This is a genomic window from Motilibacter aurantiacus, assembly GCF_011250645.1.
GTDB classification, from domain to species: Bacteria; Actinomycetota; Actinomycetes; order Motilibacterales; family Motilibacteraceae; genus Motilibacter_A; species Motilibacter_A aurantiacus.
Window position 1 is genome coordinate 292,382 of record NZ_JAANNO010000005.1, and the last position, 56,884, is coordinate 349,265.

General features: G+C 74.8%; 49 protein-coding genes, 2 tRNA genes and 1 pseudogene (1 of these 52 only partly in view). 20 read left to right on the plus strand and 32 right to left on the minus strand.

All coding sequences use genetic code 11. The features are described 5' to 3' along the window. Together G9H72_RS11590 and G9H72_RS11595 are read left to right on the plus strand one after the other, a co-directional pair. Positions 1-346: pseudogene (locus G9H72_RS11590) on the plus strand (hypothetical protein); the annotation flags it as partial. A 140-nt stretch (positions 347-486) separates the two neighbouring features. Further along, positions 487-1,569, plus strand: a complete 1,083-nt coding sequence (locus tag G9H72_RS11595; protein ID WP_166171095.1) for a glycosyltransferase family 4 protein — start codon at positions 487-489, stop codon at positions 1,567-1,569. Here G9H72_RS11595 and G9H72_RS11600 read toward each other — a convergent pair. Both G9H72_RS11600 and G9H72_RS11605 read right to left on the minus strand, forming a co-directional pair. Beyond that, positions 1,520-2,848: a glycosyltransferase family 4 protein gene (locus tag G9H72_RS11600; RefSeq protein WP_166171097.1), complete on the minus strand. Its 1,329-nt coding sequence runs from the start codon at positions 2,846-2,848 to the stop codon at positions 1,520-1,522. The two genes, G9H72_RS11595 and G9H72_RS11600, sit on opposite strands and share 50 nt — an antisense overlap. Positions 2,849-3,015: 167 nt before the next feature. Then, positions 3,016-7,014 (minus strand): discoidin domain-containing protein, encoded by a 3,999-nt coding sequence (locus G9H72_RS11605; RefSeq protein ID WP_166171099.1) that lies wholly within the window; start codon positions 7,012-7,014, stop codon positions 3,016-3,018. Positions 7,015-7,186: 172 nt separating this feature from the next. On the opposite strand from G9H72_RS11605, the gene G9H72_RS11610 reads away from it, so the two are divergent. Both G9H72_RS11610 and G9H72_RS22400 read left to right on the plus strand, forming a co-directional pair. Beyond that, positions 7,187-8,275: a glycosyltransferase gene (locus G9H72_RS11610; protein WP_166171101.1), complete on the plus strand. Its 1,089-nt coding sequence runs from the start codon at positions 7,187-7,189 to the stop codon at positions 8,273-8,275. Beyond that, positions 8,263-8,835, plus strand: a complete 573-nt coding sequence (locus tag G9H72_RS22400) for an acyltransferase (protein ID WP_196791073.1) — start codon at positions 8,263-8,265, stop codon at positions 8,833-8,835. Before G9H72_RS11610 ends, G9H72_RS22400 begins: the two co-directional genes overlap by 13 nt. On the opposite strand, the gene G9H72_RS11620 is transcribed toward G9H72_RS22400, so the two are convergent. From G9H72_RS11620 to G9H72_RS22980, 3 genes are read right to left on the minus strand one after another with little or no spacing between them, the layout of a single operon-like run. Further along, positions 8,805-9,956 carry a glycosyltransferase family 4 protein gene (locus G9H72_RS11620; protein ID WP_166171103.1) on the minus strand — a complete coding sequence of 384 codons (1,152 nt, stop codon included), beginning with the start codon at positions 9,954-9,956 and terminating at the stop codon, positions 8,805-8,807. The genes G9H72_RS22400 and G9H72_RS11620 overlap by 31 nt on opposite strands. 1 nt (position 9,957) lies before the next feature. Then, positions 9,958-10,998: a glycosyltransferase family 4 protein gene (locus G9H72_RS22405; protein ID WP_166171105.1), complete on the minus strand. Its 1,041-nt coding sequence runs from the start codon at positions 10,996-10,998 to the stop codon at positions 9,958-9,960. After that, the gene (locus G9H72_RS22980; protein ID WP_166171107.1) at positions 10,995-11,876 is read right to left on the minus strand and encodes a glycosyltransferase family 2 protein; all 882 of its coding nucleotides are present in this window, start codon (positions 11,874-11,876) and stop codon (positions 10,995-10,997) included. The genes G9H72_RS22405 and G9H72_RS22980 overlap by 4 nt, the downstream gene beginning before the upstream one ends. A 102-nt stretch (positions 11,877-11,978) precedes the next feature. Here G9H72_RS22980 and G9H72_RS22985 point away from each other — a divergent pair, with 102 nt between their 5' ends. Then, the gene (locus tag G9H72_RS22985; RefSeq protein ID WP_166171109.1) at positions 11,979-13,304 is read left to right on the plus strand and encodes an O-antigen ligase family protein; all 1,326 of its coding nucleotides are present in this window, start codon (positions 11,979-11,981) and stop codon (positions 13,302-13,304) included. Further along, positions 13,301-14,434, plus strand: a complete 1,134-nt coding sequence (locus G9H72_RS11640; protein ID WP_166171111.1) for a glycosyltransferase family 4 protein — start codon at positions 13,301-13,303, stop codon at positions 14,432-14,434. The genes G9H72_RS22985 and G9H72_RS11640 overlap by 4 nt, the downstream gene beginning before the upstream one ends. Before the next feature lie 4 nt (positions 14,435-14,438). Here the strand turns inward: G9H72_RS11640 and G9H72_RS11645 are convergent, their stop codons facing one another. Beyond that, positions 14,439-15,887 (minus strand): polysaccharide biosynthesis tyrosine autokinase, encoded by a 1,449-nt coding sequence (locus tag G9H72_RS11645; protein WP_166171113.1) that lies wholly within the window; start codon positions 15,885-15,887, stop codon positions 14,439-14,441. Between the two features lie 289 nt (positions 15,888-16,176). On the opposite strand from G9H72_RS11645, the gene G9H72_RS11650 reads away from it, so the two are divergent. Together G9H72_RS11650 and G9H72_RS22990 are read left to right on the plus strand one after the other, a co-directional pair. Further along, a complete protein-coding gene (locus tag G9H72_RS11650; RefSeq protein WP_166171115.1) occupies positions 16,177-17,400 on the plus strand; it encodes a nucleotidyltransferase family protein in 1,224 nt (407 codons plus the stop codon). A gap of 137 nt (positions 17,401-17,537) precedes the next feature. Next, positions 17,538-19,598: an ABC transporter ATP-binding protein gene (locus G9H72_RS22990; RefSeq protein ID WP_331272217.1), complete on the plus strand. Its 2,061-nt coding sequence runs from the start codon at positions 17,538-17,540 to the stop codon at positions 19,596-19,598. 7 nt (positions 19,599-19,605) lie between these two features. Here G9H72_RS22990 and G9H72_RS11660 read toward each other — a convergent pair whose 3' ends face one another. Beyond that, positions 19,606-20,562 (minus strand): hypothetical protein, encoded by a 957-nt coding sequence (locus tag G9H72_RS11660; protein WP_166171117.1) that lies wholly within the window; start codon positions 20,560-20,562, stop codon positions 19,606-19,608. Positions 20,563-20,807: 245 nt separating this feature from the next. Between G9H72_RS11660 and G9H72_RS11665 the strand changes: the two genes are divergently transcribed. Next, a complete protein-coding gene (locus G9H72_RS11665) occupies positions 20,808-21,851 on the plus strand; it encodes a glycosyltransferase (protein WP_166171119.1) in 1,044 nt (347 codons plus the stop codon). Continuing rightward, positions 21,848-22,798: a glycosyltransferase family 2 protein gene (locus G9H72_RS11670; protein WP_166171121.1), complete on the plus strand. Its 951-nt coding sequence runs from the start codon at positions 21,848-21,850 to the stop codon at positions 22,796-22,798. Before G9H72_RS11665 ends, G9H72_RS11670 begins: the two co-directional genes overlap by 4 nt. Here G9H72_RS11670 and G9H72_RS11675 read toward each other — a convergent pair. Then, positions 22,795-23,931, minus strand: a complete 1,137-nt coding sequence (locus G9H72_RS11675) for a glycosyltransferase family 4 protein (protein WP_166171123.1) — start codon at positions 23,929-23,931, stop codon at positions 22,795-22,797. The two genes, G9H72_RS11670 and G9H72_RS11675, sit on opposite strands and share 4 nt — an antisense overlap. 200 nt (positions 23,932-24,131) lie before the next feature. Between G9H72_RS11675 and G9H72_RS11680 the strand changes: the two genes are divergently transcribed. Together G9H72_RS11680 and G9H72_RS11685 are read left to right on the plus strand one after the other, a co-directional pair. Then, positions 24,132-25,688, plus strand: a complete 1,557-nt coding sequence (locus tag G9H72_RS11680) for a lipopolysaccharide biosynthesis protein (protein WP_166171125.1) — start codon at positions 24,132-24,134, stop codon at positions 25,686-25,688. Between the two features lie 93 nt (positions 25,689-25,781). After that, complete coding sequence (locus G9H72_RS11685) at positions 25,782-26,573, plus strand: glycosyltransferase (RefSeq protein WP_166171127.1); 792 nt, start codon at positions 25,782-25,784, stop codon at positions 26,571-26,573. 10 nt (positions 26,574-26,583) lie between these two features. Here G9H72_RS11685 and G9H72_RS11690 read toward each other — a convergent pair whose 3' ends face one another. The 4 genes from G9H72_RS11690 to G9H72_RS11705 all read right to left on the minus strand — a co-directional run bounded on the left by G9H72_RS11690 (position 26,584) and on the right by G9H72_RS11705 (position 28,966). After that, positions 26,584-26,844 carry an MmpS family transport accessory protein gene (locus G9H72_RS11690; RefSeq protein WP_166171129.1) on the minus strand — a complete coding sequence of 87 codons (261 nt, stop codon included), beginning with the start codon at positions 26,842-26,844 and terminating at the stop codon, positions 26,584-26,586. Positions 26,845-27,065: 221 nt separating this feature from the next. Then, complete coding sequence (locus G9H72_RS11695) at positions 27,066-27,497, minus strand: lasso peptide biosynthesis B2 protein (RefSeq protein WP_331272219.1); 432 nt, start codon at positions 27,495-27,497, stop codon at positions 27,066-27,068. 35 nt (positions 27,498-27,532) lie between these two features. Continuing rightward, positions 27,533-28,786 (minus strand): asparagine synthase-related protein, encoded by a 1,254-nt coding sequence (locus tag G9H72_RS11700; protein ID WP_166171133.1) that lies wholly within the window; start codon positions 28,784-28,786, stop codon positions 27,533-27,535. A 48-nt stretch (positions 28,787-28,834) separates the two neighbouring features. Continuing rightward, the gene (locus G9H72_RS11705; RefSeq protein WP_166171135.1) at positions 28,835-28,966 is read right to left on the minus strand and encodes a lasso RiPP family leader peptide-containing protein; all 132 of its coding nucleotides are present in this window, start codon (positions 28,964-28,966) and stop codon (positions 28,835-28,837) included. 615 nt (positions 28,967-29,581) lie between these two features. On the opposite strand from G9H72_RS11705, the gene G9H72_RS11710 reads away from it, so the two are divergent. Next, on the plus strand, positions 29,582-30,445 hold the full coding sequence (locus G9H72_RS11710) for a DUF6065 family protein (protein WP_166171137.1): 864 nt from the start codon (positions 29,582-29,584) through the stop codon (positions 30,443-30,445). A 102-nt stretch (positions 30,446-30,547) separates the two neighbouring features. Here G9H72_RS11710 and G9H72_RS11715 read toward each other — a convergent pair whose 3' ends face one another. The 4 genes from G9H72_RS11715 to G9H72_RS11730 all read right to left on the minus strand — a co-directional run bounded on the left by G9H72_RS11715 (position 30,548) and on the right by G9H72_RS11730 (position 33,656). Then, positions 30,548-30,817: a PqqD family protein gene (locus tag G9H72_RS11715; protein WP_166171139.1), complete on the minus strand. Its 270-nt coding sequence runs from the start codon at positions 30,815-30,817 to the stop codon at positions 30,548-30,550. Positions 30,818-30,905: 88 nt separating this feature from the next. Next, positions 30,906-31,883: a ribose-phosphate diphosphokinase gene (locus tag G9H72_RS11720; RefSeq protein ID WP_166171141.1), complete on the minus strand. Its 978-nt coding sequence runs from the start codon at positions 31,881-31,883 to the stop codon at positions 30,906-30,908. Next, the gene (glmU, locus tag G9H72_RS11725; RefSeq protein WP_231126888.1) at positions 31,880-33,310 is read right to left on the minus strand and encodes a bifunctional UDP-N-acetylglucosamine diphosphorylase/glucosamine-1-phosphate N-acetyltransferase GlmU; all 1,431 of its coding nucleotides are present in this window, start codon (positions 33,308-33,310) and stop codon (positions 31,880-31,882) included. The genes G9H72_RS11720 and glmU overlap by 4 nt, the downstream gene beginning before the upstream one ends. Before the next feature lie 274 nt (positions 33,311-33,584). Further along, positions 33,585-33,656, minus strand: a tRNA-Gln gene (locus tag G9H72_RS11730). Positions 33,657-33,826: 170 nt separating this feature from the next. On the opposite strand from G9H72_RS11730, the gene G9H72_RS11735 reads away from it, so the two are divergent. Beyond that, on the plus strand, positions 33,827-34,789 hold the full coding sequence (locus G9H72_RS11735) for a UDP-glucuronic acid decarboxylase family protein (RefSeq protein ID WP_166171145.1): 963 nt from the start codon (positions 33,827-33,829) through the stop codon (positions 34,787-34,789). 4 nt (positions 34,790-34,793) lie between these two features. Here the strand turns inward: G9H72_RS11735 and G9H72_RS23420 are convergent, their stop codons facing one another. Beyond that, positions 34,794-35,414: an arsenate reductase/protein-tyrosine-phosphatase family protein gene (locus G9H72_RS23420; protein WP_166171148.1), complete on the minus strand. Its 621-nt coding sequence runs from the start codon at positions 35,412-35,414 to the stop codon at positions 34,794-34,796. A gap of 157 nt (positions 35,415-35,571) precedes the next feature. Between G9H72_RS23420 and G9H72_RS11745 the strand changes: the two genes are divergently transcribed. The 3 genes from G9H72_RS11745 to G9H72_RS11755 are packed head-to-tail and all read left to right on the plus strand — an operon-like array spanning position 35,572 to position 37,782. Beyond that, on the plus strand, positions 35,572-36,543 hold the full coding sequence (locus G9H72_RS11745) for an acyl-CoA desaturase (protein WP_331272220.1): 972 nt from the start codon (positions 35,572-35,574) through the stop codon (positions 36,541-36,543). A gap of 46 nt (positions 36,544-36,589) precedes the next feature. Further along, complete coding sequence (locus tag G9H72_RS11750) at positions 36,590-37,270, plus strand: TetR/AcrR family transcriptional regulator (protein WP_331272221.1); 681 nt, start codon at positions 36,590-36,592, stop codon at positions 37,268-37,270. Further along, positions 37,267-37,782: a MarR family winged helix-turn-helix transcriptional regulator gene (locus G9H72_RS11755; protein WP_166171150.1), complete on the plus strand. Its 516-nt coding sequence runs from the start codon at positions 37,267-37,269 to the stop codon at positions 37,780-37,782. Before G9H72_RS11750 ends, G9H72_RS11755 begins: the two co-directional genes overlap by 4 nt. A 7-nt stretch (positions 37,783-37,789) precedes the next feature. On the opposite strand, the gene G9H72_RS11760 is transcribed toward G9H72_RS11755, so the two are convergent. The 6 genes from G9H72_RS11760 to rsmI form a co-directional block, all read right to left on the minus strand. Beyond that, positions 37,790-39,592 (minus strand): ABC-F family ATP-binding cassette domain-containing protein, encoded by a 1,803-nt coding sequence (locus tag G9H72_RS11760; protein WP_166171152.1) that lies wholly within the window; start codon positions 39,590-39,592, stop codon positions 37,790-37,792. Between the two features lie 15 nt (positions 39,593-39,607). Next, the gene (locus G9H72_RS11765; RefSeq protein ID WP_166171154.1) at positions 39,608-40,516 is read right to left on the minus strand and encodes a 4-(cytidine 5'-diphospho)-2-C-methyl-D-erythritol kinase; all 909 of its coding nucleotides are present in this window, start codon (positions 40,514-40,516) and stop codon (positions 39,608-39,610) included. Between the two features lie 98 nt (positions 40,517-40,614). Further along, positions 40,615-41,472, minus strand: a complete 858-nt coding sequence (gene rsmA, locus G9H72_RS11770; protein WP_166171156.1) for a 16S rRNA (adenine(1518)-N(6)/adenine(1519)-N(6))-dimethyltransferase RsmA — start codon at positions 41,470-41,472, stop codon at positions 40,615-40,617. 589 nt (positions 41,473-42,061) lie between these two features. Then, positions 42,062-42,943, minus strand: a complete 882-nt coding sequence (locus G9H72_RS11775; protein WP_331272222.1) for a TatD family hydrolase — start codon at positions 42,941-42,943, stop codon at positions 42,062-42,064. After that, positions 42,940-44,733, minus strand: coding sequence for a methionine--tRNA ligase (gene metG, locus G9H72_RS11780; protein WP_166171160.1), 1,794 nt, complete (start codon positions 44,731-44,733; stop codon positions 42,940-42,942). Before metG ends, G9H72_RS11775 begins: the two co-directional genes overlap by 4 nt. A gap of 10 nt (positions 44,734-44,743) precedes the next feature. Next, positions 44,744-45,634 (minus strand): 16S rRNA (cytidine(1402)-2'-O)-methyltransferase, encoded by an 891-nt coding sequence (gene rsmI, locus G9H72_RS11785; RefSeq protein WP_166171162.1) that lies wholly within the window; start codon positions 45,632-45,634, stop codon positions 44,744-44,746. Positions 45,635-45,656: 22 nt separating this feature from the next. Between rsmI and G9H72_RS11790 the strand changes: the two genes are divergently transcribed. Next, a complete protein-coding gene (locus G9H72_RS11790; protein ID WP_231126805.1) occupies positions 45,657-47,327 on the plus strand; it encodes a dolichyl-phosphate-mannose--protein mannosyltransferase in 1,671 nt (556 codons plus the stop codon). Positions 47,328-47,376: 49 nt separating this feature from the next. Here the strand turns inward: G9H72_RS11790 and G9H72_RS11795 are convergent, their stop codons facing one another. The 9 genes from G9H72_RS11795 to G9H72_RS11835 all read right to left on the minus strand — a co-directional run bounded on the left by G9H72_RS11795 (position 47,377) and on the right by G9H72_RS11835 (position 54,880). Next, the gene (locus tag G9H72_RS11795) at positions 47,377-47,709 is read right to left on the minus strand and encodes a DUF3817 domain-containing protein (protein ID WP_166171166.1); all 333 of its coding nucleotides are present in this window, start codon (positions 47,707-47,709) and stop codon (positions 47,377-47,379) included. Positions 47,710-47,859: 150 nt separating this feature from the next. Beyond that, positions 47,860-47,933, minus strand: a tRNA-Ala gene (locus tag G9H72_RS11800). Positions 47,934-48,006: 73 nt separating this feature from the next. Next, complete coding sequence (locus G9H72_RS11805; protein WP_166171168.1) at positions 48,007-49,050, minus strand: hypothetical protein; 1,044 nt, start codon at positions 49,048-49,050, stop codon at positions 48,007-48,009. 73 nt (positions 49,051-49,123) lie between these two features. Continuing rightward, positions 49,124-49,723 (minus strand): GNAT family N-acetyltransferase, encoded by a 600-nt coding sequence (locus G9H72_RS11810; protein WP_166171169.1) that lies wholly within the window; start codon positions 49,721-49,723, stop codon positions 49,124-49,126. Beyond that, a complete protein-coding gene (locus tag G9H72_RS11815) occupies positions 49,720-50,214 on the minus strand; it encodes a MogA/MoaB family molybdenum cofactor biosynthesis protein (RefSeq protein WP_166171170.1) in 495 nt (164 codons plus the stop codon). Before G9H72_RS11815 ends, G9H72_RS11810 begins: the two co-directional genes overlap by 4 nt. Beyond that, positions 50,211-50,654 (minus strand): cyclic pyranopterin monophosphate synthase MoaC, encoded by a 444-nt coding sequence (moaC, locus tag G9H72_RS11820; RefSeq protein ID WP_196791127.1) that lies wholly within the window; start codon positions 50,652-50,654, stop codon positions 50,211-50,213. The genes G9H72_RS11815 and moaC overlap by 4 nt, the downstream gene beginning before the upstream one ends. A gap of 47 nt (positions 50,655-50,701) precedes the next feature. Continuing rightward, positions 50,702-51,976: a molybdotransferase-like divisome protein Glp gene (gene glp / locus G9H72_RS11825; protein ID WP_166171172.1), complete on the minus strand. Its 1,275-nt coding sequence runs from the start codon at positions 51,974-51,976 to the stop codon at positions 50,702-50,704. Between the two features lie 11 nt (positions 51,977-51,987). Then, entirely contained in the window at positions 51,988-52,884 is an 897-nt protein-coding gene (gene galU / locus G9H72_RS11830; RefSeq protein ID WP_166171173.1) for a UTP--glucose-1-phosphate uridylyltransferase GalU, read from the minus strand. Positions 52,885-52,894: 10 nt separating this feature from the next. Continuing rightward, positions 52,895-54,880: a GGDEF domain-containing protein gene (locus tag G9H72_RS11835; protein WP_166171174.1), complete on the minus strand. Its 1,986-nt coding sequence runs from the start codon at positions 54,878-54,880 to the stop codon at positions 52,895-52,897. Between the two features lie 53 nt (positions 54,881-54,933). On the opposite strand from G9H72_RS11835, the gene G9H72_RS11840 reads away from it, so the two are divergent. Both G9H72_RS11840 and G9H72_RS11845 read left to right on the plus strand, forming a co-directional pair. Continuing rightward, positions 54,934-55,560, plus strand: coding sequence for a 5-formyltetrahydrofolate cyclo-ligase (locus G9H72_RS11840; protein WP_166171175.1), 627 nt, complete (start codon positions 54,934-54,936; stop codon positions 55,558-55,560). A gap of 58 nt (positions 55,561-55,618) precedes the next feature. Next, a protein-coding gene (locus tag G9H72_RS11845; protein ID WP_331272223.1) for a potassium/proton antiporter crosses the window boundary here: on the plus strand, positions 55,619-56,884 show its 5' portion. It continues 222 nt past the right edge of the window; 1,266 of the gene's 1,488 nt are visible here — the first part of the coding sequence; the start codon lies at positions 55,619-55,621; the stop codon falls past the right edge of the window.

A 56,884-nucleotide genomic window follows, 5' to 3' on the forward strand; every position in this document is an offset into this window, starting at 1 on the left:
CGACCCCGAGCCCACGCCGGTGACGCGTCAGATCACCAACGTGCTGCTGGGCGGCCTGAGCCTCGGGAGCGGCGCGTCCACGTCGCTCAACGTGCTGGGCAAGGGAGCGATCCCGACCCAGGGCGTGAAGAGCGTCAACGTGGCCATCGTGGTCTTCGGCGGGCCGGGGGGCGCGACGCTGAACGTCACCGGTTCGGGGACGCCCAGCGTGGTCTCGGTCCCGGCGATGCGCGCGTCGACGGTCGCGCTGACGGTGCCGGTCGGCTCGGACGGCACTGTCCGCATCCAGAACACCGGCACCGGCTCGGCCAACGGCTCGGTCTTCGGGGTGGCCTGGACGGGCTGACGCCCGCCCGCTGCGACACGCAGCGGCTGCTTCTGCAGAACGGCCCCGGCTCGTACGAGCCGGGGCCGTTCTGCGTGCCCTCCGGCCCGCGCTGCGCTGCTAGGGTCGGTCCTCGATCGAGATCGAGTGGGGGCAGTCGCGTGAAGCTCTACGTCAACGCGCGTTTCCTCACCCAGCGGGTCACCGGGGTCCAGCGCTACGCCATCGAGATCAGCCGCGCCCTGCTCCGGGCCGGGCTGCAGCCCACGTTCCTCGCCCCGTCGAGCGCACCCGCTTCCGAGCTCGCCGACGAGCTCTCCGTGCAGCGCCGCGGACGTCTCGCCGGGCACCCGTGGGAGCAGTTCGAGCTCCCGTACCTCGCCCGCGACGGGATGCTGGTCAACCTGACGAACACGGGCCCGGTAGCTGTGCGGCGCCAGGTCGTGACGATCCACGACGCGGCCGTCTTCACCTTCCCCGAGGCCTACTCCCCCGTCTTCCGCCGGTGGTACCAGGTGATGCTGCCCGTACTCGGTCGGCAGGCGCGCGCCGTCATGACCGTCTCCGAGTTCTCCCGCAGCCAGCTCCTCGAGCACTGCCGCGTCCCGGCCGCCAAGGTCACCGTCACCTCGGGCGGAAGCCAGCACGTGCTCGGCACCGAGCCCGACAACGAGGTCCTCGAGCGCCACGGCCTCACCGGCCGTCCGTTCGTGCTGGCCGTGAGCAGCCAGAACCCGACGAAGAACTTCCCCCGGCTGGCGCAGGCGCTGTCGCAGCTGGACGGCTCGGGCTTCGACATCGTCATCGCCGGCGGGACGAACTCCCGGATCTTCAACGAGTCGACGTCCCTGCCGGACGCCGTCAAGCAGCTCGGCTACGTCACCGATCCCGAGCTGGTCGCTCTCTACCGGGCGGCCGGGTGCTTCGTCTTCCCCTCTCTCTACGAGGGGTTCGGGCTCCCGCTGGTCGAGGCCATGGCCTTGGGCTGCCCGGTCGTCGCCTCCGACGCCGGGCCGATGCGCGAGATCGCCGGCGACGCCGCGGTCTTCGTCGACCCGCAGAGCGTGGAGTCCATCTCCGCAGCCATCGCGCGTGTGATGGCCGATGCTGACCTGCGGGAGAGCATGAGCCGGCGCGGCCGCGAACGGTCGCAGCGGTTCGACTGGGACGCCGCCGCCGGCCGGCTGATCGAGGTCATCGAACGGGTCGAGCAGCGAGGCGCACGGCCGCAGCCACGTCGATGAGCCGCCCCAGGACGTCGGTAGCTGCGCGGCTGGAGCGCAGCACGGGAAGCGCGAACGGGCGTGCGATGCCGCCGGCCGTCGCCGGAGGGCCGAACTCCTCCACAGCGGCCGCGCGTGCGGCGGGGGTGGCGACCGGCAGCGGGCGCGGAACGTGCCCTGCGGCGTGGATCTCCTCGTACATCGCGACCATCCCTGCGGCGATCGCGTCCCACGTGCGCTCCGCCGCGAGCGCCGCGCCCGCCGCGCGCAGGGCCTGCCATCGCTCGGGCGTCGAGACCAGAGCCGCCACGGCCTCCCCCAGCGAGACGACGTCTCCTTCAGGAACCAGAATTCCTGCGTCCCCGATCACCTCGGGGATGGACCCGCTCGCGTAGCCGACGACCACGGCACCCGCGGCATGCCCCTCGACGATGACACGCCCGAACTGCTCGACCCAGCGCGGAGTGGAACGGCTGGGCAGCAGCACGACGTGCGCGCCCCGGTAGACCTCGGCGAGCGCGGTGACGTCGGCCCAGGGCCGTACCTCGACGTGGCCTTCGACTCCCAGCTCGACCGCGCGGGCGCGTGCGGCGTCCTCCTCCGGGCCGCGGCCGACGACCACGAGCCGTGCCGGGCGCTCTCGCCGCACCCGGGCCAAGACGTCGACGGCGTCGACGACCCCCTTCTCGGGGACCAGCCGTCCGACGATGGTGAGCACCAGCTCCCCGTCGTCCAGGCTCTGCGAGCCGGGCCGCAGTGCGGCGTCGTCGAAGCCCAGCGGCAGCACGCGTACCTGCCCGGCGAAGCCCTTGCCACGCGCGACGGCCGCGGCCTGCCGGCTACAGGGGTACAGCGCGTCCGCGCGCGCGAACGCGCGCCGCTCGAGCCGGGCGAAGGGCGGAGGGAAGCGCTTGTCGAGGTTCTGTGCGGTGTACATGCTCACCGGCAGGTGGCCCGGCGCTGCGCGCAGGATCTGGGCCGCCACCAGGCTCACCGGCTCCTCGTGCACGTCGAGGACGTCGGGCCGCTCCTGGGCGATGAGGGCGCGCAACGCGTCGTCCGGGACCGCGAAGCGGTGGCGGTTCACGTCCCCCGGGCGGTCGACCGGGAGCTCGCGGATGCGGAAGGGCTCCGCCGACAGCGTCTTCTGCGCACCACCGTCGTCCCACTCGCTCGGCACGACCAGCGTGACGTCGACTCCCGCCCGGGCCAGCGCGCGCTCGCGCAGCCGGTGCGAGGAGTCGCGGCCGGAGTGGTAGAAGCGCAGGACCCGCACGCCGTCGTCCTTCCCGCCGCGCATGCCGCGCGGTCGCCTCGCCGCCGGGCCGTCGCGGTGCCGACGGCCCGCGATGCACCGGTACGCCCTGACGGGGCGCATGGCCGCGCGAGCGGACCGCCGGCCCCTGACACGCCCGCGTCCCCGGCAGGGCTCCTGCCGGGGACGCGGGGTGGATCGCCTACGTGGGCCTAGTAGACCACGGCGCGCACGACGATGCGGACCTTGAGCGCGGCGCCGCTCTCGTTCGTCACCGCGATGCGGTTGCCCGCGCCCAGCGGCACCAGGGCCGTGTGGGACGGGGCCGCGGTGGTGAGGGAGGCGGGCTTGCCGCCGCCCTTCACCCCGTACGCCGCCACCGTGACCTTGCCGGCACGCTTGCCCGTGCCGCTCGCGACGACGGTCACCAGCGCGGCACGCGGCGCCTTGCCCGTGACCCCGGCGCGGGTGACGCTCGCCGGCAGCGTGACGACGGCGGACTTGCTCGGCGCCAGGGACTTGCGCGTGTCGAGCACCGCCGCGGGCGCAGCGGCCGCGGAGGACCTCACGACGGAGCCGGTCGAGGTGTAGCCCGTCGTGAACAGCGAGGCGGTCAGCGTCGACTTGCCCTTGTTCGCCAGCCGGATGGTGCCGTCGCTCGCCGGCTTGACGACCAGCGCGGCGAAGGTCGACTGGCTGGCGGGCACGTTGATGGTGGTCGTCTGGGTGCCACCGCCGCTGACGGTCAGCGTCGCACCGTTGCTGCCGGCGGCGACCATCGTCATCAGCGAGACGCTGTCGACACCGCTGGTCGGGATCCCGCCCTTACCGAGCACCGAGAACGACACCGTCTTGCCCGCCGCGACGCTGACGCTCCCGAGCATCGTCGTCGGCAGGGTCTTCTGCGTGGGAGCCGGAGCCGGCGTGGGAGCGGGAGCCGGGGTCGGCGTCGGGGTCGGCGTCGGGGTCGGGGTCGGCGTCGGGGTCGGGGTCGGCGTGGGCGTCGGGGTCGGCGTCGGGGTCGGCGTCGGCGTCGGCGTCGGGGCCGGGGTCGGCGTCGGCGTCGGCGTCGGCGTCGGCGTCGGCGTCGGCGTCGGCGTCGGCGTCGGGGTCGGGGTCGGCGTGGGAGCCGGAGCCACCGCCGGGGTGCCGGGGCCGTACACCTCGAACTCACGGACGATCGCCGGGGCGTAGAACGACTGCAGCGGGTCGCTCAGCGTGTTGGCGTCGGTCGGCCAGAAGTCGGGCTTGGCGCCACCGAGATAGCCGGTGTAGTTGATCCCCTTGACGTCGATCCGCACCGCGGTCGCGGTCCGGGCCGGGAACTGGACGACCCGGCTGCGCTGGTAGAAGACACCGGTCTCCTGGGACACCTCGCTCCAGCTGCCGTCGAGGTTCTTCACCGACACGGTGAAGGCACGGATGCCGGTGAGCGTCGAGTTCAGCCCGACCGTGGAGACGATCGCCCGGTTGACCGTCGTCGGCTTCGCCAGGTTGACGGTCAGGCTCGGGCTCGCGTCCCCCACGGCCGAGGCCCAGGCGGGGCTGGACTGGAACATCCCCTGGCCGCGAGCGTCGGAGACGCCGTCGATCGCGCGCTCGACCGGGTTCCACGCGGTGTCCGAGCTGGCCGACGCGGTCGAGCCGGCGCTCGCCAGGGCGAGGTTGCCGCCCCAGGTCTCGCTCGGCGCGATCGAGAGGGAGCTGCCCGCCGGGACGTGGACGTACTGCACCGACCCGCTCACGGCCAGCGGCGCGGACGAGCCGCCGCCCACGAGGAACGAGGTCGACTTGCCGTACTCGTCGACGACGGTGACGCCACCAGGGGTGGTGCCGGCGTTCGTGACCCGCATCGCGACGGGCATGTCCTCGCTCCACACGGCCAGGACGTTGTCGGTCGCGGTCGCGCTCGCGCCGTAACGCTGGACGTGGACGTGCGGCGTGCCGGTCTCGACGCGTCCGACGAGCGGGCGTGCCCCGACCTCGGACCTGTGCGTCATGAGCGCCAGCGCGGCGGGCTTGACGTAGTCGTCACCCTCGATGGCCGAGAAGGTGACGCCGTCGTTGCCCCAGGTGCCCTGGGCGAGGAAGTAGTGCCAGCGCTCGATGCCCCACTCGCGGTAGAGCAGCTGGGCGCGGGTGCTGTAGTCGGCCTGGGCGAACAGGTTGCCCTGGCCGTCGGACCACCACGACTGCTCGGTGACCCAGACCGGCTTGTCCTGCGCGCCGTAGGGGGCGCGGTCGGAGCGCAGCCAGGACAGCAGAGTGCCGGTGCCCTCCTCCTCGAAGGAGCGGTTGTGCCCGGTGTACGGGTGTATGCCGATGATGTCCATGTTTGCGAAGCCGCCGGCGGCGCCGATGCCGCGCCAGTACTCGAGGCTGAGGCCGACGACACTGCCGCCGACGACCTTGGCGCCCGGGTCGTTCGCCTTGACCGCCCGGTAGACGGGCTTGAGGACCTTGTTGACGTAGTCCGTGGCCGTGCCGAAGGTGCTGTTCGGCTCGTTCCAGGCCTCCCAGTGGTCGACGATCGCGCCGAAGTGCGCGACGACCTCGGCCACCCGCTTCTCCCAGGTCCCGTTGGCGACGAGGCCGGACTCGGAGCCCCCCTCGCCGAGCTGGACGAGGAACGGGATGTTGCGCTTCTTCGCCTCGGCCGCAGCCGCCGCGAACGGCGCGTCGAAGCTGCTGAAGTCCAGCGGCGCGGTCGAGCTGGCCCCGCCGGGCAGCAGCCGGCGCCAGTCCAGGGTCTCGCGGGTCAGGCCGGTGCCCAGGACGTCCGCGAGCGCGACGCCGCGGACCGGGTTCGGGCCGCCCGCGTCGGAGTAGCCGGGAAGGGTGTCGAGGTCCAGCGTCTGGCCGGGCGCGGCCACGCTGTAGGTGATGCAGGTGCCGGAGAGGCGCTCGCCGCCGTCGCGGACGATGAACGCCTCGACCTCGTACGTGCCGGGCTCGGCCGCGGGAAGCTGCAGGGTGAGGCCGTTGTCGATCGTGGTGCTGTCCAGGCGGACGTTGGTGTACGCGGTGTTCTCGTCGGCGAGCACCTGGGCACGGTTGCGCACCCGGTAGTCGAGGGAGAAGTTGCCGGTGGTCTTCCACCAGGCGTCGAAGTTGGCGCGCACCCGCGGCGCCTGCCCGCTGCGGTAGTACTTGCCCTTGGTGCCCTCGACGGTGAGGCCCGCACCGTAGCCGAGGCGGGGCTCCTCCTTCGTCGGCCGCTCGGCGAGCGCGAGGATCTCCGAAAGGGGCAGGTAGCTCACGGCCTGGTCGCCGGTGAAGCGGACGCCGGTCGCGAAGTAGACGCCGGTGCCGTCGAAGGCCATGGTGCTCAGCTGGGTCAGGCCGCCGAGGACGCCCTCGTCGGCGGTGCCGAGGTAGACACCGTCGCGGTCGACGAGCGAGATGCCGTGGCCCGCGTCGGCCACCAGGAAGCGGCCGTCGGGCAGGCGGAGCGCGCCGCCCTGCATGTAGAAGTGCAGCGGCGCGCCGATCGGCATCGGGTCGTTCTGCGAGCCCTTGTCACCGAAGAACTTCACCTGGCGGGCGCTCGCGTCGTACACGCGCACGTACTTGCCGTCGGTGCCGATGACCGAGCCGTCGGCGGCGGTGCTGAACCACGTGCCGGACACCGCCGCGGTGCCGGTCTGGGTGCCGTTCTGGTCGAAGATGCGGGCCGCGCCCTCGCGCATCGTCACGCCCAGCCGCCAGCCGCCCGGGGTGGGCTGGCCGAACAGGGACTTGCCCACCGGGTCGGCGAACGAGCGCGTCCACACCGGGGCGCCGTCGGCGCTGAACTTGCGCACCTCGAAGGGGTAGTTCAGCACGTAGAACGCGCCGGTCGGGTCCACCGCGAGCCCGTAGCCCTCGAACCCGAGCGCGACCGTGCGGATCAGTCTGCGCGAGCTGTCGTAGATCAGCACCCGGGTGCCGCTGTCCAGGACGTACAGGCGATTGGCCTGCCACACGATGCCGTCGGGTCGAATTCCGGAGACAATCTTGGTGACCGTCGGGTCGGAGAATGCCTTTCCGGTCGACGCCACGCGGGCCGGGTTCACCTCGCCGCACAGGTGGATCGCAGGGTCGACCACGGCGGCCGCGCTCGCAGTAGTCACCTGGGCCGCGTGCGCTGCCGCGCCGGGAAGGGCGACGGGAAGAAGGAGGGGAAGGCTGACGGCCGAGATGACGAGCCGCGAAATTCGCTTCGTGGACATGAATTGGGTGTCGGTGTGCCCGACGAACAAGGGCAGAGGCCGAACGGGTGGTCCCGGGTCTTTAGGCTCGGCCGGACGAGTGACCGGCGAGCCCGAGCGGCCGCGGCAAGATCACGCCGAGGCGCAGCCGGCTCGATAGCATCGCGAGGTCGTCGCACCTCGAGGAGCCCTTGTGTCACCGTCCCAGGAGCGCAGCTCGTCGGCGCCGCCCGTCCCGGGCGCTGTCCCCGCCGTCGCCCTGCTGTCCCTGGAGCCGTGGGACGACGTCTGGCGGCGCAACCAGCACATCGCGGCCGAGCTCGTCCGGCAGGGCCTCGTCGAGCGCCTCCTTTTCGTCGAGCCGCCCGCGCGGCGCCCGTTGCCCGTACGCCGCCCGGTCCCGGGGATCAGCGTGGTGACACCCCGGCGGACGCTGCCCAAGCGCGCCGGGGGGAACGCGGCCGTGGGGCTGGCCCTGCGCGCCGGGCTGCTGCGCACCGCGGACCTGCTCTGGGTCAACGACCCCGAGGTCGGCGCCACCGCGGTGCGCCGCGGCCAGCCCGCGGTCTACGACGTGACCGACGACTGGCGGGAGGCGCCGGCAGCGCCGCGCGAGGTCCGCCGGATCGTGCGCGCGGAGGACCGGCTCGCCCGCACGAGCGCCACGGTCGTGTGCAGCCAGGTGCTGCGTACCCGCTGGCAGGAGCGCTACGGCGTCGACGCCGCCCTCGTTCCCAACGGCATCGACGCCTCCGCCTGGCGCGCGCCTGCCGCCCGGCCGCTGACCGGCCCCGGGCCGCACGTCGGCTACGTCGGCACCCTCCACCACGAGCGGGTCGACGTCCCGCTGGCGCTCACCCTCGCGGCGCACCCGTCGGTCGGGACGCTGCACTTCGTCGGGCCCGTCGCCCTCGACGCCGAGCACCGGGCCCGGGTGGAGGCCGAGCCGAAGATCCGCCTGCACGGGCCGGTCCCGGCGACGGACGTTCCCGCGTGGACGAGCGCGATGGACGTGCTCGTCTGCCCGCACCGGATCACCCCGTTCACCCTGAGCCTCGACGCGATCAAGAGCTACGAGTACCTCGCCAGTGGCCGACCCGTGGTGGCGACCCCGACGAGCGGCTTCCAGCACCTGTCCGCGCCGCAACTGTGCGTCACCGACACCGACGGCTTCGTCACCGCGGTCGCCGACTGGCTCACCCGGCCGCCGTCCGGGTCCGACCGTGAGGTGGGCACGTGGGCGCAGCGCGCCCGCGAGTTCCGGGCTGCGTGGCCGCTGTGACCGCGGCCCGGCTGGCCGCCGCCGCGCGCCGCCGCGTACGCCTGCTGGCCCAGCGGGCGGTGTCCTCGTCGCGGGTCTCGCTCGGCCCCCGCTGCGACGTCCGCGCCGGGGTGCGGCTGCGCGCGGTCGGGGCCGGCCGGATCGCCTTCGGCGCGGGGTGCGTGCTGGACGAGGGGCTCACGGTCGAGTCGCACGGCGAGGTCGAGGTCGGCGAGCAGGTGATCTTCGGTCACCACGTCACGATCGGGGCCCACGAGCGGGTCGTCATCGGCCGCGACTCCATGCTCGCCGAGCTCGTCTCCGTCCGGGACCACGACCACGACTTCACCGACCCCGACCGCCCCATCCGCGAGCAGGGCGTGCGCGTGGCGCCTGTGCGCATCGGCCGGGACGTGTGGATCGGCGCGAAGGCCACCGTGCTGCGCGGCGTGACCATCGGCGACGGAGCGGTCATCGGGGCCAACGCCGTGGTGACGAAGGACGTGCCGCCGTTCGCGGTCGCGGTCGGCGTGCCCGCCCGCGTCGTCGCCTACCGGCGGGCAGCCGCGGCCGAGGCGTAGACCTTCTCGTACTCCGCCCGCAGCCGGTCCCAGCTGAACTCCGGGAGCCGCGCCCGCCCGGCAGCGGCGAAGGACGCGCGCAGAGCCGGGTCGTCGAGCAGCCCGGCGACCGCGTCGGCGAGCGCGGAGGTGTCCTCCGGGTCGACCACCCGTCCGGTCCGCCCGTCCTGCACGAACTCCCCCGCTCCCCCGCGGCTGGTCACGACGACCGGGGTGCCCGCACGCCACCCCTCGAGGGCGACGATGCCGAACGGCTCGACCCGCGAGGGCATGACGAAGACCTCGGCTCGGTGCATCACGTCGGCCACCTGGCCGCGGCCCAGCGGCCCGGGGAAGAAGACCCGCTCCTCGAGGCCGAGGCGGCGGGCGTGGTCCTTCAGCCGGTCCAGCTCGGCGCCGCCGCCGACGATCACCAGGCCTACGTCGGGCCGGTCCGGCGCGACCTTGGCGAAGGCGTCGAGCAGCAGGTCGAAGCCCTTCTTGTGGACGACGCGGCCCAGCCCCAGCACGAAGCGGTCGAACGGCAGCGCGACCTCCGCGCGGGGCGCCTCGTCGACGTCCACGCCGTTGAAGATCACCTGGGACTTGGCCGGGGACAGCCCGAAGCGCCGGATCGAGTCGTCGAGGGTGAACTGCGAGCAGCCGGTGACGGCCGCCGCCTGGCGAACGCCGATCCGAAGCGCGGTCCGCATGGCGACCGAGGAGTCGTAGATGTCCTGGTCGTCCATGACCGTCTCCCCCTGCAACGAGACGACGAGCGGGCGACGCAGGCGTCTGCTGAGCGCCGCCGCGTAGACGCCCTGCGCGCTGAAGCACTGGACGTGCAGCAGGTCGGGGCGGAACGCCCGGGCGGCGGCCGCGAGCTCGCGGTACGCCGCGACGGCCTCGGCGGGCCACCGCAGCGCCGCGCCCGCCGACGCCCGGGGCAGGGGGAACACGAACCGGCGCACCGCCAGGCCGTCGAGCACCTCGACCCGGGGCAGGTCGTCCTGCTGCCGGGAAGCGGTCCAGATCTCGACGTCGTGCCCGGCGCGGCGCAGGTTCACGGCGAGCCGCGCGCTGAGGACCTCGACGCCGCCGACGGAGGGCGCGAAGGCGCTGGGCAGGAGCGCAATGCGCACGTCAGCGACGTCCTTTCGGGATTGAGAGCAGTTCGCCGTAGAAGGTCAGCAACCGGTCCGCGTGCCGATCGAGCGAGAACTCGGCGCGCTGGCGCTCGCGCAGCTCGTCCCCGACGCGCCGGCGGGCCGCGTCGTCGCCGGCGAGCGCCCGCAGCAGGGCGGCGCACGCGTCGACGTCGCCCGGGGCGTACAGGCAGTCGCGGCGGGCCACCGTCTCCCGGTGCGCCCCGCTGTCCGTGGCGACCACCGCGCAGCCGTGGGCCATCGCCTCGGCGACAGAGAGCCCGAAGCCCTCGATGCGGGTCGTCGCGAGCAGGATCGCGGACCCGGCCAGCAGCGGGTGCGGGTCGTGCACGTGGCCGAGGAAGTCCACGCTGTCGGCGACCCCGAGCTCGCCCGCGAGCTTCTCCAGGCTCGGTCGCAGGGACCCGTCGCCGGCGAGCGCGAGCCGCCACCCCTCGGCCCCGAGGCCCGACCGGGCCCACGCCCGCAGGCCCTCGTCCGTGTGCTTCTCCGCCTCGTGCCGCTGCAGCATGAGGACGCGGCGCTCGCGGTCGGTCGATGCCTGCGCGTCGGGCACGCCCGAGTGGATCACGACCGCGTCCTCGCCCGACTCCTCCGCCGCGTACCGGCTGATCGCGATCTGCGCGTCGAGCGCGGCGCGGATGCCCACCGCGGCCAGCCGGCCGGGCAGGCTGGCCCCGCGGCGGGCAGCGAAGTGCCTCGTCGTCACGAGCCGGGCCCGGGTGGCCGGCTTGGTCAGCGCACCGGCGAGCTCGGCCGCCGTCATGTGGACGTGCACGATGTCGGCACCGCGGGCGACGCGCAGCAGGCGGGGGACCAGCTGCCCGGTCGACGCCGCCGGGGAGTAGCCGATGCCCGGGCCGAGCTCGGCCGGCATCCGGCCCGGGTCCCCGCCGAGGACCTGCACGCGCCAGCCCGCCCGGAGGATGCGCGGCGCCACTGAGGAGATGTAGCGCTCGACCCCCGCGAAGGCGTCGCTGCGCACCGCGTGGACGACGAGCGGGGAGGTGCCGCTCACAGGCCCTGCCTGGCGGCGACGGCGCGCGGGCCCTGCAGGTAGAGCCGCAGCCGGCGCCGGTCGTCGTCGCGCCGGCGCACGGCGACGCGCACGGCCGCCCCCGCCACGACGGCCGTGCGGGCGACCTGCCAGCCGCCGGTGCCGTACCACTTGCGCAGGAAGGTCTCGACCCCCCGGTGGAACAGCATCTCCCGGCGTGCCGGGTCACTGCTGCTGCCCGCGCCGGCGTGCTCGGCGACCACGTCGGAGCAGAGCTGCAGCCGCCACCCACGGCGCTGCGCGCGCACCTGCCAGTCGCACTCCTCCGCGTAGAGGAAGAAGCGCTCGTCGAACAGCCCCACGTCGGCGACGGCCTCGGACCGCAGCAGGAGGACGGCCCCCACGAGGAAGTGCAGCCGCTGGCGGACGAAGCGCTCGAGCCCGAGGGCGTCCAGCCAGGCCCCCCAGGGCGAGGGGGCGGGCCAGTCGGCCCGTTGCGGCCGGCCCCCCTCGGCCAGCGCTGGCGCCACCGCAGCCACGTCGTGCGCACCGGGCGCCAGCAGCGCGCCCTGGAGCCGACGGACCAGGGCGGCGTCGGCCCGCGCGTCCGGGTTGAGCAGCAGGACGTCTCGCCCCTGCGCCTGCGCGCTGCCCAGCCCGAGGTTGACCGCTGCGGCGAAGCCGACGTTGCTGCCCGGGGCGAGGTACGCGTGGCCGTGCGCCTCGACCAGCGCGCGCACCTGCTCGTCGCCGCCGTTGTCCACCACGACGACCGGGCCGTCGTAGTCGTAGCGGCCCAGGCACTCCTCGAGGTCCGCGGTGTTGTGGTAGGCGACGATCACCGTGCAGACCGACGGGCGAGCCCTCTGCACCGTCGTCGACAGGGGCTCGCTGGTCACGAGAGGCACTCTGCCATTCGAAGGACGCAGCCTCCCAGCGAACCCCGAACAATCACACGGACGCAGCCGTTCACCTAGAGTGGCTCCGACGGAAGGGGCTCGGTGGGCGTACGCGCGATCAGCGCGCCGCGGGAGTGGGCGGCCGGGCTGGTCGTTCCCGTCCTCTCGCTCGGCGCCGCCGCCGGCGTCGGGTTCTTGACCGCCCGCAGCCAGTACCTCGCAGTCGCCGCGGTGGCGGCGGCCGTCGGCCTGGCGCTGATCGCGCGCGACGCGGCCCGGCTCGCGGTCGTCGCGGTCCCCGGGGTCCTGCTCATCGCGCGGGCGCCCGGCCTCGGCATCAGCCTCACCGACCTGCTCACCGCCGCCGCCGGCGCCGCAGCCTTCGCCGCCGGCGCCCACCGCGAGCTCCAGCCCGCAGCGAAGAAGCTCTGGACCGCCTTCGCGCTCTACCTGGGGCTCCTGCTCGGGACCATCGTGGCGAACCACACGGTCCGCTCGGACCTCGAGTGGTTCCACCGCATCGCGATCGTGGGCGGCGGCGTCCTCGCCGGCGCCTGGATCGTGCGCCGCGGCCTGACCCGGATGGCGCTGCGGCTGCTCGTCGTGGCCATGAGCACCCTCGGCGCGGTCGCGATCGCGACCACGCTGACGTCCGGCTTCGCCCCGGCCTACCCCTGGATCTACCACAAGAACTACGCCGGCAGCGTCTTCGCGACGACCCTGCTGGTCCTGCTCGCCGCCTCCGGCCGCCTGGAGTGGCACGTCCGACTGACGCGCCTGGCCGTCGTGCTGCTCGGCGGCGGGCTGCTGGCCACACAGAGCCGAGGGGCCATGCTCGCGCTGGCCGCGGGCGGGCTGGTCTGGTTCGTGCGCACGACGCCGGACAAGCGCCGCCGCACCGGCGCCGTCGTGGCCCTCGGCGTCATCGCGTTCGTCGTGGTCGCGGGCATGTCCCTGCGGTCCCAGATCCAGGACAACGACCAGCACAACAGCATCCACCACCGTGAGGAGATCCGCGGCGCCGCGATCAGCCTGTGGGAGGCCGACCGAATGACCGGCGCGGGGCTGCGGTACTGGAACATCCCGCCCTACGTCGGCACCTACACCCAGCCGAACGACACCCCCACGGAGGCGCTGGCCGAGTCCGGCATCCCCGGGCTCATCGGGTTCGTCGTGTTCGTGGTCGGGGCCCTCCTCGCCCTCGCACGCGCACGCGGTGACCTTGCCCTCGCGGCCCTGTGCGTCCTGTCGGCCCGGTTCTTCCACGGGCTCTTCGACATCTACTGGGTCGGAGGGACGACCACGCTGGTCTGGCTGATCGCAGGCATGGGGCTGGCCGGCATCGCCCGGCCACCGTCGTCGGAGCCGCCCTCCTCGGCCGCCCCGGCCCGCGGGGAGGCCCGCACCGGCCGAGGAGCCCCCGCGTGAGCGCCGTCGACGTCGCCGTCGTCTTCCCCGAGGCGCACCGGCGCGGCGGGGTCGAGCGCGTCACCTGGGACCTGCTGGCCCACCTCGGCAGCTCCCACCGCACGGCCTTCGTCGGCCGGGAAGCCCCCGACGGCCTGCCCCCGGGCGTGCACCTCGTGCGCACCCAGGAGCGTCGCGCTCCCCGCTCGCTGCGCCCGCTGGAGTTCCGGCGGGCGGCACGTGCCGCGCTCTCCACCCTCGACGCCGGCAGCGTCGTGACGTGCGGCGCGGAGACGCCCCCCGGCGACGTCCTCTGGGTGCACAGCGTGCTGCGGGCCTGGCTGGGCGTGGCCCGCGCGGTCAAGGTGAAGGGCGTGCCCGTCCCGGCACAGGTGCGCTACCTGATGCCGCACCACCGGGTCATGCTGGCGATGGAGTCGCAGTACTTCCGGCAGGCCCGGCCCCGGCGGATCCTGTGCACGTCCCAGCGCGAGATCGACGACATCGAGCGGCTCTTCGGCGTCGACGTGTCCATGGCGACGGTCGTGCCCAACCCGTTCGACCCGGACCTGTTCAACGTGGGCCGGCGGCGCGCCGACCGCGCGGCGGCACGTGCCGCGATGGGGGTCCCCGACGGCGGGATCGCCCTCGTCTTCGTCGCCAACGAGCTGCACCGCAAGGGCTTCGCCCAGACGTTGGAGGCCATGGCCCGCGCCCGGGACGAGCGGCTGAGCCTCCACCTCGTCGGGCGGGCCGCGCCCGACGCGTACCAGCCGCTGATCCGCCGGCTCGGGCTCGAGCGACGCGTGCGCTACCACGGCTCGACGACGGACGTCGGGTGGTACTTCGCCGGCGCGGACCTCATGGTCCTGCCCACGCAGTACGAGCCCTTCGGCCTCGTCATCGTCGAGGCGCTGGCCAGCGGGGTCCCCGTGATCACGACCCGGCTGGCCGGCGCGGCCGACGCGGTGCAGCACGGTCGCACGGGGCTGCTGCAGTCCGACCCGTACGACGTGGACGAGCTCTGCGCGCTCCTGGCCGAGGCCGCGGCCGCCGATCTGGAGGCGTGGAGCCGGGCCGCGGGGTCGTCGGTGGACGACTACCGGCGTGACGCCGTCCTCCAGCGGGTGGAGAAGCTCGTCCTCGCCTGAGCCCTCAGCGCACGTCGGAGCTCTGCCGCCGCCGTGCCGCCGGCTGCAGCGGCTGCGCCGTGATCCGGGAGCGGCGGCGCCGTGACAGGTGCAGCCCGCCCAGCGGGCGGCGGCCGCGCGTCCGCTTGTTGGCCTCGGGCAGGTAGTAGTCACCGACCGGGGCGGTCCAGTTGCACGCGACGCCCACGACGCGCAGGTCGAGCTTGCGCACCGTCTCGACCGCGCGCTTGAGCCGGTCACGCCGCGTCGAGCCCATCTTGGTGACGAAGACGACCCCGTCCAACGCCCGCCCGAGCACGGTGGCGTCGGTCACCGGCAGCACGGGAGGCGTGTCGAAGACGACCAGGTCGTACGCGCCCTTGAGCTCGTGGATCAGGTCGAGCATCCGCAACGACCCCAGCAGCTCGCTGGGGTTCGCCGGGATGGGCCCGCTGGGCAGCACGTGCAGCTCCCCACCCGGGCCCCACGGCTGGACGGTGTCGGCGAGCGTCGTCTCGTCGATGAGCAGGTTGGTCAGCCCGATCGAGCCTTCCAGCCCCAGCTCGGCGGCGACCCCCGGCCGGCGCAGGTCCGCGTCCACGAGGAGCACACGCTGCCCGGCGAGGGCGGAGGTGATCGCGAGGTTGGCGGCCGTCGTCGTCTTCCCCTCGCCCGACACCGCGCTCGTCACCGCCAACGTGCGGAGCGGTTTGTCCACGCCGGCGAACTGCACGTTCGTCCGCAATTGTCGTATTGCTTCGGCGCGTTGCGAGCGGGGCATCGTCGCCGCGATGGCCGCCGTGCCGCGGTGCTCGACAGGAATGCTGGCCAGGAGGTTCAGCCCACTGACCCGCTCGACCTCTTCGACCGTCCGCACGCTCCGGTCCAGCCCCTCCGCGACGAACGCCGCAGCGAGGCCCAGGACGAGCCCGAGGGCGAGCCCGAGCAGGTAGGTCCGCTCCTTGTTCGGCGAGTACGGCTCGGACGGCAGGCCCGGCGCCTGGAACGTCTGGAGCCGTGTGTCGTTGCCGCTGCCCGCGCCTTGACGCTCGAACCGCTCGACGTAGCGGGGCAGGACGGTGGTGTAGGCCTGCGCGACCTGGTAGGCCCCCTGGGCGGAGTCGGCCGAGACGTCGACGTTGAGGAACACCGTGCCCGAGACCTGGGAGGGGTTGACCTCGACCGCGCCCACGCCGACGCCGGCCTCCCGCACCTCCTGCAGGGCGGCGCCGAGCACCTCCCCGCTGCGGGCCAGGCTGACGTAGGTCCCCGCCCGGCCCTCGGCCGTCTGCTGGCCCGTGATGGCGTCGAGCACCCTGTCCTGGGAGTCGACGAAGACGAACTGCACCGAGGTGCGGTACATCTCGGTGCTGCGGTCGACCGCCACGACGCTGGCCCCGACGCAGACGAGTGCGACCGCCACGACCAGGTACCACCGCCGGCGCAGGACGCGCAGGTAATCCAAGAGTTCCACGGGGCCCCAGCCGGTCGTGACTACCCCGGGACGGGCGTACCGAGGGCGGTCGCAAGTCTAGGTCGTTTTGACGACTGTCCGTGGACAAGCGGTCCGGACGAGTCACAGATCCCATTTCTTGGCCGGGCACAGGGAGGAATGGCTCACCTGGTCGGCCGAGCAGGGGCATGGTCAGGTGGGGTTGAATGGGGACCACGAGCCGTCAATGGCGTCGGGCGCCGACCGGGAGGACCAGGGATGAGCGAGACGGGCGCCCGTTCCGCCGGGCGTGCGGCGGGGGGCCGCTCGCGTGCGCACTGAGCAGGGGCAGCCGGGGCAGCCGCACCGAGCCGCCGCTGCGGGCGACGAGACCGTCCCCACCGACGCCTTCCTGCGTGCCTGCCTGCGCGTCGCGCTCGGCCTCGAGCCCCCCGACCGGCTGGCGGCGCTGCGCGCCGGCACTCCCCTCCCCATGGTCCGTGCCGCGATCGCCCACGGCGTCGCGCCCCTGGTGCACGAGGCGCTGACGGAGGCGAGCCACGAGCAGCTGCCGCTGGTCAGGACCGGCCTGTACGACGCCCGCCGGGACGCGCTCATCCGCCACCTCGTGGTGCTGCGGCAGGCGGCGGCCATGGCGGCGGTGCTGACCGCGGCCGGCGTCCGCTTCGCGGTGGTCAAGGGCCCGGTCCTCACCGAGCTGGCGTACGGCCGGCCGGAGCGGCGGCCGTACGCCGACCTGGACCTGCTCGTCCACCCACAGGACCTGCGGGCGGCGCTCGACAGCCTGGGCGCGGCCGGCTGGTCGATGCTGGACCGCAACTGGGTGCTCGCCCGCCGTCAGATGCGCGCCGAGCTCTCGCTCGTCTACGGCGAGACCGTGATGCTCGACCTGCACTGGCACCTGGTGAACGAGCGGCCCCGGCGGGCCGCTCTCAACTGGCACACGGCGGACCTGCTCGAGCGCACGCGCACGGTCGACGTGGGCGGTGTCGAGCTGCCGGTGCTGGACCCGGTCGACGCGATGATGCACCTGGCCCTGCACGCCACGACCAGCGGACTGCACCGCCTGCAGTGGCCGGTGGACCTCTTCCTGTGGAACCGCGAGCAGCGCCCGGACCCCGGCCTCCTGCGCGAGCGCTGTGCCGCGGCGTCGCTGACCCTGCTGGTCGCCACCGCCCTCGACCGCACGCAGCGGGTCCTGGGCGTGCCGGGCCCGTCGTTGCCCGGCGGGCAGGCCTGGCGCGGCCTGATCCGCGTGCTCGACCGCTGGCGCCCGCCGGGCCGCCCCCCGACCGAGCACCTGAGCTGGCGGGCCCTGGTGTCCGCGACCGGCACGTCGGACCTGGACAGCCTGCGGACCCTGAGCAAGGTCGCCGTCACCGACGGGGTGGTGGGCGGCGTCCAGCGCGCCTGGCACGCCCGTCACCCGCGCCCGCTCGCCGACAACCCGCTGCACGCGGAGGGGGGCGGGGAGCCCGCGCGCGAGGCCTATCTGGCCGCCGTCGCCCAGGAGTACGCCGAGCGCTCGCGCTGAGCCCGGACGGGCTTCGCGGGCCGCTCGCCCGTCCGGGTCCGGGCCCGCACAATAGGCGCCGACGGGTCTCGCGGCGGCCTTAGGATCGCTGGCAGCCGCCGACGTGCCTGTCGGCGGCCAGCAGCAGGGGGAGTCCCGTGAGCCACTTCCGGCACCTGGCCGACGAGCGCGCGAGCGCCGCGGGCCGGAAGCGCGCGCCCGAGCCCCTCGCGCCCTCCGGCGCGACGGGCGCCGCGGCCGGGGTGGGCGGACAGGTGGGCGCGCAGGCGCGCCCGCCCGACGGTGTGTCGCCCGACGGTGTGTCCCCCGACGGCAGGACCGCGGGCAGCACGGCGCCCGACGGCTCGGTGGCCGCCGCGGAGCCGGACTCGTCGTTCGACCTGTTCTCCTTCTTCCTGGAGACCTCCCAGCGCCGCCGCGACGTACGCGCCCTCCCCCGCCTGCTCGGCCGGGCGCTGCGGCTCGTGCACCGCGCCGACCGCAGCGGGTTCTGGTGGGCCGCCGCGTTCCAGGTCCTCGGCGCGGTGGCGAGCGTCGCGCTGGTCGGCGTCGGCGGGCTCCTGCTCGACGTGCTGCAGACCCCGGACGCCGACGCGGTTCCGGCCGCCCGGCTGACCGTCCTCGTGGGCGTCCTCGCCCTCGTCACCGCCGCCTCGTCCGCCGTGACCAGCCTGCAGGCCCAGCAGCAGCGCCTGCTCGGCGAGCGGGTCGCGCAGACGGCGTGGGGCGGCGTGCTCGACGTCACCGGGCGGGCGCGGCTCGAGACGTACGAGTCCTCCGGCTTCTACGACCAGCTCCAGCGTGTGCAGGCCAACGCGATCATGCGGCCGGTCACGGTCACGACGGCGGTCTTCGGGCTGCTCGGCGGAGGGTTGACGACCATCGCCATGGTCGCCGCGGTCGCGGTCCTCGCCCCGGCGCTGCTGCCCCTGCTGCTGCTCGGCGGGGTGCCGGCGATCCTCATGTCCCGGCGGGCGAGCCGGTCGGAGTTCGCCTTCGCGGTGGCCCAGGCGCCGCTGCTGCGCCGCCGGGACTACCTGCGCGAGGTGCTCACCCGCCGCGAGCCGGCCAAGGAGGTGCGCGCCTTCGGGGCGGCCCGCGTGCTGCGCGGCCGCTACGACGCCATGTCCTCGCTGTTCGTGACCGCGCTCGCGGCGCAGGTACGCCGCCGCCAGCTGCAGACGGTGGTGACGGTCCTCGGCAGCGCCCTCGCGCTCGGGCTGTCGCTGGGCCTGCTCGTGGCGCTGGTCGCGACCGAGCGGATCTCGCTGGCCCAGGCCGGTGCCGCGATGCTCGCGGTGCGCGTGCTGAGCTCCCGGCTCGACGGGGTCTTCGCCTCCCTCGGGTCGCTGTTCGAGTCGGCGGTGTTCCTCGAGGACCTCGACCGCTTCCTCGCTCTCGGCGACCGGCTGGCCCCGCTGGGAGGAAGCGGCACCCCCGCCCCGCACGAGCAGGCCCTGCGCGTCGAAGGGGTCGGCTACACGTACCCCGGGAGCCCGACGCCGGTGCTGCACGACATCGAGCTGGAGATCCGTCCCGGCGAGATCGTGGCCCTCGTCGGGGAGAACGGCTCGGGCAAGACGACCCTCGCGAAGATCATCGCCGGCCTCTACACGCCGCGCTCGGGCCGGGTGACCTGGGACGGCAAGGACGCGGCCGAGCTCGGTGACGACGTCACCCGTGCGACCGCGGTCATCTTCCAGGACTTCGAGCGCTACCAGCTGACCGCGCGCGAGAACATCGGCATCGGCGCGCCGGAGAGCCTCGACGACGACGAGGCCGCCCAGGCCGCGGCCCGGCGGGCGCGGGCCCACGAGTTCCTCTCGACGCTGCCGGACGGCTACGACACCATCCTCAGCCGCGAGTACAAGGGCGGGCGCGACCTCTCGCTCGGCCAGTGGCAGCGCGTCGCGCTCGCCCGGGCGTTCCGCCGCGACGCCCCGCTGGTCATCCTCGACGAGCCGACCGCATCGCTGGACCCGCGGGCCGAGCACGACCTGTTCGCCGACATCCGAGGGCTGCTGCGCGGCCGCTCGGCGCTGCTGGTGTCCCACCGCTACTCCAGCGTGCGCAACGCCGACCGCATCTACGTCATGCGCAAGGGGCGGATCGCCGAGCACGGCACCCACGACGAGCTGCTGGCCCAGCACGGGCTCTACGCCGAGCTCTACGACCTGCAGTCGCGCACCTACCTCTGAGCGGGCCTCACGACGCGCTCAGCGGGACCCCGAGCGCGTCGAAGAGCGTGGTCATGGAGGCCGGGTCGTACGGCGGCCCCCAAGGCAGGCGTGCCTCCACGACCGGCACGGCGCCGACGAGGTCGGCGAGCAGGCCGAACTGCGCGAGCAGGACCGCCCGGTCGACGACTCCCTGGACGCGCGGGTAGCTCGTGAGCACGAGGTGGGCCTGCGGCGGCGCAAGCTCGGTGACCTGCACGGTGCTGGCGTCCCGGTCCGGGATCGGCACCACGACGGCCCGCAGGGTCAGCGGGTCCTGCTCGGCCAGCGGCAGCCGGACCGCGGTGCGCCCGTCCACGGTGCGTCGCACCCGGCTGGGGTCGGCGAAGGCCTCGGCCAGCCCCTCGGCGCTCTGCCGCAGCCGCGTCTCGCCGCCGCCGACCCAGCAGCGCGCGCCGCCGCCCGGCTCCCGGTCCACCCGCAGCACGTCGTCGGTCACCAGCCGCGCGCCCGCCGCGCACGCGAGGGTCGCCGAGGTGGACTTGCCGCGGCGCGGGTGGCCGGCGAACGCGACGGCGGCCGCTCCCGCCGACACCGCCGAAGCGTGCAGGACCAGGTGCCCGCGCAACTCGAGCAGCAGGCTGGTCACCAAGCCGTTGAACAGCAACGGCAGCGCCTCCGCGGGCGTCCGGACGTCCGGGACGAGCTCGACCGACGCGAGGTCGGCCCCGATCACCGCCTCGCACGTGCCGGCGAACCGCAGCAGGACGGTGCCGTCGGGGCGCCGGACGGCGGCGAAGCGGATGTTCGTGCCCTCCTCCGCGTACGCCGCGACGACCTCGCCCTCGGGGTCGTCGGCCGGGACCGGGCGGGCCGGAGCCGCCCGGACCGTCACGTCAGCGGGCGCGTCGGCGGGAGCGGGCCGCTCGAGCCGGAGCGGCGCGTCGGACGCGATGACCAGGCCGTGCGCGAGGAAGCGCGGCATCAGCGGGCTGCCCGGGCCGGGCGGAGCACGGCCTGCGGAGGGGGCAGCGCGGTCGCCCGCCGCTGCGGCACCATGGCCGTACGCGCGCCCGCGGCGATCATCCGTGCTCCATGCGCGCGATTGTAGGGAGGCCAGGGAGCGCCGCCGCGATCACGCCGGCCCGGGCCGGGCCCGTGTCGACCGTCCGGGTCCATCGGGGCGAAGACGTGCCGTCGGGGCCGGGGGCATCTGTCAGTATCGGGAGCGTGGCGGAGGCAGCAGTGGAGCAGACGGGCGCGGCACCCCCTTCGCGCGTCCCGCCGCTGCGCGCGCTCATGGGCACCGGCACGGCGGCCGCGTCCGAGCCGGGCACGGAGCCGCTGGTCAGCGTCCTCATCGCCACCCGCAACCCCGACCCGCAGCTGCTGGAGCTGGCGCTGGCCGGGGTGCGCGCGCAGACGTACCCGCGGTGGGAGGTCGTGCTCGTCGACGACGGCTCCGACGTCCCGGTGACCGTGCCGCTCGACCCCCGCGTCACGGTCCTGCGGGTTCCGGAGGGGCGCGGGGTCTCGGCCGCCCGCAACCTCGCGGCCTACACCTCGCGCGGGGAGGTCCTCGCCTTCCTCGACGACGACGACATGTGGGAGCCGACCAAGCTCGAGCGGCAGGTGGCCGCCCTCGCCGACGAGGACGTGGTCCTCGCCGACACCGTCTGCGACATCGTCGACCAGGACGGGGCACTGCGCGGGCCGGGCTATCCGGACTGGTGGCGCGACCGTTACGAGCTGCTGCAGGGCTGCGGGATCATCACGAGCTCGGTCTGCGTGCCGCGGTGGGCCTTCTTCCTCGCCGGCGGCTTCGACGCGGCCCTCGCGGTGGCCGAGGACTGGGACCTGTTCCTGCGGCTCTCCGAGCTCGGCCGGATCGCCCGCGTGGAACCGGTCCTGACGCACTACCGCGTCGTCGGCGACCCCGGGCGGCGCTACCGCGACACCGCCGCGGTCGCCTTCGCCATGCTGGAGAAGCAGCGGGTCCGGGCCCGCGCGCAGCGCGACGACGCGGCCATCGCCGCGATCGCGCAGGGCCACGCCCGGTTGCGCCGGCTGTTCGCCGAGCAGGCGTTCTCCATGGCGCGCACGACGCTGCCGGAGGACTGGGCGGGCGCCGCGGCCCACCTCGCCCGGTCGATCCGGCTCTCCCCCTGGCCGGTCCTGAAGGACGCCGCGCACTTCCGGCCGCTGCGGTCATCCCTGCGCCAGACACGGCGGGCCAAGCAGGCGTCGCGGGCGGGCACGGAGGGCCTCGGTTGAGCTCGGGCACCCCGGCCGTCAGCGTCATCGTCTGCACCCGCAACCGCCTGGACACCTTGCGCCGGAGCCTGCCGGTGCTGCTGGGGTCGGCCGCACAGGCACCGTTCGAGGCCGAGGTGCTCGTCGTGGACAACGCGAGCACCGACGGCACCCACGACTGGCTGCGCGAGCGGGCGACGACGGTCAGCGGCCTCGTCCCCGTCCACACCCCGCTCATCGGGGCCAGCCGCGCGCGCAACCTCGGGTGCATCGCCGCCCGGGCCGCCGTCCTGCTCTTCACCGACGACGACGTCTTCGTCCCCGGCGAGTGGGTCGAGCGCATGGCCGAGCCACTGCTCGAGGGGGCCGCGGACGCCGTCGCGTCGCCGATCGTGCTCGGCGAGGAGTACGCCGCCCCCTGGCTGACCCCCTACTTCCGCCAGCGGCTCGCCGAGTCCGCGCTGGGCGACCGCCCTTCCCCACCGCTCGTCGGCGCCGGCATGGGCGTACGCCGCGAGCTGCTGCGCTCGGCGCAGTGGGACCCCGATCTCGGGCCGGGGTGCCCGCCCGTGCTCAACGGCGAGGACGTGCTCTTCGAGCAGATGATCAAGCACGCCGGGGCGCGGGTCGTCCGAGCCGAGGGGGCGCCGGCGGTGCACCGGCCCGACCCCTCCCGGCTCGACCGGGCGTCCTGGCTGGCCATGGCCGAGTCGCACGGGTGGTCCGACGCCTACATCGCGCACCACTGGCTCGGCACCCGCGTCCGCGCCCTGCCGTTGCGGGCCGCTGTCAACGCCGCCCGGCTCGCCGCGTACCGCCGGCGCGGGCAGGTCGCGCAACCGATCGGTGAGGCGGAGTTCGAGCTCGTGCGGGCGGCCGCGATGTCACGGGCGCTGTGGGCCATGCGTCACGACCGGCCCAAGTACGTCCGCAGCCAGGCCCTGCCGGGGCCGGCGCCCGTCGGCTAGGCCCGGGACACCGAGAGCATCGTGTCCAGCAGCTCGCGCGCCGGGTCGCCCGCGGCATAGCGGGAGCGGGCCGCCTCGCGTGCCTCGGCCCCGAGCGCGCCCCAGTCCCGGCGCGCCGCGGCGGCCTGCTCCAGCGCGCCGGCCAGGCTGTCGGCGTCCGGCGCGGCGACGAACCCGGTCCGCTCGGTCACCCAGGTCCGCATCTCGCCCACCGCGGTCGCGAGCACCGGCCGGCCGGCGCTCATGGCCTCCAGGGCCGCGAGGGACAGGCCCTCGATGCGCGAGGGCAGGACGAGCAGCTCGGACTCCGCCCAGATCCTGGCCAGGTCGCTCTCGTGCCCACGGAAGCGCACCTTGCCGGCCAGGCCGTACATCGCCGTCAGCTGCTCGAGGTAGGCGCGGTCCGGGCCTTCGCCGTAGAAGGACAGCTCCCAGGTGTCGGGCAGCCCCTTCGCCCGGCCGAGCGCGTCGAGCAGCAGGTCCTGCCCCTTCTGCCAGGCGACGAGGCGGCCCACGCAGGCCATGCGGACGGCCGGCTCGGCCGGCAGGGGCGGCGCGTCGACGAGGGTGACGGCGTTGCGGAAGACCCCGGCGCCGGGCAGCCGGGCAGCGAGCCACCGCTCGGCCAGCTCGATCGAGGCCGGGCCGAGGAAGAGCGCGCGCGCGGCGCCGGCGAAGTGCGCGAGCCCCAGCTGCCGCTGGCCCTCGGACGCGGGAGGGGCACCGTCGAAGCCGTGGCTGACCGTGACGTACGGGACCCCCGCCGCGCGCACGCGGGAGCCCAGCCGCTGGGCCCAGGCCTGCCAGGTGACGTCGGGCAGGGCGCCGTGGGACCAGCAGACCACGTCGGCCGGGCGCTCCTCGAGCCGGAGCGGGGGGAGCTTCGCATCGCGGAACCGCTGCACGAGCGGCACCTCGAACGGCAGCTTGAGCGGCAACGGCGTCCGCCAGCGCAGCACCGCGCCCGCCCGCTCCAGCTCGCTGAGCCGGGGCGGCACCTGCTCCCAGCGCCGCATGCAGACCGTGACCTCGTGCCCGTCGGCGAGGGCCAGCAGCGCGGCCGACGACCACAGCTCCTCGCTGGCACCCCACGGTGAGCCCTCCATCGAGCTGAGAAACCACAGACGAGCCATCCCGCGTCACTCCCAAGTCGGCGCCGCGCGCCAGTCTGGCAGCCGGACGGCCGCCCTCGTCCGCGTACGCCCGGACACGTGAGCCGGGACTCACCACGCGCGGGACCTCCACCGGGCGGCCCCGTGGCTGCCACACTTCTCCCGGGGCGGGAGCGGCGCGCACGGGCGCGGGCGCGGTGCGGCGAGGAGTGCGGACGACGGTGAGCCAGGAGCCAAGACACGCGACGGCGCTGCTGCGGGGGTCGCTGGTCACCATGCTCGCGACCGTGATCACGGTGCCGGTCAGCATCGTGAGCACGCTGCTCCTCGCGCGCTGGCTGGGCCCGGCGGAGTTCGGCTCCTTCGCCATCTTCACCCTCATCCTGGCCCTCGTCCCGAGCCTGCTGGACCTCGGCGTGACCGACGCGCTGCAGCGCAAGTCCGCACTGGCCGTCGGGGCCGAGGACGCCCCGCTGCTCGCCCGCTACGTCGCGATGCTGCAGGGCTGGGGCCTGGCCAAGGGCGCGATCACGGTCGCGATCGGCTTCGTCGTGCTCCCGCCCGGGCCGGCGACGCTGTTCGCCGGCAGCGTTCTGATCACCGCCCTGGTGACCGGTGTCTCCACCGCCCTGAGCGTCAGCCTGCGGCTCTACTCCCTGGTGCTGACGCGCTTCGTGGGCACCGTGGTCGGGGTGGCCGCCGCGCTCGTCGTCGCCTCGGAGAACCCGTCGGCGGACTGGGTCTTCGCCACCCAGACGCTGGCGACCGCGGTCCCGACCCTGCTGCTGCTCGTCGCCGGGCGTCGAGGCGCGTTCCCCGGTACCTACCTGCGGCCCGCGGTACCCCGGCTGAGCAGGAAGGACGTCACCTTCTCGCTGACCGCCTGGTTCAACACCCAGATCGCCGACCTGGTCGGGCAGCGCACCGAGCTGCTCTTCTTCACCCCGGAGCAGAAGGTGGAGCGCGGCGCCTTCGCCCTGGGCCTGAGCGCCACCTCGCGGGTGACGATCGCCATCGACGCGCTCTACGCGCCCCTGAGCACCGGACTCGCCATCCGGCGCGGCCAGTCCCTCGAGGCGCTGCGGCGGGCCACCGCGGCCGGGTTCCGGCTCACCACCGCCCTCATCCTGAGCTTCTCCCCCGTGCTGCTCGCCGTCTCCGTGTTCGTCGCGCTCCCGGTGTCCGGCAGCGAGTACCGCGGCGAGGAGATCGGCTTCGGCCTGCTCACCCTCGGGGCGCTGCTCGGCAGCGCGCTGCACCCGCTCTACTCGTACTACTACGCGACGCGGACGACGCTCCCGACGACGGTCGGCTCGGTGCTGGGACTCGTGCTGAACGTCGGGCTGTCCTTCGCGCTGATCCCGGCCTTCGGCTTCCCCGGGGCGATCATCGCCAAGCTCGCGGGCAGCCTGGCCCTCCTGCTGACGCTCGTCGCCTTCGGGCGGCGCGACGCGGGCGTCCGGGCCATGCTCAACCGCCACCTGACCTGGGTCTCGCTCGCGCTCGTGGCCGCCGCGGTGCCGGCCTGGCTGGTGCTCACCCTCGTCGACGGGACGTACGCGCGCATGGCCGTGAGCGGCGTCGCCGCCCTCGTCGTGACCGCAGCGCTGCTGCGCTGGTCGCCGGTGCTGTTCGCGGCCGACGTCACGCGCCTCGTCGACGCGCTTCCCGGGCGCGTGCGGCCGCTCGCCCGTCGCGGCGCCACCTGGATGCCGCTGACGGGCGAGGCGGGCCGGACCGCAGGGGAGATCGACTCACCGGCGGGCTCGCTCCGTTAGGGTCCGTCGGGACAGCGCAGGGCAGACGAGGCGAGCAGTGGGAGGCGACGTGCCGGCCGGGCCGACATCGCGCGACGCGGGCCGGGGCGCGCAGTGACCGCTCGGGAGCGCGTGCTGGTCGTCGTCCCCACCCGCGGGGAGCGGCTGGACTACCTGGCCGCCTGCCTGCGCTCGGTCACCAGCCAGTCCGGGGTGGACGTCCGGTGCGTGGTGGTGTCGAGCCCATCCGACGCCGTGCAGGAGCTGGGCAGCCGGCTCGGGGCCAGCGTCGTGCCGGAGTCCGGGCGCGGGATCTCGGCCGCCATCAACCAGGGCTGGCAGCGGTTCGGCGACGAGGCCGACTACTGGGCCTGGCTCGGCGACGACGACCTGCTCGCCCCAGGCAGCCTGAGCGCGACCACCGCGGCGCTGCGGTCGGCGCCACGGGCCTCCATGGCGTACGGCCCGTGCGCGTTCGTGGACGCCGAGGACTCGGCGCTGTTCGTCGCCACCCCCGGCCGGATCGGCGCCCACCTGTTGGGCGTGGGGCCGAACCTCGTGCCGCAGCCGGGGTCGCTGCAGCGCGCCGCCGCCGTGCGCAGGGTCGGCTACCTCGACGAGACGCTGAAGTACGCGATGGACCTCGACCTGTTCCTGCGCCTGCGCACGGCCGGGCCGCTGCGCTACGTGCCCCGGACGTTGGCCGCCTTCCGCTGGCACGAGGGGTCGACCACGGTGGCAGCCTTCGAGGCGTCCGGCCGCGAAGCCGCCGACGTCCGCCGGCGCAATGCGCGCAACCTCTTCGCCCACCGGCTCGCGAGCCGCGCGGTGCGGTCGCCGGCCAACCGCTACCAGGAGTGGCAGAAGCGGCCGTCCACCCTGCGCGTCGCGTCCTGGGGCGCCTAGGGTCGGCGGCTCAGCCGCTCGCCGCACAGGACGCCGTCTGTTGCGCCGCGGCGGTGTCGGAGGCGACCTCGACTCCGTCGACCGTCAGCCGGCAGGAGACGCTGCCCCCCGTCGTGCCGCGCGCCCGTACCAGAGCCAGGGCCGACGCCCCGCGCAGGGTCAGCGTCCGAGACCACGGTGCGGCGGCCTGGACCTGGACGATCGTGCCGGCCGCGTCGAGCGCGTACTCGATGTCCACGGTGCCGCTGCCGGTGACCTCGTAGCCGATCACGTGCTCGGCGTCGGACGGGGCCGCGGCAGCAGGCGCCGAGCTCGTCGGGGGCGTCGGGCTCCCTGTGGTCGCCGAGCTCCCCGCAGGTGCCGAGCTCGCGACCGCCCCGGGCGTGCCGGAAGGCACGGCCGCCAACCCGGTGGGAGCAGCGCCGCCGTCGGAGCACGCCGCCAGCACGGCCACGGCCGCCCCCACGAGGCCGGTCCCCCTGCCGGGACGCCTCAACTCCCCGCCTGCAACGGGACGTAGCGCCGGGCCGTGCTGTCGAGCGAGTGCCCGCCCACGACCACCCACGCGTGCGCGGCCAGCTGTTGACCCGCCGCCACGCTGTCGGGGTCGATGCCGACGACCAGGTCGGGCTCGAGCTCGCGAAGCCGGGCCCCGAGCACCAGGCTGCGCCGCAGGCAGAGCCGCTCCCGGGCGCTCGGCCAGACCCTCATGACCTGCCAGACGGTGCGTACGCGGTCCCCCGCCCACCGCGGGAGCAGCGTGTCCGGCGGCTCGCCGGGAGGCTCGGCAGCCAGCCGCAGCCCGTAGCGCGCCGCGAGCGCGGGCAGCGGGAGCCGCCGCACGTCCCGCTCGACACGTGCCGCCAGCACCAGCACCGTCAGCACCTCTCGCCCGCGGTGGGCGACTGCCCGCCCCTTGCGCACCAGGCGACGAGGCAGAGCCGCCGACGACCCGGCCGTCACGGCTGCGGTTGCTCCGGGACCTGGGGCAGGCCGTTCTCGGCCAGCCACGCCGCGTGCAGCATCGACATCGTCGAGGCGTAGGCGTCGGGCTCCAGCCAGATGCGGCGCAGGACCTCGACGTCGACGAGGTCGGGGTCGGCGCCCGCACCCGACCAGGCCCGGGCGAAGTCGCGGGACAGCTCGTCGACCGCGACCTCGTTGAACGCCGCCTTGCCGCGCCGCGCCACGACCTCGGCGTGCAGGACGTCCCCGAAGAGCTTGTCGGTCGACTCGCGCCGGGTCGCGAAGCCCCAGGTACCGCATTCGCGGGCCCAAGCCTCGCAGAACGCGCGGTCGAGGAAGGGGTAGTGACACTCGACGTCTAGGGCGCCCGCGACCTTGTTGACGTTCGACAGGTAGCGCAGCACCGCACGGCGGGCCGGGGCCCGGCGGACCGAGTCCGACCACCGGAACGGCTCGTTCAGCCGGTCGGTGGTGAGCTGGCGGTAGTACTCCTCGCGGGGGCCGGGCAGCATCCACGGGTGCTGGTCGTGCGACTCGACGAACCGGCGGGTCCGCACGCGGCGCACCGGGCGCGGAGCCCCGTTGTCGAGCATCGCCGTGAGCAGCCGGCGGGACGGCCGTGGCCGGCGCTGCCAGGTGCCGGTGAAGACGCTGACTCGGCGCTCCATCATCACCTCGTCGCCGCCCTCCCCGGTCATGAAGCTGCCGCCGCGGGCGAGCTCCCACAGGGGGGCGTGGCTGTGTCCGAGCGGCGGCCACACCAGGCCGTGCGTCCGTAACACGTTGAGCGCACGCTCACCCAGCACGTCGAAGCTGCCGGTGTCGGGGATGCGCACCCAGTCGGTGATGCCCAGGTCCTTGATGAGCAGCTCCTGCCAGCGCGTCTCGTCCGCGTTGCCCCGGCCGGTGAAGTCGTGGGTGGCGGCGATGGGGCGCGGCAGCCCCTCCCGGTCGGCGACGTGGACCGCGACGGCGAGGATGGCGCTGGAGTCCCGGCCTCCGGAGAAGGCGATGACACACGGCGGGCGCAGCAGCGCGCGCAGCACCGCCCGCTCGAACGCCTCCCGGGCCGGGCCGGGGTCGACCTCCACCGGCCAAGGGGTGAGCTCGTCGAACCCGGGGATCCAGCCGGCGGCCACCTCGAAAGGGGTCATCCGGTAGAAGCCGTCCGGGGCAAGAGCACGGCGAAGAGCGACGTCCTCCCACGACTGCGGCACGACCGTGCCCAGCTCCTGCGCGTGCGTCATCTGATCCCCTCCCAGGTGGCGAGCATAACGAGCGGGACGCTCACCTCCTCAGGAAAAGGCGGTGAACGTCGTGCCTCGCCACGCGAGCGGCATGTCGCTGCTCGTCCCGGCGTTCGAGCGCGCGGTGAGCTCCTCGAGCGACCCCACGACGGTGAGCCGGGGAACGACGTAGTCCTTCATGCGGGTGCCTCCGACGTCCGGGCGCGGGGACCGGCCGCCGCGCTCAGTGCAGGGAAGCAGCTGTCATCGAGCTGCACAGCCGGGCGCGCGCTCCGTCACCCGGTTGCCGTCCTGCTCCTGCGCCGGCCGGCCTGGCCGTGCTCCTCCCCGCGGGCTCGGCTACAGCTCCTCCGGACATGCAGAAGGGCTGCCCGACGCGAGTCGAGCAGCCCTTCTGGCCGTGTCAGGAGAAAAGAGCGAAGTTCGGCGGGATCGGCGTACCGATCGGAACGTCCGTTCGCGTACCCGACGTGGACTGTGCCGTGAGGCGCTCGAGCGACCCCACGATGGTCAGCTGCGGTGCAGAGTAGTCGCGCATCTGGCCCCCCTTCCGTTGATGAGATGGATGCAACACCACACACCGTAGGGGAGGTGACCGACAGCCATCAAGGTGATAGACGCGGAGTTCACCTGATCGACACGGGCGGCCGAGTCATTGTCACTTCGGGTGCTGGTATGTGACGTTGAGTGTCCGATGACCCCGTGAACAAGGGGAGATCTCCGACATCCAGCAGGCGCGGCGCGGTGGAGTGGTATTGCTCACGTGCCGCAGTGATCGAACGCGAGAGGCCCGTGATGTCCCAGAACGACGGCACAGAAGCGACCGACCCGCAGGCCTCGGACCGGCAGCAGGCGCGCGCCGTCCCGCCCAACGGGCTGGTCGGCTACTACGGCGGCCCCGCGCAGGTCCGGCCCCAGGTGGTCCCCGCTGCCCGCAAGCGGGCCTGGCTCGACGTCGGCCACGCCCGCGCGGGCAAGCACTGCCTGCCGTTGCTGCTGGCCAACGAGCAGGGCTGGGAGGTGCTCAACCCGGCCGGGGTCACGGTGGAGTGGAACGGCGAGGACTCCGCCGGCAACGTCGCCATCACCGCGGACGCAGGCCCCCGGGGCTCGATCGCGCACAGCGCCTTCGGCGCCGGGGTCGTCAGCTTCGCCATCCCGGTGCTCTTCCGGACGGCTCCGGGCTGGAACCTTCTCGTCCGTGGCCCGGCCAACCGGCCCAAGGACGGCATCAGCGCTCTGGAGGGGCTCGTCGAGACCGACTGGGCCGTGGTCACGTTCACGATGAACTGGAAGATCACGCGCCCGCACCACCCGGTGCGGTTCGAGGAGGGCGAGCCCATCGCCCTGCTCGTGCCGCAGCAGCGTGGCGCCCTCGCCGCGTTGGACCCCCACTGGGTGCCGTTGGACGAGGACCCGTTCTCGCGGGCCGGCGCAGAGCGCTTCCACGCCGACCGGCAGGCCGCGCGCCAGACCAACTTCCTCGCCGAGCACGGCTTCGCCGAGCCGGCCCCGCTGAGCCTCAAGTACTTCAAGGGGCAGTTCCCCGACGGCGCGCCCGCGCCCGAGCACGAGACCCAGTTGCGGCTGCAGGCGTTCCGCGAGTGGGAGGGCGCCGCATCCGACGGCGGGCCGGGCCCGCTGGCCGGCGGCTACTGAGCGCACTGCACGGCCGGGCACAGGAAGGCCGGGCACAGGCCCGAGATGCGGCGAGGCCCGTGGGAACCCCCACGGGCCTCGCCGTCACTGTCGCCGTGGGCCTCAGGCGAGGACGTCGCTCTCGGTGAGCAGCCCGTGCTCACGCAGTGCCGCCACGAACGCCTCGACGTCGCGCAGCGCGGTCGCGCGGTCGACGCTGTACTCCGCGACGACGGCGTCCACCAGCTCGTCCATCGTCCGCTCCTGCCGCAGCAGCTCGTAGAGGAGCGACCCCGTCTCGTTCAGGGTGAGGTACTGCGACTTCTCCAGGTCGAGGACGACCGTCTCGGCGTCGAACGAGCGCGCGGCCAGGCCTTCGGATCGGATGCGCATGTGGCCCCCCTTCGGTGTGGCTACGACCTTACGGTCCGGTGCCCGCCCGTGCGGGCGGAACGTGTCACTTGCGCCCGAACGGCGGACGTCAGGCGTCCCCGCCGAACAGGCTGGTCACGGAGCCGTCGTGGAAGACCTCGCGGATCGCGCGCGCGATCAGCGGCGCGATCGGGAGCACGGTCAGCTTGTCGAACCGGCGCTCCTGCGCGATCGGCAGGGTGTCCGTCACGACGACCTCGGTGATGCGGCTGTTCTTCAGCCGGTCGACCGCGGGGTCGGAGAACACACCGTGGGTCGCGACGACGATGACCTCGGCCGCGCCGTTCTCGAACAGCGCGTCGGCGGCCTTGGTGATCGTGCCGCCGGTGTCGATCATGTCGTCGACGAGCACGCACACCCGGCCCTCGACGGAGCCGACGACCTCGTGGACCTTGACCTGGTTGGCGACCCGGGGGTCGCGCCGCTTGTGGATGATCGCCAGCGGCGCGTTCAGCGTGTCGGTCCAGCGCTCGGCGACCCGCACCCGGCCGGCGTCGGGGCTGACGACCGTCAGCCGGCTGCGGTCGAGCCGCGCGCCGACGTGCTGGGCGAGGACGGGCAGGGCGAACAGGTGGTCGACCGGGCCGTCGAAGAAGCCCTGGATCTGCGCCGTGTGCAGGTCCACGACGATGAGGCGGTCGGCGCCCGCGGTCTTGAACAGGTCGGCCATGAGCCGCGCGGAGATCGGCTCGCGGCCGCGGTGCTTCTTGTCCTGGCGGGCGTAGCCGTAGAACGGCATGACCACGGTGATGCGCTTGGCCGACGCCCGCTTCAGCGCGTCGACCATGATCAGCTGTTCCATGATCCACTGGTTGAGCGGCGCGGTGTGGCTCTGCATGACGAAGGCGTCGCTGCCACGCACGGACTCCTCGAACCGCACGAAGATCTCGCCGTTCGCGAAGTCGTACGCCGAGGTCGGCACGATGTCGACCTCGAGCTCGCGGGCCACGGCCGTCGCGAGCTCCGGGTGGGCGCGGCCCGTGAACAGCATCAGCCGCTTCTCGCCCTTGGCGGTCATCCCGCTCATCGGCCCACTCCCTCGCTGTCGATTCCGTCGCCGTCGTTCCCGCCCCCGCCGTCGGGCGCGGCCCTCCGGGCCTCCTGCGCGGCCTGCGCACTCGATGTGCCCGACCGCCGGCGTTCGACCCATCCGTCGACCGTGCCCTGCCGGCTGCGCCCGATGGCCAGCGCGCCGGGCGGCACGTCGTCGGTGACGACGGACCCGGCCGCGGTGTACGCCCCGTCCCCCACCGTGACCGGCGCGACCAGGACCGTGTCGCTGCCGATGCGCACGTGCGCGCCGACGGTCGTGCGGTGCTTGGCGACCCCGTCGTAGTTGGCGAAGATCGTCGCCGCGCCGACGTTGGTCCCGTCGCCGACCTCGGCGTCGCCGACGTAGGACAGGTGCGGCACCTTGGCCTCCTGCCCGAGGACCGCGTTCTTCATCTCCACGAAGCCGCCGGCCTTCGCCCCGGCCCCGAGAACGGTGCCCGGGCGGAGGAACGTGTAGGGCCCGACGGTCGCCCGCTCCCCGATGCGTGCCCCCTCGCAGGTGGAGCTGCGCACGACCGCGTCGGCCCCGACCTCGGTGTCGACCAGCGTCGTGTCCGGGCCGACGACGGCGCCCGCGGCGACCGAGGTGCGCCCGTGCAGGCGTACGCCGGGCAGCAGCGTGACGTCAGGGGCCAGCTCGACGTCCGCGTCCACCCAGGTCGTGAGCGGGTCGACGACCGTGACCCCGGCGCGCATCCACCGCAGCAGCAGGCGGTCGCGCAGCGCCGCCCCGGCGAGGGCGAGCTGGGAGCGGTCGTTCACGCCGGCGACGTCGAGCGCGTCGGGGGCCACGACGGCCGCGACCGGTCGGGCCTGCTCGCGCAGGATGGCGAGCACGTCGGTGAGGTACTCCTCGCCCTGCGCGTTGTCGGTGGTGAGCTGCGCGAGCGCTGACCGCAGGTGGTCGGCGGCGAAGGCGTAGATGCCGCTGTTGATCTCGTGGACCGCGAGCTCCTCGGGCGTCGCGTCCCGGTGCTCGACGATCGCGGCGACGTTGCCCGCCGGGTCACGCAGCACCCGGCCGTAGCCGGTGGGGTCGTCGAGCAGCGCGGTGAGGACCGTGGCGGCCGCACCGGTGGCGGCGTGCGTCCCGACGAGCGCCTGCAGCGTGGCCGGCGACAGCAGCGGGGTGTCCCCGGCCGTGACCACGACCGTGCCGGTGAGGTCGGGGAGCGCCTCGAGGGCGGTGCGGACCGCGTGGCCGGTGCCGCCCTGCCGCTCCTGGACGACGGGCAGCGCCTCGGGCGCGGTCTCGGCCAGGTGGGCCACGACCTTGTCCCGCCCCGCCCCCACGACCACGACGACGCGCGCCGGGGAGATCTCGCGCACCGAGGTCAGGACGTGGCCGAGCAGGCTGCGCCCGGCGGCGGCGTGCAGCACCTTGGGAGTGCGCGACCGCATGCGCGTGCCCTCGCCGGCCGCCAGGACGACCACCGCGTCGACCCGGGCCTGCGCAGCCTGACCGGAAGGGCCGGAGGGGCCGGGAGCGCCGGCTCGGGAGGGAGGAGGAGTGGACGGGGCGAGGCTCACACGCGCTCCTGCGCTCGTACGTGCTGCGGAGCGCCGCTGCCGCCGCACTGCCGCTGGACTGTGTCGACTCCGCCGGGGGGCCGGAGGCCCGGCACACGGCGGGCGGACGACCCTACGAGCCTACCGGCGCGCCGAGGGGCCGCTGCTCCGCCGCTTGGATTCGAACCAAGACTGCAAGGCTCCAAAGGCCTGCGTGCTGCCGTTACACCACGGCGGAACGCCCCGGGGCGGGGGCGGCGCCAGTCTGCCACCCGGGCCCGGCCCGGCAGGGCTGCCCGGCGCTGCCGGCCGGGGCGAGCAGGGCCCGCCGCACCGGGCGAAGCCCTAGGATCCTCCCCGACATGGGGACGCTCGCGTGCCCGAGGCGATCGCAGTGGGGGACGTGACGTGGCACGGACGGTTGTCACCGGTGGCGCAGGCTTTCTCGGGTCGCACCTGTGCGAGCGGCTCCTGGCCGACGGCGAGGAGGTGCTCTGCCTCGACAACTTCGTCACCGGCACGCCGGCCAACGTGGCGCACCTGCTCGAGCGCCCGGGGTTCCGGCTCGTGCGCGCCGACGTCACCGACTACATCCACGTCCCCGGGCCCGTCGACACCGTGCTCCACTTCGCCTCGCCCGCGTCCCCGATCGACTACCTCCAGCTGCCGATCGAGACGATGAAGGTCGGCTCGATCGGGACGCTGCACGCTCTCGGCCTGGCCCGCGAGAAGGGGTCGCGCTTCCTGCTGGCCTCCACCTCCGAGACCTATGGCGACCCGCAGGTCCACCCGCAGCCGGAGACCTACTGGGGCCACGTCAACCCGGTCGGCCCGCGCGGGGTCTACGACGAGGCCAAGCGCTTCGGCGAGGCGCTCACCATGGCGTACCGGCGCACGCACGGCGTGGACACGGGCATCGTGCGCATCTTCAACACCTTCGGCCCGCGCATGCGCCCCAACGACGGCCGCGCGATCCCGACCTTCATCCGCCAGGCCCTGCTCGGCGAGCCCCTCACGGTCGCCGGCGACGGCTCGCAGACCAGGTCGATCATCTACGTCGACGACCTCATCGAGGGCATCCTGCGGCTGGTGCGCAGCGGGCTGGAGGGGCCGGTCAACGTGGGCAACCCGCACGAGCTGAGCATGCTCGACCTCGCCCGCTGGATCCGCGACCTCACCGGCTCGAGCTCGGAGATCGAGTTCGTGCCGCGCCCGCAGGACGACCCCAGCGTGCGCCAGCCCGACATCACCCTCGCGCGCCAGGCCCTCGACTGGGAGCCCCGGGTGCCCATCGAGGAGGGCCTGCGCCAGACGATCGAGTGGTTCCGCGCCCACGACGAGGTGCTGGCGGCCAGCGCCGCGGGCGCCTGAGGCCCTAGCCGCGCGCGTCGCCGGCGAGGGCGCGCACGGCCGCCGGGACGACGACGGCCAGGTTCTCGGCGAGCAGGCCCACCACCTGCTCGTGCACGGCCGCGGGGCGCCCGAACGGGTCGGGGACGTCGTCATCCCCCGGCGTGGCCAGGCCGCGCCACCGGCCGACGGACGCGACCCACTCGGCCGCGCTGCAGGCGTCACCCGCCGGGCGGGAGGACCCCTCGGCCTCGGCCCGGTCCACGAGCCGGCGCAGCTCGCGCACCGTGAAGCTGCGCCGCAGCGCGGGCGGGCAGAGCGCGACGGCCTGCGAGCGCTGCTCGCGGGTCATGGTCAGCACCAGGTCGGCCGCCGCGACGAGGCCGCGGGTGATGGGCCGGCCCCGGTGGGCGGAGGCGTCGATCCCCCGCGCGTGCAGCGCGGCCGCGGTGTCCGCCTCGATCGGGTGCCCGGTCAACGGGGAGGTCCCGGCGCTCTCGGCCAGCAGCTCGACCCGGTCGCCGCCCAGCCGGCGGGCGAGCGCCGCAGCGGCCGGGGACCGGCAGACGTTGCCGGTGCAGACGAAGAGGACACGAAGAGCCGGGCGCCCGGCGACCTCGCCGGGCTCGGTCGTCCCCTGCGTCACGCCGGGGAGGATAGCCGCGCCCGCCCGCTCCCATGCCTCCGACGGCCCGCGAGGGAAGCGCTCCTACGCGACCGTAGGTTACGCTGGCGTAGCCGGGGTACGTCCCGTTCGATCCCGGTTCTGCGCGCGTCCCGCCCCCACTGTGCAAGGAGACCCTGTGACCGCTACTCCCGCTGTGGACCGGCCGACAACGGCGCCGACCTCCGGCAGCGACGTCCCCGAGCTCTTCCACGGCGACGACCGCAAGGGCATGGGCGAGCAGATCGCCCTCGCGCTCTTCATCGCGATCCCCTTCGTCGCCATCGTCGCGGCCGTCCCCGTGGCCTGGGGCTGGGGCCTGGGCTGGTCCGATGTCGTGATCGCGCTGGTCATGTACTTCATCTCCGGCTTCGGCATCACGGGCGGCTTCCACCGCTACTTCACCCACGGCGCCTTCAAGGCGAAGCGGCCGCTGCGGATCGCGCTCGCCGTCGCCGGCAGCCTCGCGGTCGAGGGCCCGGTCATCCGCTGGGTCGCCGACCACCGCAAGCACCACAAGTTCTCGGACAAGGACGGCGACCCGCACTCGCCGTGGCGCTACGGCGAGACGTTCCCGGCGCTGCTCAAGGGCCTCTGGTTCGCGCACATGGGGTGGCTCTTCGACGTCGAGCAGACCAACCAGCGCCAGTACGCCCCCGACCTGCTCAAGGACAAGGACATCGCGCGGGTCTCGCGCGCCTTCCCCTACATCGTGCTGGCGTCGCTGCTGGTGCCGGCGCTGCTCGGCGGGCTGCTGACCTGGTCGTGGCAGGGCGCGGTGACGGCCTTCTTCTGGGGCAGCCTGGTCCGCGTCGCGGCGCTGCACCACGTCACCTGGTCGATCAACTCGATCTGCCACGCGATCGGCGAGCACGAGTTCAAGAGCCGCGACCGCTCCGGCAACGTGTGGTGGCTGGCGATCCCGTCCCTCGGCGAGTCCTGGCACAACCTGCACCACGCGGACCCGACGTGTGCCCGGCACGGCGTCAACCGCGGGCAGATCGACATCACCGCCCGCACGATCTGGCTGTTCGAGCGCCTCGGCTGGGCCTACTCGGTGCGCTGGCCGGTCACCGAGCGGCTCGACGCCCGGCGCACCTCGGCGGCCTGAGCGAGCCTCGCGCGGCGGGGCGCCCGGATGCTGGCACGATGTGCCGGTGACCGACGCCTCGCCGCCCGCCCGTCGGTCCTCCCGTAGCGGCTCCACCACGCGCAAGAGCGCGAGCGCCCGCGTGCGCATGACGGGCAAGGAGCGCCGCGAGCAGCTGCTCGACGTGGGGCGCTCGCTGTTCGCCGAGAAGGGGTTCGAGGGCACGTCGGTCGAGGAGATCGCCGCCAAGGCGGGGGTCTCCAAGCCGGTCGTCTACGAGCACTTCGGGGGCAAGGAAGGCCTGTACGCCGTGGTCGTCGACCGCGAGGTCGAGCGGCTGCTGGGGTCGATCACCGGCACGCTCACCGCGACCGAGCGCTCGCGGGAGCTGCTGGAGCAGGCGGCGCTGGCCCTGCTGGACTACATCGAGTCCTCCAGCGACGGCTTCCGCATCCTCGTCCGCGACTCCCCGGTGGCCTCGTCCGGCGGGGGCACCTTCGCCACGATCATGAGCGACGTGGGGACGCAGGTCGAGCACATCCTCATCGCCGAGTTCAAGAAGCGCGGGATGGACGCGAAGGTCGCCCCGCTGTACGCCCAGATGCTCGTCGGCATGGTGGCGCTGACCGGCCAGTGGTGGCTGGACGCCCGGCGCCCGCGCAAGGCCGACGTCGCCGCGCACCTGGTCAACCTGGCGTGGAACGGGCTGAAGAACCTCGAGGCCAAGCCCACGCTGATCTCGCGGTGAGCGCAGCCGCCGAGCAGGACGAGGTCGACCGCATCGCGCAGGCGTGGCGCCGCGAGCGGCCGGACCTGGACCTCGCGCCGTTGCAGGTGCTGAGCCGGGTCACACGGCTGGCCCGCCACCTGGACCGGGAGCGCCGCGACGCGTTCGCCCGCACCGGCCTGGAGCCGTGGGAGTTCGACGTGCTCGCGGCGCTGCGCCGGGCCGGGAGCCCGTACGAGCTCTCCCCCGGCCAGCTCACCACGCAGGCGCTGGTGACCTCCGGGACCATGACGAACCGGCTGGACCGGCTCGAGGGCAAGGGGCTGCTGCGCCGGCTGCCCGACCCGCAGGACGGCCGAGCGGTGCGGGTGCAGCTGACCCCGGAGGGCGGGGACCGGGTCGACCGCGCCATGTCGGGGCTGCTCGCGAGCGAGCGGGCGCTGCTCGACCCGCTGTCGCCCGGCCAGCGTGACGAGCTCGCCGGGCTGCTGCGCCTGCTGGTCGCGCCGCTCGACGAGCGCGTACGCCCCTAGCGCGCCCTCACTCGACCGACAGCTCCAGCCACCGCTCCTCGAGCTCGGCGCGCTCGGCGAGCACCTCGCGCAGCTCGCCGTCCAGTCTCTGCAGCTGCGCGTGGTCGGTCGCTGCGGCCGCGAGCAGGGTGTGCAGCTCCTGCTCGCGCTGGGCCAGCCGGTCCAGGCGGCGCTCGATGCGGGTGACCTCCTTGCGGGCCGCCCGGTTCTCGGCGCCGCTGGGGGCCGACGTCCCGGCCGCGGCGGTCGCCCGGGCAGCGGGGGCGGCGGCGGCATCGAGGGCCGCCTCGAACGCCTGGCGGCGCTCGAGGTACTCGTCCACGCCCCCCGGCAGGTGCCGGATGCGGGCGTCCCCGAGCAGCGCCCACACCGAGCCGCAGACGCGCTCGAGGAAGTACCGGTCGTGGCTGACCGCGACGAGCGTGCCGTCGAAGCCGTCGAGCAGGTCCTCCAGGCCGGACAGCGTGTCGGTGTCGAGGTCGTTGGTGGGCTCGTCGAGCAGCAGCACGTTGGGCTCGGTCATGAGCAGCCGGAGCAGCTGCAGCCGTCGGCGCTCGCCGCCGGACAGGTCCGCGACCCGGGTCCACTGCCGGTCGCGGCCGAACCCGAGCCGCTCGAGCAGCTGGGCTGCGCTCTGCTCGCGCCCGCGGCCCAGGTCGACGACGGGCTTGACCTCCTCGACCGCCTCGATCACCCGGAGGCCCTCGGGCAGCTCGGCGGCGGCCTGGGAGAGGTAGGCGAGCCGTACGGTCTTCCCGACCTCCAGGCGGCCGGCCGCGAGCGCGTGCTCCCGGGCGATGACCCGCAGCAGCGTCGTCTTGCCGGCGCCGTTCACGCCGACGATGCCCACCCGGTCGCCCGGCCCGAGCCGCCAGGTGACCTTGTCCAGCAGGGTGCGGCTGCCCCCGTCGGGAGCCGGCACGGTGACGGTGGCGTCCTCGAGGTCGACGACGCTCTTGCCGAGGCGGGCGCTCGCGAACGCGACGAGCTCGACCTCGTCGCGCGGCGGGGGCTCGTCGGCGATCAGCGCGTCCGCGGCGGCGATGCGGAACTTGGGCTTGCTGGTACGCGCGGGCGCGCCCCGGCGCAGCCAGGCCAGCTCCTTGCGGAGCAGGTTCTGCCGCTTGGCCTCCTCGCCCGCGGCGACGCGGGCGCGCTCCGCGCGGGCGAGGACGTACGCCGAGTAGCCGCCCTCGTACTCGTGGATGCGCCCGTCGTTGACCTCCCAGGTGCGGTCGCAGACGGCGTCGAGGAACCAGCGGTCGTGGGTGACCACGGCGAACGCCCCGCGGCGGGCGGCCAGATGGCGGGCGAGCCAGGCCACGCCCTCCACGTCGAGGTGGTTGGTCGGCTCGTCGAGCAGCAGCAGGTCGTCGTCGCCGAGCAGCAGCCGGGCGAGGGCGACGCGGCGCCGCTCGCCGCCGGACAGGCCGGAGGAGTCGCGGTCGAGCGCCGCGAAGGCGGCCACGCCTCCGAACAGGCCGTCGAGGACGTCACGTGCCCGGGGGTCGCCGGCCCAGGCGTGCTCGGGCAGGTCACCGACGACGAGAGTGCGGATGGGCACCCCCGGCGGCAGGTCGTCGGCCTGGGTGAGCAGGCCGACGCGCAGCCCGCCCACGTGCACGACCCGGCCGGAGTCCGGCTCGACGCGACGGCCGAACATCTCCAGCAGCGTGGTCTTGCCGCCGCCGTTGCGCCCGACGACGCCGACACGGGCGCCCTCGGTCAGGCCGATCGTGACGTCGTCGAGGACGGCCCGGGTGCCCCAGGACTTGGAGACCGCTTCGAGGGCGGCGAGGGTGGCGACCATGGCTCGTGCTCGTTCCTAGCTCGGGTCGGAGGACACGACGCGTGCGCCGTCGACGGGGCCGGTGGCGACGCGGGCCTCACGCACGCCGGCGACCGTCGCGAGCCGTCGGGCCAGCGCGCGGGCCGCCGCGTCGTCGGAGGCGAGGAAGGCGCAGGTGGGGCCGCTGCCGGACACGAGGGCCCCGAGCGCGAGGCCGCGCCCGGCCGCCAGCACGTCCACCAGCCCGGGGCGCAGGGTGCACGCGGCCGGCTGCAGGTCGTTGGCGAGGGCCGCGCCCAGGGCCGCCGGGTCGCCGGAGGCCAGCGCCTCCAGCACGCCCGTCGACGCTTCCGGCGCCCCGACGCCCTGCCCCTCTCGCAGCCGGTCGCACTCGGCGTACACCGCCGGGGTGGACAGCCCGCCGTCGGCCAGCGCGAAGACCCAGGTCTGCCGGCCCTGCGCGGGCACCGCCGTCAGCCGCTCCCCGCGCCCGCGGCCCACGGCGGTGCCGCCGACGAGGGCGAAGGGGACGTCGCTGCCGAGCTGCGCTGCGAGCAGCTGCAGCTGCCCGGCGTCCAGCGGGACGTCCCAGAGCGTCGCGCAGGCGAGCAGCGCCCCGGCCGCGTCGGCACTACCGCCGGCCATGCCGCCCGCGACGGGGATGCCCTTGTCCAGCGTGATCCGCACGCGCGGCTCCACGCCCGCCCGGGCAGCGACGAGCTCGGCCGCGCGGGCCGCGAGGTTGGTGGCGTCGGCGGGGACCCCCGCGGCCTGCTCCCCGGTCACGACCATCTCGAGCCGGTCGGACGTCTCGACCGTGACCTGGTCGTGGAGCGAGACGGCCGAGTAGACGGTGACGACGTCGTGGAAGCCGTCGGGGCGCAGCGGCCCGACCGCCAGCTGCAGGTTGACCTTCGCCGGAACGCGTACGCGCACGCGCCCCATGCCGCGGTCCTCCCTGTCGTGCTCGGCCGGCCCCCGGACGGGGCCTCGGCCTGCCGGCTCGATGGTAGGCGACCGTGACGGCGTCCCCGCTGTGCGCGTCAGGCCGGGCGCGACGGACGGGCTTCCGCCAGCCGGGCGAAGTCGTGCACGGTCAGCGACTCGCCGCGGGCGAGCGGGTCGATGCCCGCTGCGCGCAGCGCCTGCTCGGCCGCGTCCGGTGAGCCCGCCCACCCGGCCAGCGCGGCCCGCAGCCCCTTGCGGCGCTGGGCGAACGCGGCGTCGACGACGGCGAACACGTCCTGTCGGCTCGCCGCGGTGGCGGGCGGGTCGCGCCGGTCGAGCCGGACCAGGCCGGAGTCGACGTTCGGGACCGGCCAGAAGACCGCACGGCCGACGGCGCCCGCTCGCGAGACCGCGGCGTACCACTGCGCCTTGACCGAGGGGACGCCGTAGACCCGGCTGCCCGGCGCCGCCGCGAGCCGGTCGGCGACCTCGGACTGCACCATCACCAGCGCCGAGCGCAGCGTGGGGAAGCGCTCGAGCAGGTGCAGCAGGACCGGGACCGAGACGTTGTACGGCAGGTTCGCGACGAGCGCCGTCGGAGCCGGCCCCGGGAGCTCCTGCACCGACAGCGCGTCGGAGAGCACGAGCTCGAGCCGGTCGGCGAGCGTGGGCGCGCGCTCGGCGACGGTGATCGGCAGGCGGGCGCCCAGCACGTGGTCGATCTCGACTGCGACGACCCGGCGCACCACCGGCAGCAGGGCGAGGGTGAGCGAGCCGAGCCCCGGGCCGACCTCGACCACCACGTCGTCCGGCCCGACCTGCGCCGTCTGCACGATGCGGCGCACGGTGTTGGGGTCGATGACGAAGTTCTGCCCCAGCGTCTTCGTCGGGCGGATGCCGAGGTCGGCCGCGAGCGCGCGGACCTCGCGTGGGCCGAGCAGCTGCGAGCTCACGCCGCTTCGCTGTGCATTGACGACTCCGACTGCTCGCGTGGCCTACGCGGCCTCTGCCGCAGTGCCGTGCCAGCGTAGGCCCACCCGTGGCGGCCGCGAGAATCGGCGTCGGAAGCCCTGCCGTGCGTCGTGCGCCGTACGACGATCGGCTCGTGAAAGCGGGCCCGCCCCACAGCACCACCGAATCGAGGTCTCGTGGTGCGCGCAGCAGAGCCTTCACAGGCATGGCCCTCCACCCGCGGCTGCAATCATGAGACAAAATGAGGGGAATAGCCGCCCGATAGAGACCACATTCTCCGGTTCGAGAAAGGGCGCGCGGTCGAGGCCGCGGCGCGTCTCGTACGGCCTGCTGACTGCGGCGCTGCCGACAGCCGTGGGCTCGGCAGCGCCCGCTTCGGCAGCTACCCCGCCGGGCAACCCCCCGGCTCGGACCGCGGGCCGGCGGCCTACACGACGGCGGGGGTCTTCGTCTACACCGTGCCGGACGGCGTGTACTCCGTGAAGGTCGAAGCGGGAGGCTCCAACGGCGGCCCGAGCGACGTTCGGCGTCATCGCCCACGGCTGACGCTCCGCGCAGCGGAGCGGGCGTTCACCAGCTCCCGAAAGCCCGCTCCGTGTTCGCCGCCAGCGCGAGGCACAGCTTCTCGACCGGCACGCCTTTCACCTGCGCCATCACCCGCACCGTGTGCGGGATGAGGTACGACGCGTTCGGCCGCCCGCGGTAGGGCATCGGGGTGAGGTACGGCGCGTCGGTCTCGACGAGCACGTTGTCCAGCGGTGTCACGCGCAGCGCCTCGCGCAGGCCCTCGGCGTTCTTGAACGTCACCGTGCCCGCGAAGGACAGGAACCAGCCGCGCTCGACGCAGTGCCGGGCCATGTCCGCGTCGCCGGAGTAGCAGTGGAAGACGACGCGGTCCGGCGCCCTGTCGGCGAGGACGCGGAGCACGTCCGCGTGCGCGTCCCGGTCGTGGATCATCAGCGCCTTGCCGTGCCGGTCGGCGATCTCGATGTGGGACCGGAACGACGATTCCTGCACCGCGCGTCCGTCCTCCGCGGTGCGGAAGAAGTCCAGCCCGGTCTCACCCACGGCGCGCACCCGCTCGTGCGCGGCAGCGGTGTCGACCTCGGCGAGCGCGTCGTCCAGCTCCCCAGCCGCGCCCAGCAGCGGGGCCTCGTTCGGGTGGAGCGCCACACCCGCGACGACCGTCGGGAACCGCTCGGCCGCCTCGACGGCCCACCTGACCCCGGGACGGTCGCAGCCCACCTGAACGATCCGCGAGATGCCCACGGCCGCCGCGTCGGCGATCGCCTGCTCCGGGGAGTACCACTCCTCGCCCTCGGCGCCGTCGGCGATGTCCATGTGGCAGTGGGCATCGGCGACGGGGAGCGGGAGCGGCTCGGGCGCGGGAGGGCGCGAGGTGTCGCGCGCACGGCCGCCGCCCTTCCGGCCCCGGGTGGGCGCGTCCGTCACTCCGCGGCCCCGCCCTGCAGCCGGGCCAGCTCCTCCTCGACGATGGACTCGTCGAGCTTCTTGAACACCGGCGTCGGCGGCGAGAGCGGCGTGCCCGGGCTGACGGGGCGCGACTCCCAGCGCGGGACGTCGACGTAGTCGCCGGTGAGGATCGGGTACGGCGGCCCGCCGTCGAGGTCCTCGACCTCCTCGATGCGCGGCAGCGGGGCGAGGACGCCCTCGCCGCCGAGCATCTCGTGGATCCGCTGCGCGCTGTGCGGGAGGAACGGCGCGAGCAGCGTGTTGCAGTCGCTGATCGCCTGCAGGGCGGTGAAGAGCACCGTGTCGCGACGCGCTGGGTCGTCCTTGAGCTTCCACGGCGCCTGGTCCGACAGGTACTTGTTCGCCTCGCCGACGATCCGCATCGCCTCGCCGATGGCGGCCTTCTGCCGGTGCTTCTCGAGCAGCGAACCCACGCTCGCGAACCCGGCTTCGGTCGTCGCGAGCAGCGCGCGGTCGTCGTCGGTCAGCTCGCCGGGCGTCGGCACGGCCCCGACGTTCTTCGCGGCCATCGAGATCGACCGGTTCACCAGGTTGCCCCAGCCGGCGACCAGCTCGTCGTTGTTGCGGCGGCGGAACTCGGCCCAGGTGAAGTCGGTGTCCTGGTTCTCCGGGCCCGCGACGGCGATGAAGTAGCGCAGCGCGTCCGCGTCGTAGCGCTCGAGGAAGTCACGCACGTAGATGACGATCGAGCGCGAGGAGGAGAACTTCTTGCCCTCCATGGTGAGGAACTCGCTCGACACCACCTCGGTGGGCAGGCCCAGCTCGCCGAGCTCCCCCGGCTCCCCGCCCTTCGCGCCGCCCCCGTCGTACCCGAGGAGGATCGCCGGCCAGATGACCGAGTGGAAGACGATGTTGTCCTTGCCCATGAAGTAGTAGGCGCGGCAGTCCTCGTCCTGCCAGAAGCGGCGCCACGCGTCCGGGTCGCCGGTCCGGCGCGCCCACTCGACCGAGGCCGAGAGATAGCCGATGACGGCGTCGAACCAGACGTAGATGCGCTTGTCCCCACGCTCCTCCCAGCCCTCGAGCGGGATCGGCACGCCCCACTCGAGGTCGCGGGTGATCGCGCGCGGCTGCAGGTCGTCGAGCAGGTTGAGCGAGAACTTCAGGACGTTGGGGCGCCAGTCCTCGCGCGCCTGCAGCCACGACCCCAGCGCTTCCGCGAACGCCGGCAGGTCGAGGAAGAAGTGCTCGGTCTCGACGAACTTCGGGGTCTCGCCGTTGATCCGGCTCTTCGGGTCGATCAGGTCGGTCGGGTCGAGCTGGTTGCCGCAGTTGTCGCACTGGTCGCCGCGGGCGGACGTGTAGCCGCAAATGGGGCAGGTGCCCTCGATGTAGCGGTCGGGCAGCGTGCGGCCGGTGGACGGGGAGATGGCGCCCATCGTGGTCTTCGGCACGATGTAGCCGTTGCGGTGCAGGGTGCGGAACATCTCCTGCACGACCGCGTAGTGGTTGCGCGTCGTCGTGCGGGTGAACAGGTCGTAGGACAGCCCCAGGCCCTGCAGGTCCTGCACGATGACGCGGTTGTAGCGGTCGGCGAGCTCGCGGGCGGTGAGCCCCTCGGCGTCGGCCTGCACCTGGATCGGCGTGCCGTGCTCGTCCGTGCCGCTCACCATGAGGACGTCGTGGCCCGCCATCCGCATGTAGCGGCTGAACACGTCCGAAGGGACTCCGAAGCCGGAGACGTGGCCGATGTGCCGCGGGCCGTTGGCGTACGGCCAGGCGACGGCGGTGAGGACGGGGCGAGCCATGCGCTCCAGCCTAGTGCGGTGCCTGCGGGCCCTCGGCGTCGTCGTCCACAGCCCGCGCGGCGAGCACCGCGGCGTACACCTGCTTCTTCGGCACGCCGGCCTCCTTCGCCACCGCCGCGAGCGCCGCCTTGCGGTCCTCCCCGGCCGCGACCCGCGCCAGCACCCGCGCGGCGAGCTCGGCGTCGTCGACGTCGCCCGCGGCCGGCGGCGGCGCGCCCCCGACGACGAGCGTGATCTCGCCGCGTACGTCGCCCTCGGCCCACCCCGCGAGCTCGGCGAGCGGGCCGCGGCGTACCTCCTCGTAGGTCTTCGTCAGCTCCCGGCACACCGCGGCGGGCCGGTCGTCGCCGAACGCCGCCGCGAGGTCGGCCAGCGACGCGGCCAGCCGGTGCGGGGCCTCGAAGAAGAGCAGCGTGCGCGGCTCGGCCGCGAGCTCGGCCAGCCGCCGGGCACGCTCGCCCGGCTTGCGCGGCAGGAAGCCCTCGAAGCAGAACCGGTCGGCCGGCAGCCCGGAGACGGCCAGCGCGGTCAGCACCGCGCTCGGCCCGGGGACGGCGGTGACGCGGACGCCGGCCTCGACCGCGGCCACGACGAGCCGGTAGCCGGGGTCGGAGACGCTGGGCATGCCCGCGTCGGTGACGAGGAGGACGCGCGCGCCGCGCTCGAGCTCCTCGAGCAGCTCCCGGGTTCGGGCCACCTCGTTGGCCTCGAAGTAGCTGACGGCCCGCGCGGGCGGGGGAACCCCCAGGGCGGCGCAGAGCCGGCGCAGCCGCCGGGTGTCCTCGGCCGCGACGAGGTCGGCGGCGGCCAGCTCCTCGGCCAGCCGGGGCGGGGCGTCGGAGGCGTTGCCGATGGGCGTGCCCGCGAGGACGAGCAGGCCCGGCTCGCGGTCGTCGGTCACGCCGCGACCCTACGATGACGGAATGGCCAGCACGCTCGCCCTGCCCGGGCAGCCCCCGGGCGAGCCCGCGCCCGCCCCCGAGGAGAGCATGCGGCCACGGCCGTCGGTCGCCGCGACCGTACGCCGCCGGCTGAGCGCGCCGATGCCGCAGGACGGGCCCTCCGGCTGGCTCGGCCCGCTCCTCGTGGCCACCGTCGCGGGCGTGCTGCGCTTCTGGCAGCTCGGCACCCCCGGCGACAAGGTCTTCGACGAGGTCTACTACCCGTCCGAGGGCGCGTCGCTGTGGGAGTACGGCGTCGAGGTCAAGGACGGGGCCCCGGAGTACGTCGTCCACCCGCCGCTCGGCAAGTGGGTGATCGGTTTCGGCGAGCAACTGTTCGACGGGTCCTTCGGCTGGCGCTTCTCGACCGCGCTGCTGGGGACGCTGGCCGTCTTCGTGCTGGCGCGGGCCGGCCGCCGGCTGTTCCGCTCGACGCTGCTCGGGTGCATCGCCGGCCTGCTGCTCGCGCTCGACGGGCTGCACGTCGTCATGAGCCGGACCGGCCTGCTCGACTCGATCCTGATGTTCTTCGTGCTGGCCGCCTTCGCCTGCCTGCTCGTCGACCGGGACGCGACAAGGGCGCGGCTGGCGCGCGCCCTCCCGGAGCGGCTCGGGACAGCGCCGGGCGCGGCCGGCCCCTGGCTCGGGGCGCGGCCGTGGCTCCTGCTCGCGGGCGCGTTCCTGGGCGCGGGGTGCGCGACCAAGTGGAGCGGGGCGTTCTACCTCGCGGTCTTCGGGCTGATGAGCCTGCTGTGGAGCGCCTCGGCCCGGCGGGCCGCAGGGGCCGCCCGGCCGTACCTCGCGGCGCTGCGGCGGGACCTGCCGGTCGCGGTCGTCGCGCTCGGGCTCGTCCCGGTGGCGGTCTACCTGCTGTCCTGGACCGGCTGGTTCCTCTCCCCGGCCACGGAGGCGTACGGGCGCGACTGGGCGGAGACGAGCCCGGCGTCGGGGCTCGGCTCGCTCGTCCCCGACGCGCTGCGCAGCCTCTGGCACTACCACGCGCAGGCGTACGAGTTCCACCGCAACCTGCGGACCAAGCACGCGTACCAGTCGAACCCGTGGAGCTGGCTGGTCCTCGGCCGCCCGGTCGCGTTCTGGTACCCGGCGAGCATCTCCGGCTGCGGCTCCGGCTCGTGCTCGCAGGCCATCCTCGCGCTCGGCACGCCCGCCCTGTGGTGGGCGAGCGTCGCTGCGCTGCCGGTGGTGGCCTTCCGCTGGCTCGGGCAGCGCGACTGGCGGGCCGGCGCGATCCTCGCCGGTCTCGCGGCCGGCTACCTGCCCTGGTTCAACTACCAGGAGCGGACGATCTTCTCGTTCTACGCCGTCGTGTTCGTCCCGTTCCTCGCGCTCGCCGTGACGATGGTGCTGGGCATGCTGCTGGGGCCGTCCCCGGCCAGGGCGGCCGCGGGCCGAGGGCATGCGGCCTCCGACGCCCCCTTCCCCGCCGGCGCGCAGGGGCAGGAGGAGGCGTACGGGTACGACGACGCGCGGGAGGCGGCGGCCGCGCGGCGCCGCACGTGGGGCGCGGCGGTCGTCGGGGCGTACCTGCTCATCGTCGTGGCGTGCTTCGCGTACTTCTGGCCGATCTACAGCGCGCAGATCATCGACCAGAGCGACTGGGCCGCCCGGATGTGGTTCCGCAGCTGGATCTGACGGGCGTCAACCGCCGCCGGCCCGGGCGCAGCGGCGGCGACTGACCGGGCTACAGCTTCCCGGTGCGCAGCGCCCAGCGCTCGAACACCAGCGACCCGAACGGCGGGATGCTCGCGATCAGTGCGAGCAGCGTGGTCCGGACCGACCAGCGCAGCGGGCGCACCGTGGCGAGGGCGAGCAGGACGTACAGCACGAAGACGGCGCCGTGGATGGGGCCGAAGATCTTGACGCCGATCTCGTTCTCGACGACGACGTACTTGAAGAACATCCCGACGAGCAGGCCCAGCCAGCTGACCGCCTCGGCCACCGCGACGACGCGGAAGCGCCCGGAGGGCGTCGCGAGCAGTGGGCGCTCGGTGGCGGCGGCGGGCGGCGTGGCCATGGTGCTCCTTCGCGGGTGGGCTCGTCGCGACGCTACCCGAGCCCGGCCGCCACGCAGGAGCCCGCCGGCTGCGATCTCGGCCACTCGACCAGGGCCGCGGGAGGGGCACGAACGACAACAGCCCGGCTCGAGTGAGCCGGGCTGTCTGGGTGGAGCTGAGGGGATTTGAACCCCTGACCCCCTCGATGCGAACGAGGTGCGCTACCGGACTGCGCTACAGCCCCAGAACGAGAAGAATCATAGCCGACGCCGGGAGCGGGCCGCGCAGCCCCTCCGCAGGCAGCCGCGCAGGCACGGCTAGTCGCCGACGGCGCGCCGGTGCTCGAGGATCGCGTCCAGCTCGTCGTCGGCCGCCGCGGCCGGGACCGGGGGGGCCGCCGGGGCGGCAGGGGCCGCGGGAGCGGGCGTCGCGGGAGCGGCGTCGGAGCGCCGGGCCTCGTTCCAGAACGCGGCGACGTCGCGGGTGCGGCCGCGCGTGGGCGCCGGCGGCTTGGTGACGTACGTCGGCAGCGGCACCGAGCGCGGGTCCCAACCGTCGTCGAGCAGCTCGTCGAGGCCGGCCTCCTCGGGCTCGGAGCCTTCGGCGGCGTCCTCGACCGCCGCGTCGTCCGACCGCGAGCCCGAGCGCCGGGCGGCGAGCAGCCCGGAGACGGAGCTGAGCCGGCGCGCCCGGGCCGCGGTACGCCGGTCGACCGCCTGCCGCGAGCGCTGCATCTGCGCGCGGGCGCGGGCCTGCAGGCGCAGGTGCACGACGTAGGCGACGAGCAGCAGCCCGAGCAGCAGCGGCACCGCGCCGGGCAGCCAGCCCGGCAGCAGGAGGAGCAGGCTCAGCAGGAACGCGACCGCCAGGCCGAGCAGGTTGCGCCGGCGGCGGACGGCCAGGCTGGGGCGCCGGGCGGGGCCGGCCTGGCCCCGGCGCACGGGAGGACGGCCGCTGGCCGGGCGCGGGCTGGGCCGCGTGCCGGGCCGGACGGCGGGCCGCACCGGCTGCCGGGCCTCGGCCGGGGCGGCCGGCCGGGCGGCCGACGGCGCCGGGGCGGGCATCGGCGGGCGGGGGCGCTCAGCGAGCCGCGGCCGGCGCGCCGCGAGCGTGTCCCACGAGAACCGGCGCGGGCCGGGGGCACCGCTCACATGAACCTCCGCGACCTGCTCACGGGCGGGCAGCACCACGTAGCGGTGCCCGGGCGACTGGGACGGGCCACGCCGCGACAGCACGCGCATGGCGGAGGAGAACCGCTCGACCGACCGGGACTCGTTGCGCTCGTCGTGCCGGCGCAGCCACATGGGAACGAGCACGACCACCCAGGCCGCGACGATGGTCCCGAAGATCAGCCCGGTCACGGAGGTAAACGCTAGGTGGAGGCGCACGCCGGACGAGGGATGCGCAACGGCGTGTCGTATGTGACGGTTGAGATTAGTGGGACGAGCGCGCCCGCCACCGCGCCAGCACGCCCTCCGGCACCTCCTCGGCGGTCAGCGCGAAGCTGCGGTGGTCACGCCAGTCGCCGTCGATGTGCAGCAGCCGCTCCCGCAGGCCCTCGTCGCGGAAGCCGAGCTTCTCCACGACCCGCAGGCTGGCCGCGTTCTCCGGGCGGATGTTCACCTCGATGCGGTGCAGCCCGACCGGGCCGAAGCAGTGGTCGGTGACGAGCGCGACCGCGGTCGGGATCACGCCACGGCCGGCGACGGCGGCGTCCACCCAGTAGCCGATGTGCGCCGAGCACAACGACCCACGGGTGATGCCACCGACCGTGACCTGGCCGACGAGCCGGCCTTCGTAGGTCACGACGAACGGGAGCGCGCGGCCGGCACGCGCCTCCTTGCGCAGGAAGCGGACGGTGGCCTGGAACGACACCGGCGGCCGGGTCGGGTCCGGCGGCGTCGCCTCCCACGGCGTCAGCCAGTCGACGTTGCGCCGGCGGACCTCCCGCCACGTCGTCGCGTCGCGCAGCCGCAGGGGGCGTACCCCCACCGGCCCGGCGGCGAGCTCGGCCGGCCAGCCCCGGGCGCTCACACCCCGCCGCCCGCCCGGTGGTCGACGCCCGCGAGCTGGTCCAGCGCGTGCGGCACGACCGACCCGAGCACCGGCAGCGCGTCCCTGCACGCGCCCGGCGACCCCGCGACGTTGACGACCAGCGTCGCCCCGGCCACGCCGGCGACCCCGCGCGAGAGCATCGCGGTCGGTACGCCCTTCGCCACCCCGGCAGCGCGCAGCGCCTCGGCGAGCCCGGGCACCTCGCGCTCGATCACGGCCCGGGTCGCCTCGGGGGTGCCGTCGGTCGGCGAGATCCCGGTGCCGCCGGTCGTCACGACCAGCGAGTACGCCGCGTCGACGGCCGCCCGCAGCGCCTGCTCGACCTGCGGGCCGTCCGGCACGACGTCCGGGCCGTCGACCGCCAGCCCGAGCGCAGCCAGCCCCTCGACGAGCAGCGGGCCGGTGCGGTCCTCGTAGACGCCGGCGGCGGCCCGGCTGGAGATGCTCAGGACGAGCGCGCGCGGGCTCACGCGCCGGCCCCCGCGTCCCGCGTCCAGGTGCCGGACTTCCCGCCGGACTTGGACTCCATCCGCACGTCGGTGATGACCGCGCCGCGGTCGACGGCCTTGACCATGTCGACCAGCGTCAGCCCGGCGACCGCGACGGCCGTGAGCGCCTCCATCTCGACCCCCGTCCGGTCCGCGGTGCGGGCCGTCGCGCGGATCGAGACGCCGGCGTCGACGACCTCGAGGTCCAGCTCGACGCCGTGCAGCGCCACCGGGTGGCAGAGCGGGACGAGGTCCGGGGTGCGCTTGGCCCCCGCGATGCCGGCGATGCGGGCGACGGCGAGGGCGTCGCCCTTGGGCACCCCCTCGCCGCGCAGCAGGGCGACGACCTCGGGCGTGGTGCGCAGCAGGCCGGACGCGACGGCGACGCGGGCCGTCACCGGCTTGGCCGAGACGTCGACCATCCGCGCCGCGCCGCGCTCGTCGACGTGGGTCAGCCGGGCAGCGTCGCTCACCGGTCCCCTCCGTCGAGCACTTCGTCCGCGGCGTCGTCCGGCGCGTCGCCCGCGGGCGAGCCCCCGAAGGGCAGGACGCTCACCATGCCTCCCTCGGGAACCGACGTCACATCCTCGGGCAGGACGATGAGCGCGTCCGAGCGCGCCAGGCTGGCGACCAGGTGCGAGCCGGGGCCGCCCACGGGCTCGACCTCGATCGTCCCGTCCCGGGTGCGCAGCCGCCCGCGCAGGAACTGCCGGACGCCCTCGCGCGAGGTCAGCGCGGTGGTGGACACCGCCGGCACGAGGGGCCGGGCGGCCGGCTCCATCCCGAGCATGCGGCGGATCGCCGGCCGGACGAAGACCTCGAAGGAGACGTACGCGCTGACCGGGTTGCCCGGGAGGGTGAAGATCGGCGTCCCGTCCGGGCCGACGGTGCCGAAGCCCTGCGGCTTGCCCGGCTGCATCGCGACCGGCCCGAACGCCACCGTCCCGAGCCGGCCCAGCACCTCCTTGACCACGTCGTACGCGCCCGCGCTGACGCCGCCGGTGGTGATGACGAGGTCGGCCCGGACCAGCTGGTCCTCGATCGCGTCGAGCAGCGTGGTGGGGTCGTCGGGGACGATCCCGACGCGGTAGACGATGGCGCCGGCCTCGCGCGCCGCGGCGGTGAGCCCGGGGCCGTTCGCGTCGCTGACCTGGCCGTGGCCGGGCGGCGTCCCGGGCTCGACCAGCTCGGTGCCGGTGGAGATGACGACGACGCGCGGTCGGGGCCGCACCGAGACGCGCGAGCGCCCGACCGCCGCGAGCAGCATGATGTGCGGCGGCCCGAGCCGGGTCCCGGCGGTGGCGACGACCTCGCCCGCCGACACGTCGTCGCCCTGCCGCCGGATGTGCTGGCCGGCGGACGGCGGGCGGCTGATGCGCACGGTCGCGACCCCGCGGTCGGTCCACTCGACGGGGACGACCGCGTCGGCGCCGGCGGGCACGGGCGCGCCGGTCATGATGCGCACGCACTGGCCGGGCGCCACCCGGTAGGCCTGCGCGGAGCCGGCGGGGACGTCCCCCACGACCGGCAGCTCGACCGGTGATTCCTCGGAGGCCGCGAGGACGTCCTCCCGCCGGACCGCGTAGCCGTCCATGGCGCTGTTGTCCCAGGCCGGCAGGTCCGTCGCCGACGTGACGTCCTCGGCGAGGATGCACCCGTCCGCCTCGAGCAGCTGCAGCTCCAGCGGCGGCAGCGGCTGGACGCGGGCGAGGACGTCCGCGAGGTGCTCGTCGACGGTCTTCACGCCGGTCAGGCTCAGTGCCCCTGCTCCGCGACGAACTCGCCGAGCCAGGCACGCAGGGCCGGGCCGAGGTCGTCGCGCTCGGCGGCGAGCCGGACGACGGCCTTGATGTAGTCGAGCCGGTCGCCGGTGTCGTAGCGGCGGCCGCTGAAGATCACGCCGCTCACGCCGCCGCCCTGCTGGGGCGGCATCGTGGCGAGCGTGCGCAGCGCGTCGGTCAGCTGGATCTCGCCGCCGCGGCCGGGGGCGGTGTGGCGCAGGACCTCGAACACGGCGGGGTGCAGGACGTAGCGCCCGAGGATGGCCAGGTTGCTCGGGGCCTCGTCGACCGGGGGCTTCTCGACGAGGTCGCCCACGGCGACGACGTCCTCCTCCTCGGTCTTCTCGGCCGCGACGCAGCCGTAGAGCGAGATGGTCTCGGCCGGGACCTCCATGAGGGCGATGACGCTGCCGCCCCGGGCCGCCTGCACCTCGAGCATGCGCTCGAGCAGGTGGTCGCGCTCGTCGATGAGGTCGTCGCCGAGCAGCACGGCGAAGGGCTCGTTGCCCACGTGCTCGGCGGCGCAGAGGACGGCGTGGCCGAGCCCGCGCGGGTCGCCCTGGCGCACGTAGTGGACGGTCGCCATGTCGGTCGAGGCGCGCACGGCGTCGAGCTTGGCCGTGTCGCCCTTGGCCTCGAGCGCCAGCTCGAGCTCGACGTTGCGGTCGAAGTGGTCCTCGAGCGGGCGCTTGTTGCGCCCGGTCACCATGAGCACGTCGTCGAGCCCGGCGCGCACGGCCTCCTCGACGACGTACTGGATCGCCGGCTTGTCGACGACGGGGAGCATCTCCTTGGGCGTGGCCTTCGTGGCCGGCAGGAAGCGGGTGCCCAGCCCCGCCGCGGGCACCACGGCCTTGGTCACGCGAGTCATGCCCGGAACCCTAACGCCCGGCCACGTCGGCCGGCCCGTCCGCCTGCCGGCCGACCGCGGGGCCGACGGCGACCCGCCACCGGTCGCGCCCGGCCCGCTTCGCCTCGTAGAGCGCGGCATCGGCGGCCCGGGTCAGCGTGGCGGGGGTGGAGCCGTGGACGGGGAACTCGGCGATGCCGATCGAGACCGTCACGGGGATCGACGGCTCGCCCTTGGCCCCGGCGACCGGGGTGCGCGACACCGCGACCCGGATGCGCTCGGCGAGCATCGTCGCCCCCTCGATCGTCGTCTCCGGCAGGACGAGCACGAACTCCTCCCCGCCGTAGCGGGCGAGGATGTCGACCTCGCGGACCAGCTCCCCGACGCGCTCGGCGAACTCGCGCAGCACGGCGTCGCCCCGCTGATGGCCGTAGGTGTCGTTGACGTGCTTGAAGTGGTCGAGGTCGAGCATCAGCACGGCGAGCGGCCGGTCGAAGCGGGTGGCGCGCTCGATCTCGCGGGCAAGGCTCATCGACAGGTAGCGGAAGTTCCACAGCCCGGTGAGCGGGTCGGTGATGCTCAGCCGCTTGGCCTCGCGGTGGCGCAGCACGTTGTCCAGCGCGATCCCGGCCGACCTCGTCAGCGGGAGCAGCTGCTCGGCGTCGTCCGCGCCGAAGGGCCGGCCCTCCGTGCGGTCGAACATCGCGAGCACGCCGGCCGAGCGCTCGCCGCGCAGCGGGACGGCGAGCAGCTCGGCCCCGACCGGCTCCCCCGGCCCCGCGACAGCCTCTCCGGTACGCCCCGAGCCGGGCGCCGCCGTCAGCCGTCCGTGCAGGGCCTGACCGTCCCGGGCGACCGCCGCGAGCGCGCCCGCACCGGCGGCCAGCCGGCTCGGCAGGGCGAACGCCTCGCCCGGCCGGTCCGCCGCCTCCCCGCGCGTGGTGATCAGCGAGTACGGCCCGCCGGAGTCCGAGACGTAGATGCCGCCCCGCCGGGCGCCGGTCACGGCCATGGCCGACTCGAGGACGACGCCGGCCAGCGCCTCCAGGTCGTGGGTGGAGCCGAGCGCCTCGCCGAGCCGGCCGTGGTACTCGCGCATCTCGGCGGTCATGCGGTTCAGCGAGCGGCCGAGCCGCCCGACCTCGTCGTCGCTCTGCTCGGGCAGCCGCGCCCCGAGATCGCCGGAGGCCACCCGCTCGGACGCGTCGGCCAGGTCCAGCAGCGGGCGGAGCAGCCGGCGGGCGAGCAGCCAGCCGAGCGGCAGGGCGAGCGCGCAGCCGACGGCGACGCCGAGCGCCGCCGCCAGGGTGAGCGGCACGCGGGAGCGGGCCTCCTCCGCGGCGACCACGCGCAGGCCGGCTCCCTCGGCCAGCCCGACGGCGACGACGAGGCGGTCGTCCGCGCGGGTGGCCCGGCCCGGCTCGTCGGCCGCGCGGGCCAGCTCGGCGGCCGCGTCGGCGGGCAGGGTGGCGACGACCGGCCGGTCCCCGTCGGCGAGAACGACGTCGCTGCGCAGCCCCAGCCCGCGCACGGCGGCGCGCAGGGCGTCGGCGTCGAGGACCCGCACCGCGGTGGCCGAGACGATGCCGGGCGAGCCGGCGGCGCCGGCAGACCGCACCGGGGTGACCGCCGCGACGACCGGGAACCCGGCTCCCTCGGAGCAGGGGCGCAGGCCGGCGACGGTCAGTCCGGGCGGCAGCTGCCCGCGCCCGTCGACGTCGCCGTCGGCGTACGTCACGGCCGCGTAGTCGAGGGCGGACGCGTCGCGCGCGTTGTCGAGCGCGCCACCAACGTCGCCGACCGCCGCCTCGGCGGCCAGCGCCCGGCTGGCCGGCCCGAGCTCCCGGCAGGTGGCCGCGAGCTGCGCGGCGACCCCGCGGGCGGCGGCGTTGAGCTCGGCGACCGTGCGGGAGTCGTCGGCACGGCCGACGAGGAGCACGAAGGCGGCGCTCCCGACCAGGACGGGGAGGACGACGAGCGCGCCGACGACGAGCCAGAGGCGGCGGCTCAGACCCACACGCCCATCCTTTCGCAGCTCCGCCGTGAGACCCCCACCTACCCTGGGCGATCATGATCTCACCGGGTGAGCCGAGCGCGAGTCGAACGGCGGCCGGCGACGCCAAGGCCGTGCTGCGGGCGCGGCTGCTCGCCCGGCGCCGTGCGCGCCCGGCCGCCCAGCGGGCCGCGGGCTCGGAGGCGGTCTCGGCCGCGCTCCTCCGGCTGCCGGAGGCCGGGCGCGTGGCCTGCGTGGCGGCGTACGCCGCGGTCGGGAGCGAGCCCTCGGTCGACGCCGCGCTGGACGCGCTCGCTGCGCGCGGCGTACGCGTCCTCCTCCCGGTCCTGCAGAAGGGGCTGGACGTCGAGTGGGCCGAGCGGCCGGCGGCCGGGGCCGGGCTGGTCGCGTCCGCGGTGCGCCCGCGGCTGCGCGAGCCGGCCGGCCCCTCGCTGGGCACCGCGGCCGTGGCCGAGGCGGGGCTGGTGGTCGCCCCGGCGCTTGCCGTCGGGCGCGACGGGACGCGGCTCGGGCGGGGCGGGGGGTCGTACGACCGGGCCCTGCGGCGGGTCGCGCCGGGCGCGCTGGTCGTGGCGGTCGTGTGGGCGGACGAGCTGCTCGACACGGTGCCGACCGAGCCGCACGACGCGTCGGTCGGCGCGGTCGCCACACCGGACGGGGTGCTGCGGCTGCCGGCGACGTGACCCACCGCGACCGCGCCGCCCCCTAGGGTTCCGGCAAACACCAGCTGCCGGAGGTGACGTGAGCGAGGACGAGTTCAACGTCGCCATGCTCGTGGGCGCGGTGGTCCTCCTGCTCGCGGTGGCGACCCTGCGGCTGTCGGTCCGCACGGGGCTGCCCTCGCTCCTGCTCTACGTCGCGCTCGGGATGCTGCTCGGCGAGGACGCGCTGGGCATCGAGTTCAACGACCCGCAGCTGACCCAGCTGCTGGGCTACGCCGCGCTCGTGATCATCCTGGCCGAGGGCGGCCTGACCACCTCGTGGAACTCCGTGCGCGGCTCGGTCCCGGTCGCTGCGGTGCTGTCGACCGTCGGGGTCGGGGTCTCGCTGGCGGTCACGGCGGTGTTCGCGGCCCCGCTGCTCGGGCTGGACGCCCGCAACGCGCTGCTGCTCGGCGCGATCCTCGCCTCGACCGACGCGGCCGCGGTGTTCAGCGTGCTGCGCCGGGTCCCCTTGCCGAAGTCGCTGTCGGGCGCGCTGGAGGCCGAGTCCGGCTTCAACGACGCGCCCGTCGTCATCGTCGTCGTCGCGCTCGCCGAGCACGGGCTGGGCGCGTCGGACCTGTGGGAGCTGCCGGCGCTGCTGGTCTACGAGCTCGCGGCGGGCGCGGTGATCGGGGCCGGCGCGGCCGTGCTGGGGACGTTCGTGCTGCGCCGCGCGGCGCTGCCCTCGGCGGGCGTGTTCCCGCTCGCCGTGGTGGCCCTCACCGTCGCGTCGTACGGTGCGGCGACGGTGCTGCACGCCAGCGGGTTCCTCGCGGTGTACGTCGCGGGCCTGGTCCTCGGCAACGCCGGGCTCCCGCACCGTCCCGCGACCAGGGGCTTCGCCGAGGGGCTCGCCTGGCTGGCGCAGATCGGGCTGTTCGTCATGCTCGGCCTGCAGGTCGACCCCTCGGACCTGCCGTCGGTGCTGCTGCCCGGGCTCGCGCTCTCGGTCGTCCTGCTGCTCGTCGCCCGCCCGCTGTCGGTGATCGCGAGCGTGGCGCCGTTCCGCCTGCCGTGGCAGCACGCGGCCTTCCTGTCCTGGGCGGGGCTGCGTGGGGCGGTGCCGATCGTGCTGGCGACGGTGCCGGCGGTGCACCACCTGCCGAACGCCTCCCGCGTCTACGACGTCGTCCTCGTCATCGTCGTCGTGCTGACCCTGGTGCAGGGGCCGACCCTGCCCTGGGTCGCCCGCAAGCTGCGGCTCGCCGACCCGCTGGAGGCCCGCGAGGTCTACCTGGAGGCCAGCCCGCTCGGCCGGCTGGGCGCGGACCTGCTCGAGGTGCACGTGCCCGTCGGCTCGCGG

Coding starts and splice junctions, on each gene's coding strand:
- G9H72_RS11600 (WP_166171097.1), bottom strand. CDS start 2,848: ATGCGCGGCGGGAAGGACGACGGCGTGCGGGTCCTGCGCTTCTACCAC.
- G9H72_RS11605 (WP_166171099.1), bottom strand. CDS start 7,014: ATGTCCACGAAGCGAATTTCGCGGCTCGTCATCTCGGCCGTCAGCCTT.
- G9H72_RS11660 (WP_166171117.1), bottom strand. CDS start 20,562: ATGCCGCGCTTCCTCGCGCACGGCCTGGTCATCGCGTCCGACGCGCCG.
- G9H72_RS11675 (WP_166171123.1), bottom strand. CDS start 23,931: ATGGCTCGTCTGTGGTTTCTCAGCTCGATGGAGGGCTCACCGTGGGGT.
- G9H72_RS11700 (WP_166171133.1), bottom strand. CDS start 28,786: ATGACGCACGCGCAGGAGCTGGGCACGGTCGTGCCGCAGTCGTGGGAG.
- G9H72_RS11705 (WP_166171135.1), bottom strand. CDS start 28,966: ATGAAGGACTACGTCGTTCCCCGGCTCACCGTCGTGGGGTCGCTCGAG.
- G9H72_RS11710 (WP_166171137.1), top strand. CDS start 29,582: ATGTCCCAGAACGACGGCACAGAAGCGACCGACCCGCAGGCCTCGGAC.
- G9H72_RS11715 (WP_166171139.1), bottom strand. CDS start 30,817: ATGCGCATCCGATCCGAAGGCCTGGCCGCGCGCTCGTTCGACGCCGAG.
- G9H72_RS11720 (WP_166171141.1), bottom strand. CDS start 31,883: ATGAGCGGGATGACCGCCAAGGGCGAGAAGCGGCTGATGCTGTTCACG.
- glmU (WP_231126888.1), bottom strand. CDS start 33,310: ATGCGGTCGCGCACTCCCAAGGTGCTGCACGCCGCCGCCGGGCGCAGC.
- G9H72_RS11760 (WP_166171152.1), bottom strand. CDS start 39,592: ATGGTCGCCACCCTCGCCGCCCTCGAAGCGGTCTCCAAGTCCTGGGGC.
- G9H72_RS11765 (WP_166171154.1), bottom strand. CDS start 40,516: ATGGGGCGCGTGCGCGTACGCGTTCCGGCGAAGGTCAACCTGCAGCTG.
- metG (WP_166171160.1), bottom strand. CDS start 44,733: ATGGCTCGCCCCGTCCTCACCGCCGTCGCCTGGCCGTACGCCAACGGC.
- G9H72_RS11790 (WP_231126805.1), top strand. CDS start 45,657: ATGGCCAGCACGCTCGCCCTGCCCGGGCAGCCCCCGGGCGAGCCCGCG.
- G9H72_RS11795 (WP_166171166.1), bottom strand. CDS start 47,709: ATGGCCACGCCGCCCGCCGCCGCCACCGAGCGCCCACTGCTCGCGACG.
- moaC (WP_196791127.1), bottom strand. CDS start 50,654: ATGGTCGACGTCTCGGCCAAGCCGGTGACGGCCCGCGTCGCCGTCGCG.
- galU (WP_166171173.1), bottom strand. CDS start 52,884: ATGACTCGCGTGACCAAGGCCGTGGTGCCCGCGGCGGGGCTGGGCACC.
- G9H72_RS11840 (WP_166171175.1), top strand. CDS start 54,934: ATGATCTCACCGGGTGAGCCGAGCGCGAGTCGAACGGCGGCCGGCGAC.